This is a genomic window from bacterium, assembly GCA_021372515.1.
Taxonomy (GTDB): Bacteria; Gemmatimonadota; Glassbacteria; order GWA2-58-10; family GWA2-58-10; genus JAJFUG01.
In genome coordinates this window covers 1-45,756 of record JAJFUG010000065.1, presented here as the reverse complement: position 1 = coordinate 45,756, position 45,756 = coordinate 1, and the positions used below count along the sequence as shown (strand labels likewise).

The window sequence follows — 45,756 nt, the reverse complement described above, 5'->3', positions numbered from 1 at the left end:
CGGGACCGATTTCGCGCCGATAATAGAGAAACGGGTAATCCCGCGCCTGGAGCGGCGTTTCGGGCCGCGTTTCAGCCTGGCCCGGGCGACTAACAGCCTGCTGGGCGACCGCGTGACCGTGGCCGGGCTTCTGCCCGGACGGGACATCCTGGCTGCGGCGAAAGCGGCCGGCCTTGCCGATATCTGGCTCGTGCCGGGCGAGGCGGTGAACGATGGAGGATATTTTCTGGATGACATGACTCTGGAGGAGCTTTCCAGCCAACTCGCCCCGGCGCGGGTGGTCGCCGAGCGGGAACTGGGTCAGGCCCTTCTGGAGTTGGCTTTGTGACAGAATCAGGCGTGTCGAACCGGCACCGGCTGACAGGACGTGGTTTTCGGAAAGTGGACTGAATCGGAAATCAATGCACTTCAACCACGGAGAGTACGATGAAAAAGTACTGGATGCTGATCGGCCTTACGGCGATGCTGATGACAGCCTGTGGCCCGAAGGAGCCGCCGATGAGCGCGACTCCGCCGCAGGCCCAGCCGGCAGCCGCGGCCCCGGACACCACGCAGCAGGCGGCCCAGCCCGCCGACACGGCCCAGGCCGCCGCCCCGGCCGCTCAGCCGGTCAAGGTGAAGAAAGCCGTTTCACGCACCGGCATGCCCGCCGGGCCGTACACGATCCAGGTGGCGGCCTGGGAGACCCGCGAGTCGGCCGAGAAGCTGGCCGCTTTCTACAGCCGCAACGGGTTCGAGGCCCGGGTGGAGAACGCCGATCTGAACAACGGACGCTGGTACCGGGTCCGGGTGGGCAACTACCCCAGCTATGCCGAGGCCGAGACAGCGGCTGCGGAAATCCGCGAAAAGTACAAGAGCGATGTCTGGTTGGTGAAACTCTGATCCAGGCTTGACAGTGTTGTCCTCCGTGGAGTCGGTGTTCGGCACGGAGCAACCCATCCGGGTGCTGCGGTTGAATGCGACGCCCTCAGGAGAAGGACAGGAAAACGAATTGAAGTCATTGCCGCTGGTGGCCGTGGTGGGACGGCCGAATGTGGGTAAATCCACCCTTTTCAACCGTCTGGTCGGCCGACGGGTGGCCATTGTGGACAGCACACCCGGTGTGACCCGCGACCGTCTTTACGCCCCGGTCGAGTGGGCCGGTGAGGCCTTCGAACTGGTCGACACGGCCGGAATCCTGGCCGAGGTGCTGGGCGAGTTCGAGGTGGAGGTGCGCCACCAGGTGGACGCCGCCATCGAGCAGGCGGATGTCCTGCTGTTCGTGGTGGATGGCCGTGAGGGCCCCACCGCACAGGAGGATGACCTGGTGGAGATGTTCCGCCGCACCGGCAAGCCGGTGGTCCTGGCGGTGAACAAGATCGACGGCGGCGCGCGCGCTCTCCCGGCGGAATTCCACCGCTGGGGGTTCGAGCGCGCCGTGGCCATTTCGGCCATGGAGGGGACGCGTATCGGCGACCTTCTGGACCTGATGGTGTCGGCCCTTCCGCCCAGCGAGGCCCGTCCCGCCCCGCTGCCCGAGGACGCCGTGCTGGTGGCGGTGATCGGCCAGCCAAACGTTGGCAAGAGTTCGCTGGTCAACCGTCTGTGCGGCGAGAACCGAATGCTGGTGAGTGACATCCCCGGCACGACCCGTGACCCGGTGGACACACCGCTGATATACAACGGGCGTACGCTGGTGCTGATCGACACGGCGGGGCTGAGACGCAAGATGAAAACCAGCGTGGGCCTGGATTACTACACCCTGCTGCGCACCGTGCACTCGATCGAGCGCTGCGACGTGACGATCCTTCTGCTGGACAGCCGCGAGCCCCCCAACCGTCAGGACCTGCGCATCGCCAACATGGCCGTGGACAACGGCAAGGGGCTGATCCTGGCCCTGAACAAATGGGACTTGGTCGAGAACAAGGAAACGAACCTTCCGGCGAAGATCGAGTCCGGATTGAAAGCCGACAACCCGAACCTGGAGTTCGCGCCGATGGTGTTCATCTCGGCGCTCACGGGCCAGCGGGTGAGCCGCCTCCTCGACCTGGCGCTCGAGGTGAGCCAGGAGCGGGCGCGGAGCATCGCCACGGCGCGGCTGAACGAGGCGCTGCGCGAGGCGGTGGCCCGCAGCCATCCCCCCTCGGTGAGCGGCAAGCACATCCGGCTGCTCTACTGCACCCAGGTGCAGACCTGTCCCCCGGTGATCGCCGTATATTCCAACGAGCCGGACTTGGTGCCCGAGCATTACAAGCGCTATCTCACGCGCCGTCTGCGCGAGAGCTTCCCGTTAACCGGCTCGCCTCTGCGGCTGGATTTCCGCAAGAGCGCGCGCAAGCCCAGAGAGACTGAATCTTGAGCGTCGTCCTTGTCCTGAGTCTGCTGGCAGCGACTGTGGCCGCCTATTTTCTGGGGGCAGTGCCCACGAGCTACCTGACCGGCCGTCTGCTGCGCGGCATCGACCTGCGCGCCCACGGCAGCGGCAACCTGGGCGCGACCAACGTGTTCCGCACCCTGGGAGTGGCCCCGGCTGTGTTCGTGCTGGCCTTGGACATTTTCAAGGGTTTCAGCGCGGCGCACTGGCTGCCCCTGATCGCCCCGCTGCTGTGCGCCAGCCACCGGGTGGCCCTCGGCATGACCCTGGGGTTTGCGGCCATCGCCGGGCATGTCTACAGCCCGTTTGTCGGTTTCCGCGGCGGCAAGGGCGTGGCCGCGGCAGCCGGAGTGTTCCTGGCCCTGGCGCCCAAGGCCCTGGCGGTCTGCGTGGTGGTCTGGGCTCTGCTGATGCTGCTTACCCGGATCGTCTCGGTGGCCTCGATTGCGGCGGCCCTGGCCCTGCCCGTGGCGATCGTGCTGACCACCGAGGCCGGAACCGGCGAGAGTTGGCTTCTGCGCGGCTTCGGGATCCTGATCTGCCTGGCGGTAATAATCACACACCGCTCCAACATCGGGCGGTTGGTCCGTGGAGAGGAAAAACGCCTGAGCCGCGGCGGCCAGGGGAGGGAGAAACAGTGAGGATCGCTGTGGTGGGCGCCGGGAGCTGGGGCACGACCCTGGCCAACCATCTGGCGCTCAAGGGTGAGAGCGTGTGTCTCTGGGCCTTCGAGCCCGAGGTGGTGCGCTCGATCCGGGAAAATCACGTAAACGAGATGTATCTGGCCGGGGTCGGCCTGGAGCCGTCCCTGGAGTGCGACAACGACCTCGAGGCTGTGATCGCGCCGGCCGAGCTGGTGCTGATGGTCTGCCCAAGCCACGTGACCCGCGCCATGCTGGAGCGGATGCGCCCCGTGCTTCGGCCGGGCGTGGTGCTGGTCAACGCCAGCAAGGGCATCGAGAACGGCAGCCTGTTGCGAATGAGCCAGATCGAGGCCCAGGTGCTGGGCGAGGCCGGGCTTGAGTTCAGCCACGCCACGCTCTCGGGCCCGAGCTTTGCCGCCGAGGTGGCGCGCCGGCGCCCCACGGTGATCACCGCCGCCTCGACCGAGGAGGCCACGGCCACGCTGGTGCAGGCGCTGTTCTCCAGTGACTACCTGCGCGTGTACAAGCATGACGACGTGATCGGAGTGGAACTGGGCGGCGCGCTCAAGAACGTGATCGCCCTGGCCACGGGGATGATCGAGGGCGCGGGATTGGGGATGAACACCCGGGCGGCGCTTATCACCCGCGGCCTGGTCGAGATCACCCGTCTGGGAGTGGCGCTGGGGGCCAAGTCTTCAACTTTCGCCGGCGTCTCCGGCCTGGGCGACCTGGTGCTCACCTGCACCGGCGACCTCAGCCGTAACCGCAGCGTGGGCCTCCGGATCGGCCGGGGCGAGACCCTGGAGGCGATCACCGCGGGCAGCCGTACTGTGGCCGAGGGCATCCGCACCACCGAGAGCGCCTGGCAGCTCGCCCGCAGCCGGCAGGTGGAGATGCCGATCACGCAGCAGATTTACAGTATCCTGTTCCAGGGCCGCTCGGTGGGCGAGGCGGTCTGCGGCCTGATGGGCCGCGAGCTGAGAAAAGAATCCGAATGAAGGCTGTGTCACGGCGGGCAACCCTCAAGCCCCTCTGCATGGAGCCAGTATGAATTCCAGTGTATTTCCGGACAAGGAATATTATTCGATCAGCGAGGTCTGCGACATTACAGGCCTCAAAAGCCATGTGCTGCGGTACTGGGAGACGCAGTTCAAGTTCCTGAGCCCGTCCAAGAACCGGGCCGGCAACCGTGCCTACCGCAAGAGCGAGATCCAGGTGATCCAGCTGATCAAGCACCTGCTGTACACCGAGAAATACACGATCGACGGGGCGCGACGCAAGCTGAACCAGCTCAAGCACATGGGCAAGGCGGCCGAGGAGGCGCTGCCCCGCGAGGAGAAAAACCGGGCCACCCTGGCCTCAATCCGCAGGGAACTGCTTGAGTTGCAGGAGGTTTTGCGGAAGTAACTTTTCCCTTGCCTGAGCCGGAAATCAAAATATATTTAATAGCTCGCCTGGCACGGCCGGGAAGGTGCTGTAAAATGGAAAGAGTACAATTCGGGGCGTAGCGCAGTCCGGTAGCGCACTGGCATGGGGGGCCAGTGGTCGCTGGTTCGAATCCAGTCGCCCCGACCATTATAGAACAAGGGCTTGCGTGAATTCGCAGGCCCTTGTTTTTGCTATGTTTGTACCTGCCTTGATCGCTACGAAGCCCCTCGCGCCGGGTTGTGGAAACGGCGTCAGGCCGGAGACATGCCTCAAGGGTCAGTATCGGTTGGGGCCTCGCCGCGCAGTAGCGGTTCCACAAGCCTCCGCTGGATGAATTCCCGCTGGTCCGGGTTGAGTTCCTGGGCCTTACGGTACATCTCCAAGGCTTTATCGCGCTGCTCGGGGCTTGCGGAATAGGCCATGCCCAGGCCCAGAATGGTGCTATGATCATTCGGACGGAGGGCAGCGGCTTTGTTGAACCACGCGATGGCTTCCCTGTTGTCGTTGGCTTTCAGACACACAAGTCCGATATTGTACAGTGAGTTGAAATCCGTGCTGTCCTGACTGAGCGCGGCCAGAAGGTATCGTCTGGCCGATTCCAGGTTGCCCCGGATGCCTTCCAGGACTCCTATCCCACACAGCCCGGCGCCATTTTGCGGGCTGAGTCTGAGCAACCGCCTGTAATACTGTTCCGCCTGGTCGTGTTGATCTGTCTGCAATTTGAGATCCCCGAGCTTTTCGAGGGCGAACTGGTTGTCCGGGTCGATCTCCAGCATTCGAGTCAACAGGGAGTCGATAGTTTTCTCTCTATTCAGATGGTGCAGACAGTTCAATCCGGCCTTGATATCAAGCATGTCATTTTGCGAGAGCTGCTTTTTCAGCTTGAAATCGGAAATGAATTTTTCGAGCATCGAGTTCGGTTTCAAGCCTGTCGCCTGGATCGATTCGAGTATGCAGATGGCTGTCGAGTCGATCAGGGTGAGCTGCTGCGGGTAGTTGTAAGGTAAGAACCGGAAGAGATGGCTTTGCATGATGCTGTCCACGCTCCCGTGACGCAGGTTGGCTACAAACAGCATCTTTTCCTTCGGGTTGTTGATGTCGGAGTCGATGTTGACGTCTTTCTGGGCACGGTCCGAAAGGTAATAGGCGATGATCTCACACTCCGGTGGCATCGCGACGACGTCGGACTTGTCGTTCATCAGCGGGTCCATATAGGCGGCAACCTCCCGCGCTTCGGGATAATGCTCGTCCTGACGGCCGAGAGAAGGCTGTTTCAGCAGAAAGATGGACCCGGTGACCGCCCAGGCCACGGCGAGAATCAGGTCGAGCGGAATGCCCCGTGGCAGCTTGACCCTCTGGGTGATCCACCCGCCGATTGATTGCATCCCGGACGCGCTGAACAGAAGGAAAAACACCAGGCCGGACGAAAGGGCCCTGACCGGTGGAATCACTCTCTGGTAAATAATCAGCAACAGTGTGGTCAGGACGAGCGACAGGGCCAGCAACGGAGCGCGCCGCAGACCGAGAATGAATGCTACACCCAGCAGTATCTGCATCGGCAGTGGCAGGACTTCGACGAAATATTCTATCACCGATTTCGCAAATTCCGGGAGCTGTGAGAGCACCTGCGGCATGGGCTGCGGGGTGACATACTTGTTGGCGATCAGGGCTTTCAGACCTGAATCGAGCATCAATGGAGTGTAGCACAAAGCGGTCCCGGCCAGAATGCAGCCCCCTGCCGCAGCCAGGCGGAGCAATACGGTCTTCCTCCCGCCTTTCAGGGCCGGATTCACGTCCCACAGTAACCACGCCGACAGCGCCGCGACAGAGAACAGCATAACCGGCACCGTGAACAGACCCGCCACCGAACCGAGTACGAACAGGGTCCAGTCTTTCGTCGAACCGCCTTTGCCACGAATATTCACCGCGGCCCAGAAGACAACCGCGGTAAAGAGGCAGACCAGCATGTAGCCTCTCGCGTTGACCGAATAGGCGGCCAGCCCGGACGAGGTGGCGGACAGGGCGAGGGCCCAGTAGCCTGAGCCCGGCCCGAAAGCTTTGTTGCCGAGCACGAACATCACCGGCAGCAGAAGTATTCCCGCCAGGAATACCGGCAACCTTATCGCCCATTCCCACGGATCGAAAGCCAGAATCGAGGCTTTTACGAGGATAGTGTGCAGGATGTGGTTGTTGGGCAGCGGGTAGTAGCCGATCAGCTTGGTGAACGGAAGCCTCGCAAACCGGATGAAAGTGAAAGCCTCGTCGTATTTGATTGTCTGGTTTATGAATTCAAGCCGGATCAGTATCCCGATCAGGATCAGGACCGCTGCGACGGCAATTCCTTTCAGGCTCAGCCGGCCGAATGCGATTCGGCTGCTCCCGATAAAATCGGAAACGAATTGAAAAGGATGGGTTCTCTTTTTCACCGCCGGAATTCTGCGTTTAGCTTTTTTGCCCATTGTCGGTCGACCCGCCCTTGTCTGAAACGATATAAGACATTGACACGCAAAACTTGCCTCTACATCTTTCATCATGCGATATCGAACGCTTCGAGAATCAAGGATAACATGTCGAATAGTGTATAATTACTTGCTGTTGTGGTCAAGTGAATCATTCCATGAATACTGCCATTGGTGTAGATTGTCCATTAAGCGGCAGGTATGAATGCATATACTGCGCTGATTGGCGAACACTGGGACTGGTAAATCCGATTGTCGGCCTGATCTGACAATCCAATCGTTGATCCGGGTGCTTGGTTCCTCGCTCTTCCCGGCGATTCCGGATGTCCTTGCCGGTGCGGGGAGTCGCGGCGCTGAAAGCAGACTCTGATATTCGATGCACCGCCGGCATGCCGGCGGCAATCCGCTTTGTGCCACCGTATCCGTTGGAAATCGGGAGAGCGGCAATGAAATTATCAGTGATCATGCCAGTCTATAACGAAATCGGAACGATTGAAGAAATCATTGCCCGTGTGCTGGCGGTGGACCTGGACAAAGAACTCCTTGTCGTGGATGACGGGTCGACGGATGGAACGTCCGAGTTTTTACTTAAGCTGGACGATCCGCGGGTCAGGGTGTTTTCGTTGCCGCACAACCGTGGCAAGGGCGCCGCCGTGCGCCGCGGCATCCAGGAGGCGCGGGGGGATGTGGTGGTCATCCAGGACGCCGACCTGGAATACGATCCGGGGGAGTACCACCACCTGATCGCGCCCATCCTCGACGGGCGGGCGGATGTGGTGTTCGGCACGCGTTTCCGCGGCAGCACGGTGCGGGTGCACATGTACTGGCACGCGGTGGGGAACCGTCTGCTCACCACTGTCTCCAATATCTTCACAAACCTCAACCTTACGGACATCGAGGTCTGCTACAAGATGTTCCGGATCGAAATCCTCAAAAGCCTTACTTTGCGCTCCAACGGTTTCAGTTTCGAGCCGGAGGTCACAGCCAAGGTGGCCCGGAAACGCTGCCGGATTTACGAGGTCCCCATTTCCTATTCCGGACGCGACTACAGGGAAGGCAAGAAAATCGGCTGGAAAGACGCGATAACCGCATTGCTGGCCATAGTCTATTTCAGGTTCAGGGATTGATCTCCCGTGTACCCAGCGCCTCTGTCGGCGGCCGCGGCCGCTGCGCGGTTGCCCGGGGGTAAAGTTAATAATACGTGAGAAAGCCAAAAACAGTTGACATGACAAATGATTTTCAATATGATGGGTTGTGCAGAACAAAATAAAACAAATAGTTGTCGCCGCCGTTACGCTGGTTCTGTTTCTCCTGACGGCCTCCCGGCTGACAGCAGCCGAGGCGATTTTCTACGGCCGCATCAGCGACCCGGATGGGTACTCGAACGTCCGCGAGCGGGCGGACGGAGATTCGAAAGTTATCGGCCGGATCGCCGAGGGGGAGACGTTCCTGTTCGAGCCGAGCGCCCTCTTCGCCTGGTGGAAAGTCTATTTCCAGGACATGCTGGACCTGCGCCTGCGGGGTTTTATCCACAAGAGCCGGATTGTCCAGGCGAAGGGCACCTACAGCCGGATTGGCGACGGATACGTGGCCAACCCGCAGAGCGTGCTCAAAGAGATCGGGAGCGACCTTTATCCCTCCAGTGCCGAGCTGTACGAAATGTCCGGCGGGCGGCTGATCAGCAGCGACGGCCTTATCTACGATCCCTCGCGCGACAGGTGGGATAGAATCGTCTCTCCCCACCCGAAGAATATCCCCAACACTTTCTGCGCAAACGGGGACCGGATAGTCGCCTGGAGATGGAGGGGCGAAATCTATGTCTCGGCTGACACGGGTCAGACCTGGCGAAAGACTTCCGATGATGGCAGGGTTTCCATCTATCCGTACAAGGAGGGGTTTCTTTGCCTAAAATACGATCCGAGAATACCCTTGAAAGAAAGGGAAGTCGGATGCAGCGGTGATCTGGGCGCCACCTGGAACACAATGCCCTTGCCGGGGCAGGCGGGGCTGCTGAAAGTCTGCCCGGACGGTACGGTCTATTTTGGCCTGAGCAGTTACCTGCAAGACAACGGCTGCCACGGGGTGAGTGTGAGCCGCGACCTGGGCCAGAGCTGGATCGAGATCGCTCCGGAAGTGCTGGGCGACAGAGCGGTCCTGACGGTTGACTCGTACGGCGGGAAATACTATGCGGGCACGGGGGAGGAACTGTTCGTGGTCGACGGGCAGGGGCGCCTGTGCGGCCAGTACAGCCGCCGGACGACCTCTCCGTTCCCCATGTACATCAACGATCTCGCCCTGGCCGGCGGCCGGCTTTACCTGTTCGACTGCACCAGTATCTTTATCGCCGACCCGGCGCTGACCCACCTCGACACCTACACCATCCACCCCTCCATCCATGACTGGAACAAGCCTCTCCTCCGACGGTCCTGGCCTGACAAGTGCGCCGCGGGCTGTGTGATAGGCCCCGAGGGTGAAATCTATGTCTCCCGGAAAGAGGGGGTGTTTCTCAGCCGCGATGAGGGAATCTCATTCAAGCAGACCGGGATCAGCAACCGACGGCTGCCCGCCAATGCCCTCTGTCAGTTCCAGGTCGGGGACACGCTCCTTGTCGGCACCGGGATGGGTCTGGCGATCAGCCGTGACAGAGGGCGCGATTTCCGCACTGTCACCCCGCAGCAGGGGTTGACTGAGTTGAATGTCTGCGCTGTGTACGGTGACGGCAGGGGTTTTATCGTGGCGGCGGGGAGGGAGTATTTCGCCTATAGCGCCGACGGCGGGCAGAGTTTCATCGCGGTGGCCGCGCCCGGTCTGTCCACGGGCGGCGGCGACTGTATCAACCTGTTGGGCCGCGGCCCCCACGCGATGCTGTTCAGCCAGGGCCTGCCCCTGCACGTGCTGACACACTCCGGCGACGAGGTGCTGCTGCGCAGGACAAAGGAGACTCCGGATTTCTCGCTGGCCGGGGACATCGACAGTTCGGGGAAACTGATAGTCTATTACCGGTATGTCAACCAGAAACGGCTCTTCCAGCTCAGCCGGGAGGGGCTGGAGGGGCCCTGGGAGGACATCGCCGGCTATGAAACCCGTCCCAACCCGAAAAACCCGGTCCATATCAGCTCCGAAAGGGCGATATACATTGCCTGCCGCGATATCAACGCGCCGAAAAACCCGCCCTATCTGGACAGGCTGATCTGCAGCTACGACCAGGGCCGCTCCTGGCTGGTAAAGGATTTCTCGGAGTACGGGATCAACATGTTCGGTTTCGACCCGGACGGGACACTGACCATGCGGATGAAGAACGACGAGTACGCCAGCGGCGATTTCGGCAACAGTTGGCAGCGGGTCAGGGAATTCAACTGAAGACGGGATGGAGGCAATCGCTCACCCGGCAGAGTGAACAGCAAGGGCCTGCGTCACTACGCAGGCCCTTTGTTCTTTGGAGTCTCAGGCCTGTTTCGTGGATTTGCGGTACCGTCCCAGGTAAATCATGCCCTGCCCCAGAAGGAACATGATCGCCGCCTCACCCAGAAAGGCCAGGCCGGCCCCGAGAGTGGTCCAGTAGCCCAGCACCCGGCTGATCAGCATCAGGACCAGGGCTGCCGCTCCGATGCCCATACTGATCCGGCCGATCACGACATAGGAGCTCAGCCCTGTCTCCTCATCCCCGATCCCCTCGGCCACCGGGTCGATCGGCGTCCTGAGCTTCTCGAAGAAAGAGTCCAGGCGGTGGTTGTATTCCTCGCTCTGGTGCGCGTTCAGCCAGGGCATGGCCAGAAGGAACACCCCCAGCGGAACGAGCATCAGCGAGTATGCGGTCACACCCCAATGATAGTCCAGGAACAGGTCCACTCCGGCCAGGACAGCGGCCACCGAGACCCAGGCCGCCACGGCCCGCCACAGCGTGGTGAGCAGTCCCGGCACCAGGAACAGGAACAGGCAGAGCGGGAACAGGATAGTGACCAGCTCTTTCAGGCTCCAGTCCATATGGAACACGTAGACCCCGACCAGCCCCACGCTCACGCCCACGCTCATCACCAGCATCGCGATCCAGCTCGGAGTGCGCCTGTAGAGCAGGCCGATCATCAGCGGGACATTGGCCGGCACCACGATCAGCCCGCTGACCAGGATCATGATCTCGAACACTCCCATATCCTTGATCGATGCGTAGAACGAGGCGACCAGGATCACAACCAGGCCGACGAACAGGGTGCTGAGCCGTCCGATAAGCATCTGGGCCCGGGGGCTGGCGTTGCGCTGGAACACCCGCTGGTAGACATCCCGGCTGAGGATCGCGGCCAGGTAATTGTAGCTGGAGTCGATCGAGGTGACCGAGGCGGCGAAGATCGCGGCGATCAGCAGACCCACCAGGCCGGTGGGCAGCACGGCCATGGCGATGGCGACATAGCTGGCCTCCTCGGGACGCGAGAAATTGAGCGCCGCGGCGGCGGACTCCACATCCAGCCCGGTCGCCCGGGCGATCATCGGCGGCAGGCACCAGAGGATCGCCCCGGCGATGAACAGGATGCCCGACAGGAGGGCCACTTTTTTGGCCGCTTTTTCATCCCGCACAGCAAAATAGCGCTGGGCGTTGCTGCCGGTGTTGTTGCCGAAAATCGAATTCAGAAAGTATGCCACCAGGTAGAACCAGGAATTGTTTCCCTGCCAGCCGTTGATCTGGAAATAATGCAGCTCGTTTGCCCGGACCATAAAGGTGTGGAAATCGCCCATATGGATCAGACTGAGCACGAACACCACGCTGATTGTCCCCAGCAGCAGCAGGGACTGGATCGTATCGTTGACACAGACCGCCCAGAACCCGCCGATGACCGTGTAGACCAGCACCGCCACCCCGGTGATGATGATCATCAGCTGAAGGTTGGTTTTCATGGCATAGGCGAGGATCATGCTGATCGAGTAGAGGAAGATGCCGCAGTAGATGATCGAGATGGGGATCGTGGTCCAGCTCAGGAACTGATGGGTGGACAGGCCGTAGCGGGTCTCCAGGAATTCCATGGCGCTGGTGATCCGGGTGCGCCGCCAGACCCCGGCCAGCCAGAACGCGCCGACAAAGAAAGACAGGCCGCCCAGGGCGTACATCAGCACCCCGGTGAAACCGTAATCGTACGAGAACCCGGCCCCTCCGGTGAATGTCCAGGCGCTGAAACTGGCCATGAAACAGCTCGCCCCGGAGATCCACCAGGGCATCTTGTTCCCGCCCTTGAAATACTCATCCTCGTCCTTGTTCAGCTTGTTGAACAGGAAGCTCATGCTGATCATCAGCACCAGATACCCGATTATCACCGCGATATCGAGATAGGAAATGGCTTTCATCTGCGAGCCCGCCTTCGGGAGATGTGGATGGGAGAAGCCGCCCGGTTGGTCAGGGAAAAGGAGAGAATGCGCCAGGGCGATGGCAGAGAAAATAAGGGGTGGTCAGTCGGAGGGCAAGACAGTGTCTTGATCTTGTCGGAGCGGATCAAAGATTTGATTGCATACCTTTTCGGGCGCGGAGAAAGTCACCTTCGCCCGGTTTCATCGAATCACAGCCGGTCCGGGTAGTCGCCGATGATGCCATCCACGCCCAAGGCCTTGAGGCGCGCGATTTCCTCCGGCTCGTCCACTGTCCAGACCAGGACCCGGAAACCCTGCTTATGGCATCGTTTCACCAGCCCGGCCGTTATCACGCCTTTGTTCAGGTTCACCGACCAGGCCCCGAGCGCGTGCGCTACCGCCAGATAATCCTCCGGCAGCTTGTCCCCATAGAGCGGCGCCCGGCGTATCTCCGGCGCGATCACTTTGATCTGCTCAAGTTGATCCAGGTCGAAGGAGCTGACCACGAACCTGTCAACCGGCACGGCGTGTCCCAGCACCTCCAGACGGATGAGCGCCGCCGCCGGCCCGGCCGTGCCGGGGCCTTTGAGTTCCACGTTCACGTTGCACCTGCCCCGGACCAGGGCAAACACCTCGGCCAGGGTCGGGATTTTTTGCCCTCCGCCGGCATCCAGGGCCGCCATCTGGGCTACAGTCAGCGCGCCCACGGCTCCCGAGCCGCCGGTGGTGCGGTCCACGGTCTCATCGTGGATCACAACGAGCTGGCTGTCGGCGCTCAGGTGGACATCCAGCTCCACCATGTCGGCGCCCTGCTCCACGGCCGCGGCAAAGGCTGCCAGGGTGTTCTCGGGATAGGCCCCCGAGGCCCCGCGGTGCGCTATTTTCAAACAGCCGCTTTCCAATGCCGACTCCCGGCTGCAGTTGAGAAAAAGCCCCAGCGCGATCACAAGCGCCAGGGCAACGCTACGCCGCGGCGAAATGCGGCCCGTTGCGGTCAAGAAGTACTCAGGCTGCATGGTCATCCCCTCTGTTCACTCTGTTCCGATCTGCGGTTCGAATATAAGCCAGGACAGGGATGCCATATCTTAGGGCCGCTCCGCCCGATTGTCAAACCAGTTCTGCGTGTGGCGGGCCGTTCCCGCCTCAGAAATGGGTCAGGGACGGTTTGCCGGTGGGGTAGACGTTGAACCCCAGCTCGAACAGCGCCTCGTGGTCCAGCAGATTGCGGCCATCGAACAGGAACGCCGGTTTCTGCATGGACTTGAAAATGCGCCCGTAATCCAGAGAGCGGTAGAGGTCCCACTCGGTGAGCACGGCCACGGCGTGCGCCCCGGCTGCGGCCTTGTAGGGGTCCGCACAGTATTCCACCGTGCCGGGGGCGCCGGCCAGGTCGGCGCGGGCGTTGTCCAGGGCCTGCGGGTCGGTGACCGCCAGGGCGGCATGCTCGGCCAGAAGCTTGGAGGCGATATGGATCGAGGGCGACTCGCGCGTGTCCCCGGTGTCTTTCTTGAATGCGAACCCGAACAGGGCGATCCGCTTGCCGGCCACGGTGTTGAACATCGCCTCCAGCATCTTGCGCACGAAACGCTCCTGCTGATACTCGTTCAGCCGCACCACCTGCTCCCAGTACTCCGCCACCTCGCCCAGGCCGTAATAGCGGCAGATATAGACCAGGTTCAGGATGTCCTTGCGGAAACAGGAGCCGCCGAAACCGGCGCTGGAGCGCAGGAACCTCGGCCCTATCCGGCTGTCCGCCCCCACGGCGCGGGCCACCTCCTCGACATCCGCCTGGGTTTTCTCGCACAGGGCCGAGATGCTGTTGATCGAGCTGATACGCTGAGCCAGGAACGCGTTGGCCGTGAGCTTGGACAGCTCGGCGCTCCAGACGTTGCTGGTGAGTATGCGCTCGCGCGGCACCCACTGGGCGTAGACCTCGACCAGGGCGGCCTGGGCCGCCAGCCCGCTTTCGGTGCGCCGCGCACCGATCAGCACGCGGTCGGGGCTGAGCAGGTCGGCCACGGCGGTGCCCTCGGCCAGGAACTCCGGGTTGGAGAGGACCTCGAAATGCAGGCCCCGGTCGTTGGCGTTGAGGATACGTTCCATGGCGTGGGCCGTGCGCACTGGCACGGTGCTTTTCTCCACGATGATCTTGTCGCTGGCGGCCGCTTCCAGGATACAGCGGGCCGTGGCCTCCCAGTGCTGAAGGTCGGCGGCCATGCCCGCGCCCTCGCCGAAAGTCTTGGTCGGGGTGTTGACCGAGACGAAGATCAGGTCGGCTTTCTTGATCGCCGCGTGGATATCGGTGGAAAAGAACAGGTTGCGGCCGCGCGACTGACGGACCAGTTCGATAAGCCCCGGCTCGTAGATCGGCAGGCTGTCGCTTTGCCAGGCATCGATCCGCGCCGCGTTGATATCCACCACCGTGACCCGGCAGCCGGGGCATTTGTCGGCGATCATGGCCATGGTCGGGCCGCCCACGTAGCCGGCGCCGATACAGAGGATGTCTTTGACTTGCATGGTCGGGAATCTCCCTCGGCCCTGGAGTGACCCGCGGACTGCGCGCGCGGGGGGATGCGGATTCAGCGGTTAAAGGTTATTCGAGCTGAACACTTTGTCAAGGTATTGACGAGTATTTCAAGAAATGGTGAAATCCGGGGTGACTGCGGAAAGAAAAACCGGCCCGCCCGCCTGTACAGGCTGCGCATAGCCCCGAAAGCCGTGGCCTGAGGCAATTCACTCCGTGGCGCCGGAGGCCGTGCCGGAGTAATGGACAGACGGTCATAAAAACGTACGACACTCTCCGTTGTCCTGAAATCAACTCGTTTCCACATTCCGCGCAAGAGCCTCGAAAGGCTGGAACCGTGTTCTGTCCGGCCGCCTCCGAAACATTGCTTATCCCGATCTCAACATGGAATTAACCGTCATGAAACCGGGACTTAATCATTCCGGGTTAACTTAGACCTGCATCGATTGTCCTTAAAAACCACTCTTTCCCGGAGGTGCGTATCTAACACAATCCACCGTTATTCCGGCTGCTCCCAGCCATGTCCATGCGCACCAAATCCGTGAGGCCCTAACCATGAATTTCAGACCCTTTCTCCCCCTGCTCCTCCTGAGCGTCCTATCCCAGCCCTGCGCGGCGCAGCCTGCCGAGGACATCACTCTGTCCGCGCGCAGCTCCATACTCAACCGCTATGTCTGGCGCGGGATCGCCGGTAGCGGCAAGCCGGTGCTTCAGCCCTCGGCCAACCTGGCCTGGCGGGGTGTGAGCCTCGACCTGTGGGGCAATGTCGACCTGAACGGCGAGGCCGGTCTGAACGAGGTGGACCTGACCTTGGGCTGGTGCGGCTCCAAAGGCGCGTTCAACCTGGAGGCCGGGGCGATATACTACTCTTTCCCCAACACCGGCATCGCAGCCACCACCGAGGTCTACCTCGGCCTGTCCCACAGCTCGGCGCTCAGCCCCAGCCTGCGGTTCTACCGCGACATCGCCGAGGTCGAGGGCGAATACCTGTCGCTGGGGCTCAGCCCGCGCCTGCCCTGGGGTGGCGAGGATTCCGGGCCGGTGTTCGGCGCGACTCTGGGTTACGGCTCCGGGAGCCACAACCGCTACTACTACGGCGCCGGCCGGGCCGCGTTCACCGACCTCCAGCTCAGCCTGAGCCTGCCGTTGGCCCTGGGGGAGAATTACACGCTCACGCCCCTGCTCGGCTACGCCGGCCTGCTGGACCGGCGCATCCGGCGGGCCATGCCGCACGACGACAGTTTCATCGCCGGGATCACTTTTGCCGCATCTTTCTGAAGTTTCAGTCCTTGGGCTGGCACCTCACCCGGCGCGGGAATTCCGATGGATGGACCGGCCGCGGGCCAGGCACAGTGGGACAGGGGGAGTTTCCCGAGCTTCAGGGATCGGATTCCCCGGCGCCCTCCTGTGCCGGAAGGAAATATTTACAATTCAGGCTTGCTTCCTGGCCCGTGACAGGTTAACATTTATTCGCCCGTGAACCCGACCGTCAGAGCGCCGCGGAATAAAGCCCGGCGCCCTGACGTTCCGGATGTGAAATCCATGCCGAGGAGTCCTCAACATGTCCAGTCACTTTCTCCGTCGTGCAGGTATCGTCCTCTTTGCCGCAGTCGTGCTGGCCGGGTGCTCCGGCGGTGAATCGCCCACGGTGAGAATCAGCGCCAAGGTGATGCGCGACAAGATCAAGGGCGGCTGGGCCGGGCAGACCATCGGGGTCTGTTACGGCGGGCCGACCGAGTTCCGCTGGGAGGGGGCCTGGATCCAGGATTACATCAAGCTGGACTACAGCGCCAAGCAGTTGGAGGAGTATTTCAACAACGACGACCTGTACATGGATTTCTCGTTCCTGGCCGTGTTCGACAGCCTGGGACTGGATGCCTCCTCGGACGCCCTGGCGCTCAAGTTCGCCAACGCCGGTTTCGGCCTCTGGCACGCCAACATGGGCGGACGTTGGAACATCCTGCACGGGATCATGCCACCGGCCAGCGGCTACTGGAAGAACAACCCCCACGCCGATGACATCGATTTCCAGATCGAAGCCGATTTCATCGGCCTGCTCACTCCGGCCATGCCGGCCACCGCGGTGAAGCTCTGTGACCGGGTGGGGCATATCATGAACTACGGCGACGGGGTCTACGGCGGGATGTTCGTGGCGGCCATGTACTCGCACGCCTACATCGAGTCGGACATCGTCAAGGTGGTGGAAAAGGCCCTGCTCAGCATTCCCCCGGCCAGCGGCTATGCGCGTTGTATCAGCGACGTGATCGGCTGGTGGCGCGAGAACCCGGATGACTGGAAAGCCTGCTGGTACGAGGTGCAGAAAAAATGGTCCGAGGAGATCGGCTGCCCGGAGGGTGTGATGCAGCCCAACAACATCGACGCCAAGCTCAACGGGGCTTATATCGTGATCGGCCTGCTCTACGGCGGCGGTGATTTCGGCAAGACCCTCGAGATCGCCACCCGCTGCGGCCAGGACTCCGACTGCAACCCCTCCAACGCCGGTGGTGTGCTGGGCACTCTGTTGGGCTACAGCAAAATCCCCGAGCAGTGGAAAGTCGGTTACGAGGGCATCGAGGACCGCCGGTTCGACTACACCGACTACAGCCTGAACCAGGTCTACGAGGTCAACTACCGCCTGGCCTCCGAGCTGGTCACCCGCGGTGGTGGCTCGGTGCAGGAAAATTCCTGGGTCATCAACCGCGAGCAGCCGGTACCGCCGGACAGCCTGGAGGTTTCGTTCGAGGGCCTGACTCCTTTCGAGCTGCGGCGGTTAAACGACATCGTGCTGGACAAGAGCTGGCGCGCCGAGTTCACCGGCCGGGCGTTCGTGGTGGATGGCGTGATGCAGGGGACCAGTGGCCTGGCCGAATGCCACGTGTTCCTGGACGGCAAGGAGATCGAGCAGGTCACTCTCTCGGCCGATCCGCATGACCATCGCACCCCGCTGTTCTGGAACTACGACCTGGAGGACGGGCCGCACACGCTGGAGATCAGGAAAATCGGCGGCGAGGGCGTGCCGGTGCTCAACCGCCTGCTCCTCTACCATTGAGCTTTTGGCTTTAACAAATCGGCATATGCTCCCCGTTTCTTGCCGCGGAGTGGAAAACAGTGAATCCATCTGTAGGGGAGGGTCTCAAACCCTCCCCTACAAGTTTTTGCTCCACACTCCGCCCGGATAGTATTTGGAGAATGATGAACACGGAGAAGAGCAAAATACGGGCAGGCACCGACCTGTCCCGCCAGGTGGAGTACTGGAACGGTGCGGCGCGGGGCAAGGCGTTCAGCCATCCGCTGGATGAGACTTTCCTGGAGCGGCAGCTCCCAGTTGAGGCTTCGATCCTGGATTACGGCTGCGGCTGGGGCCGCATTCTGAACCGTCTTGCCGCTCTGGGCTACACCCGCCTGAGCGGGGCCGATCCCTCCCCGTCCATGCTCGAGCGCGCCCGGGCCGAACACCCCGGCCCGGATTACAGGCTGCTGGAGGGCGCGCGCCTTCCGTTCGCGGACCGCGGTTTCGACTGTGTCCTGCTCTTCGCGGTCCTGACCTGCGTGCCCACCGACAGCGGCCAGCGCGGCCTCGTGGCCGAGGCGGCCCGCGTGCTGCGCCCCGGCGGGATTTTCTACGTGAGCGACTACCTTCTGCAGAACGACAGCCGCAACCTGGAGCGCTACGAGCGCGGCCAGGCCCGCTTCGGCGTGCGCGGGGTGTTCGAGCTGCCCGAGGGTGCCGTGCTGCGACACCACGAGCGTCCCTGGCTGGATGGCCTTTTCGCGGGGTTCGAGCCGCTGCTCTGGAAAGAGTTCCCGGTGGTCACCATGAACGGCAACCCGGCCCGGGCTTTCCAGTGGGCCGGCCGCACTCCGGCCTGATCTCCGCCGAAATCTTGCGCCTCCGGCCTGTCCGCTTATATTCCTCCCAGAGTCTTCCGCGCGTGTGTGTGTGCGTGTGTGCGATAAATCCTCATCCGACAAGACCGGAAGCCGACAGGAGAAAGAGGCAATGATTCCGAAGTCCATCTTTCAGTTTTCCATGGCCGCGCTGCTGTTGACCTGCGGCCCGATCCTGGCCCAGAGCCTCCAGCGCTCCGTGCCGTTGGAGTTCACCAGCCAGGGGACGATCCTGGTGCAGGGCATTCTGGGCGATACGCTCAAGGCCCGCTTCGTACTGGACACCGGGGCCGGCTGCCACGTGATTTCCTACCGCGCCCTGCGCAAGCTCCAGGCCAGCGAACTGGGCCGCTATGTCAATTTCCAGGCGGATGGCACGCGCCAGGACCGTCCGATGTACGAGATACCCGCACTCGGTGTGGGGCCGGCCGTGCAGGTGGCCCCGGCGGTGGCGGTCTGGGACATGCTCGACAGCAGCGGGGTGGACGGTATCCTTTCGGCGGCCTTTTTCCGCAACCGGGTGGTGACCCTGGATTTCACCGCCCGCGAGATGGTTTTCGAGGACAGTCTTTCGCTCCTGAAACGTCTGGAGGAGGGCGAGATCGTCCCGGTCAAGACCCAGGACGACCGCGGCCGGGGCCTGCTGGTGTTCTTCGATGTCTCCGCACCGGTGGACCACATCCTGGAATGCCTGTTCGACACCGGGGCCGGCACCACGCTCGATGAGCGCTATCTGAAGCTGCTCAAGGTCATCAAGCCGCAGCAGTGGGTGGGAATCGGCGAGAAGGGTGAGCGCCAGTTCGCCTGGAGCGGCAGCCTGGAGTACATCGCCCTGACCTTTGCCAACGGAGTGGGCCTGGACGACGCCCCGGTGGGTTTCGTGCCGAACATGCTCTACGATGGCCGGATCGGCTGGAATTTCTTCACCGGCCGGGTGCTTACCTTCAACCTTCCCGAGCAGTACGTGATAATCAAGAAACAGTGATCCCCGGAGCTTCCGCCATGCTTAGAGCCTGCCTGTCTGCGGTCCTGTTCCTGTCGCTCGTGTTCTGTGCGTGTTCTGCAGGTGGAGGCCGGGTCAGCCCGGCCCCCTGGAGCGTGGCGGAGGGTGTGCTCAGCCTGGAGGGTCGTCCGGTGCTGAGCGGCCTGCCCGCCGGGGTCGCCGTGGCGGACAGCGGAAACACCGCGAGCGGGGCGTTCCTGCACCTAACCACCGGCCGGAGCGACAACGGTTATTACTGCTGGACCGGAATGCACATCGAGGGCCTGGAGCGGTTCACCGCCCTGTACCGAAAAAAAGCCTGGTGGATGAATCCGGCCTTCGGCTCCAGCGAATCCGAGCTGCCCACCGAGGTGCAGTTCCTGCTCTGGCGCTGCGCGGATGGCCGGATCGGGCTGCTGCTGCCGCTGATCGACAAGGGCTACCGGATGAACGCCGGCGGGGCCGGGGGCGCCCTGATGCTCACCGCGGACGACAATATGCCTGAGGGCCCGGCGGGTGTGGAGCTGCGCGGGGCCTATGTCGCCCTGGGGGATGACCCCTACACCCTGCTCGACAGCGCGTTCGCCGCGGCGGTGCACGCCGTGGGCAAGGGACGGCTGCGCACGGAGAAAACCCCGCCACTCTGGCTCGAAAGCCTGGGCTGGTGCACCTGGAACTCGTTCTATCACGAGGTCACGCACCAGGGTGTGCTGGATGGCCTGAAATCGTTCAAGGTCGGTGGGGTGCACCTGGGCTGGCTGGTGCTGGATGACGGCTGGCAGCAGGTCCGTGTGCGCGGGGGAGACATCAAGGGGACTTTCCTCTGCGGCCTGGGCGTGGACAGTGTGAAATTCCCCCAGGGGCTGGCCGCCACTGTCTCCGCGGCGCGCGACACCTACGGGGTGCCCGACTTTTTTGTCTGGCAGACCCTGCAGGGCTACTGGAACGGGATCGACACCGCGGCCGCGGAGCTGAAGCCGTTCCGCACCTGGAATTCTGTCGGCAAGTCCAACCGTCCGCTGAACGAGACCATGCTCGAATCGCTGCCCAGGCCGTTCAGCGTGGTCACGCCCCAGGACATCCGGGCTTTCTACGCCGCCTACCACGGCTGGATGGCCAGCCAGGGCGTGACCGGCCTCAAGGTGGACAACCAGTCGCACCTGGAATTCATGACCTACGGCCTGGGCCCCATGACCGAGGTGATGGAGGCCTACAAGCGCGCCCTGGAGGCCTCGGTGGACAGCCTGTTCGGCGTGGGCAACCTGATCAACTGCATGGGCCAGGGCACGGATGAGTTGTTCATGAACGCCACCTCCAGCGTGGTCCGCAACTCGGATGACTTTTTCCCGGACCAGCCGGAAACCCACGGCCAGCACCTGACCACCAACGCTTTCAACGACCTGATGACCGGCCAGTTAGGGGTCCCGGACTGGGACATGTTCCAGTCCGGCCACGCGTGGGGCGCGTTCCACGCCTCGGCGCGCGCCGTGTCGGGGGGGCCGGTCTATCTGTCCGACCGCCCCGGCGCGCAGGATTTCGGCATCCTGGCCCGGATCAGCCTGCCGGATGGCCGGGTGCTGCGCTGCCCGGGGCCGGCCCGCCCCACGGCGGATGTCCTGTTCCGTGACCCGCAACGTGAGGATGTGGCCCTCAAAATGTTCAACCACAACCGCTGCGGCGCCTGGGTCCTGGGGGCCTGGAACTGCCGCTACGACAGCCTGAGCGCGGTCACGGTCCACGACAGCCTGGGGGTGTCGCTCATCCCCGGCCTGAGCGCGGAGGACGAGTACGCGGTCTGGTCGTTCGGTTCGGGCAAACTCTCCCTGCGCAAAGTGGGCGAGTTCTGGCCGCTGGAGCTGGGGCCGAGGCAGTTCGAGCTTTGCACTGTGGCCCGGGTGGACAACGGGGTCGCCCCGCTGGGACGGACCGATATGTACAACGCTGCCGGGATTTTCGCCAGTTGCGGCTGGAAGGACCAGAACACCTACGCCGCCGGGCTGCTCTCGGGCGGGAAGATCGCTTTCTACAGCCAGAAGAAACCCGTCTCGGCGTCCACCGAAGCCGGGGCGGCTGTGGCGTTCGAGTACGACCCGGACAGCGGTCTCCTCAGCCTGGAGGCGCCGGGCGCGGAGCCGGTGAACCTGACAATCGCTTTCTGACAGGGGGCACAATGAGCTACGATCCGGTAGCCCCGTTCGAGGACCGTCCCACGCCCAGTTGGGGGCTGGTTGTCACGATCGCGGCAGGCACGGCTGCGGCCGAGGGAACTATTCTATACAAGGGGCGGACTTTCGAGGGCGACCCGGCCTGGTTCCAGACCATTCTGCTGTCTGTCCTGGTGGCCGCGGCGGCCTTTCTCTACTGCATGTTTCACACGCGCTACCGTGTGAGCGGCGGCGTGCTGGAGCTGAGCTGCGGCCCGTTCCGCCGCCGGGAGCGGCTGGATGAGATCGAGAAAGTGGAACTTCTGCCGGTGGCGACGAGCCGCATCCGCCGGATAGAGGCAGTCTTTCCGCAGGCTTTCTGCAACCGCTACGATGACTGCCTGCGGCTGAGCATGGACGACGGGCGGGAGGTCCACCTGACACCGAGCGACCCGGTGGCTTTCGCCCGGCGGCTGGGCTGGAACGAGGATATCTGAAAGCCTCAATGCTTGTCGTGGCGGCCGCGGGAGATGAAACCCACGATCAGGCTGAACAGCGCCGAGCCCAGGATCGCCCAGACCACCGGGAATCGGTCCTCGCCCATGGGCAGGCTGAAAAGAAGCGGCAGGTGGCTCGCCCGGGCCAGCCAGGTGCCCAGCAGTGCGCCGATCAGGCCCACGGCCGCCGAGACCAGGCAACCGCCCAGCGAGTAGCCGGCTATCGCCTGGCCGATCGCCCCGCAGACCGCGGCGATGAGCAGGATGAAAATGAAGCCGAAAAAGGACATGACCTGTTCTCCTGATTTCGGTATGGATGGTTGTTCCGCTGCATTTCCGGTCCGATGTTGAATATAATCTCCGATGCGGATTTGCAAAACACCTGTCCGCCGGGCGCCATTGACTCTTCTAAGAGGCCTGCCAGGGGCTGGAAAGGGACTCTCTCATGCAAAGACGGGATTTTCTGAAGGCGGGCGGCGCCCTGGGCCTGGGCGGCGCCCTGGCCTCACCGGTCCCCGCGCGAGCGCAGGCGGACTCAGCCGGCGCGGCGAAATCCGGAAGCACTCTCCAGGCGGATGTCGTGGTGGCCGGCGGCGGGATGAGCGGGGTCTGCGCGGCCCTGGCCGCCGCGCGCGCCGGGGCCAGCGTGGTGCTGATCCAGGACCGTCCGGTGCTGGGGGGCAACTCCTCCAGCGAGGTGCGGATGCATATCTGCGGGGCCAACACCCACGGCATCCCGGACAGCCGCGAGACCGGCAGCCTGGAGGAGATGCGCCTGGACAACCAGGTGCGTAACCCCCAGCGCTCGGCTGCGATGTGGGACCTTATCCTCTGGGAGAAAACATTCTACCAGCCGGGCCTGACCCTTCTGCTCAACACCACGCTCGACGGCTGCCGCCTGGACAACGGCCGGATCGTTTCGGTGCAGTGCTACGACATGCGGCGCGAGGAGCACCTCACCATAGAGGGGTTGCAGTTTGTCGACTGCACCGGGGACGGGACCCTGGGCGTGCTGGCCGGCAACCCGTTCCGCGTGGGCTGCGAGGCGAGAGGCGAGTTCGATGAATCCCTGGCCCCGGAGCAGCCCGAGCCCTACACCCTGGGTTCCACGCTTCTGTTCCAGGCCCGCGATTTCGGCCGCCCGATGAAATTCATCCCGCCGGCCTGGGCCTATCGCTACGCGACTGACGAGGAACTGGGCCGCGGGCACGAAAGCTACGAATACGGCTACTGGTGGCTGGAGTGGGGCGGCATGCTGGATACGATCAAAGACGACAACCGTATCCGCGAGGAACTGCTGAAAATACTGCTGGGGGTCTGGGACCATATCAAGAACCGCGGCGACCACGGGGCCGACTCCTGGGCCCTGGACTGGTTCGGTTTCATCCCGGCGCGCCGCGAGAGCCGCCGCCTGGAGGGCGCCTACTGGCTGCGACAGAACGACCTCACGAGCGGACGGGTGTTCGAGGACGAGGTGGCCTACGGCGGCTGGCCGATCGACCACCACCAGCGCGAGGGTTTCTACCGCAAGAACGACGATTTCTTCTACCAGCAGCGGCTGGACAAGCTCTATTCCATCCCGCTGCGCTCGTTGTATTCCGCCAAAGTGCCCAACCTGTTCTTCGCCGGCCGGCAGGTCAGCGCCAGCCACGTGGCGTTCTGCTCCACGCGGGTCATGGCCACCTGCGCGGTGATGGGCCAGGGCGCGGGCGTGGCCGCGGCGCTGGCGGCGGGTAAGGACAGCCTGCCGTGCGAGTTCGGCCCGCAGGACATCGAGGCGGTCAAGCAGACCCTGCTGCGGCAGGATGCCTACCTTCTGGGCACCCCCAACCGCGACCCGGAGGATTTCGCCCGCACGGCTAAAATCTCCGCAACCACGGAGCAGAGCGGTTTCGAGGCGCGTAAGGTGACCGACGGCGTGGCGCGCACCGTGGGGAACGATTCGCACCAGTGGCGCTCGCAGTCTCTGGAGCCGGGCAAAGCCGCGCTGACCTTGGAATTCGGCAAGGCGCAGGTCCTGGGCGAGCTTCACCTGACTTTCGACACCGATCTGACTCGCGCACTCACCCTGACCCACGAGGACAGCTACGACAAATCGATGCTCGCGGGCGCCCAGCCCGAGACCGTGCGCGACTACCGCATCCAGTGCCGGGTGGACCGCAAGTGGAGCACCGTGGCCGAGGTGAGCGGCAACTGGCAGCGCAAGTGTGTGCACCGCTTCAAGGACCTGCGCTGCGATGCCGTGCGCCTGGAGGTGACCGCGACAAACGGCGCACCCGAGGCCCGCGTGTTCGAGGTGCGCTGCTACAGTTGAGCCGGGTGGTCGTTATATTCCTTCTTCATCTGGAAACCGGTGCAGATGTTTTTGTCAAAAAAATGAGACCCTTTTTTTGAAAATGAGAATCCCTTCAACCTCCAAAATCTTTGACGGTTGAAAAATAGTAAGATAGGTCAGTCCTGCCAGAGGCATGTTTCTTGATTAACAATCACTGTTGATCACTACTTATGCCTTCTTAGACTACTGGCGCTGACTCGCTTACCGGAGGGGATTTTCATGAAGGCGCATTTTCTTTCACTCTTTCTTATCGCTCTATCCGGACTGCTATCGCCGGCGCTGCCGGAAAAAGCCCCGGAATTCGACCGTCCGGCCCTGCACGCCCAGGCGCTGGAGGAATCCCTCACGCCGGTCAGGCCGGGAGCGCCGGGCAAGTTTGCGTTCTGGAATGTGAATGCCAGCCAGTTCATCTATGCGCCGGCTTTCGATTTCAGCCCGGTTGCTGGGGCGGTGGCTTACCGTTTTAGTGCGGTCCCGGACTCCAGCGGAAAAGGATACGTTTTCCAGGCACAGGAGCCGTGGGCCGCGCTGGCCCCGATCTGGAACGATCTGCCCGTGGGTTATGTCGACCTGGAGGTCAGCGGGCTGGACAAGGCCGGGAAAACGCTGGGCACGGCAGGGAAACGCCGCTTCTACCGCTCGGCCGCGTTCGACGGCCCCTATCGTGAAGACCCGCAGTACAATTACTGCAAGAGCGCCCAGCGGGCCCTGGGCTATCTGTTCCACCACCGGTACCTTCAGAGCTGGATCACCACAGGCGCGCCGGACAGCGCGTATTTCCTCTACTGCTACCCCTCCAAGATGGAGGCCGCCATTATCGAGGGCATGCTGCTGTACTCCAGACTGGCCCCCCAGGACAGCGCTGGAGCCATGACAGTGGCGATAAACGCGGGCAAATACCTGATCGCCCACAGCCTGCCCGCCGGCTCGCCCCTGGAGTTCTTCCCGCCGACCTACGATCCGTCCTTCCTGGACCAGCAGGCGAGAAAGACCAACGATGCCTCGCTGCTGTACCGGGACCAGCTCATGTTGTCCTATCCGTCCCAGGCGGCCTTGGCTTACCTGGATCTGTACGGGGTCACGGCGGATACGTCTCTCCTGAACGCGGCGGTCAGGATCGCCGGCACCTATGCCAGGATTCAGCTCGCGGATGGCAACTGGCCGCTGAAAATGGATATTCACACCGGGAAGGCGGTCGCGAGCAACTATGTCAGGGTCGGGCCGATTCTTGAGCTGTTCACCCGCCTGAAAACTGATTTCGGGATCGAAAGGTACAGCGGCAATTATCAGGCAGCCTGGCCCAACTATCTGCGGCCGTTCGAGAGTTTCAATTTCGAGGGGCAGTTCGAAGACGTGGAACCGAGCAAGCCGTACTATAACCTTACGCACTACGGGGCCGTGGATGGGGCGAACTATTATCTGGACCATGCCACGGAGAACCCGGAAAACCTTGGCATGGCCCGGGAGTACCTGCGTTTCGCCGAGGACCAGTTCGTGGTCTGGGAGCGGCCCAGCCCGTCGCCCGGACCGGAGTGGAGAAAGAAGGATTCCTCCGACTGGGTCACTCCCTGCGCCCTGGAGCAGTACGACTACTATGTGCCCATCGATGGCAGCGCCGCCAATTTCATCGACGTCTTCCTGAAAGCCTATCGGGTTACCGGTGACCGGTTGTTCCTGGCCAAGGCGGTCTCCCTGGCCAATTCGATGGTGACGGTGCAGAATGAGACCGGCGGCCACTACCCGACCTACTGGTGGCGGTCGCGGTACAAGCTGTCGGACCGTTTCGGCTGGATCAACTGTTCGATTGCCTCCGCGAAGACTATGTACCGGCTGGGGGCTTTTCTGGAGCAGCAGGGAGACGACGGGTCCGGCCGGTGACTGGATCTGAACCGTGGACAGGCGGCCCGCTTGCGCCTGTCCGCGACTGTGGCTGGTCTGCAATTTTCGTGTGCTTTCGTCTGCTTTCGAGCCGCTTTGAATGATAAAAGCCTTGACCCTGGCCGGGGCCCGTGCAATAATTCGTCCATGGTTACGAACTGCCGCATCCGTCCAGACCAGCGAAAACAATCTGTCTTTCAACTGCAGATTCAAGCTCCGCACACTTCAACGAGGGAGTGATTGATGAAACCGATCGACCGTCGCGGTTTTCTTCGCAGCGCGGGCATCGGAGCGGCCGCAGTGGCCGCCGCCGGGCCCTACATCGCCTCCGGCTGGGCCGCCAACCCGCCCTCGGACCGGGTGAATATCGCCGTGATGGGTATCCACAGCCGCGGCCGCGCCCACATGGAAAGCTTCGCCGCCCTGCCGGGTGTCGAAGTCTCGCTGCTCTGCGATGTGGATGAGCGCCTGTTCCCGGAGGCGGTGGACGCACTGGAAAAGATCAGCGGCAAGAAACCACGCACCGCGGTAGACATTCGCAAGGTGCTGGAGGACAAGACCATCGACGCGGTCTCGATCGCCAGCCCCAACTACTGGCACGCCCTGGCCGCGATCTGGGCCTGCCAGGCGGGCAAGGATGTCTACGTGGAGAAACCCACCTCCCATAACATCTGGGAAGGCCGCAAGATCGTGGAAGCGGCCCGCAAGTATGACCGTATCGTGCAGACCGGCACCCAGAGCCGCAGTAACAAGATGATGCAGTCGGCGATGGAGTTCCTGCACTCGGGCAAGCTGGGCGATGTCTACATGTGCCGCAGCTGCCTGATCAAGGCCCGCGACAGCTTCGGCCGCGCCCCCAACAGCCCGGTGCCACAGGGCGTGCACTACGACCTCTGGGTCGGCCCGGCCGCCTGGTATCCGTTCAACGAGTGCAAGTTCCACTACAACTGGCACTGGTTCTGGAACACCGGAAACGGCGACACCGGCAACACCGGCCCGCACAACTGCGACCGCGCCCGCTGGGGCCTTCAGCTCTACGAGCACCCGCGCAAGATCCAGAGCCTGGGTGGCTACTACAAGTTCGGCAATGTCTGCGACCAGGAGACCCCGAACCAGCAGATTTCGGTGATGGAGTATTCCAACGGCAAGATAGTCCAGCTCGAGGTGCGCGGCCTCTACTCCAACAAGGAGGAGGACATCGAGCAGGGCGAGTTCTTCTACGGCACCGAGGGCTGGCTCAAGCTGGGCGGTTCGAGTTGGCAGAGCTATTTCGGCCGCAAGAACGAGCCAGGGCCGGGCATGGGCGGCAACGAGGCTGATGCCCAGAAAGCCGCGACCAACACCCGCGGCGAGGCCGGCGACCCGCATTTCGGCAATTTCATCGACGCCGTGCGGGCGCACGACCGCTCGATGCTCCACGCCGACATCCTGGAGGGCCACCTGTCCACCTCGATGTGCCACCTCTGCAACATCGCCTACCGCACCGGCCGCACCGTGATCTTCGATTCGGCCACCGAGACATTCCCGGGCGATGAGGAGGCCAACTCCCAGCTCAGCCGCGAGTACCGCTATCCCTACGTGGTGCCGGAAGTGGTCTGATCCATCCGGCCCGCCTGTTTTGATAAGCCGCCGCCCTCCGGACTGGAGGGCGGCGTTTTTATTTTTTGAGGCCGGCCTGTGTCCGCAAACCGCGGGGATGGAAAACAAGCGCGAAAAAAAGATTGCCATTTAAGTGTCAAAGGGCTCGAAAGCCTTCTTTGGACACAGATTATTTGTTAGATTGATATACCAGCCTTTTAATTCCGGTTTTCATAATCATCTGGAGACTCCTCGTGCAACCGCTACGCCTGGCGGCAATCGGCCTTGTTGTCTTTATCTCCAGTGCTTTATCCTCGCCGGCGACGTCACAGGAGGCGGTCCCGGGGCTGACCGACCTCGACTCGTTGCTGGAGGTGCGTATCAGCACGGCCTCCAAGTACGAGCAGACCGCGGGCGAGGCCCCGGCCGCGGTGACCATTGTCACCGCGGAGGAGATTGCCCGTTTCGGCTACCGCACCCTGACCGAGGTGCTGGAAAATGTCCGCGGCTTCTATTCCACCAACGACCGCCTGCTCGATTACATCGGCACGCGCGGTTTCAACCGCACGGCCGACAACAACAACCGCCTGCTGCTGATGATCAACGGCCACACCATGAACGAGAGCTATTTCGGCTCCTCGTACTACGGGGACGATCTGGGGCTGAACCTGGATGCGGTCGAGCGGATCGAGATCGTACGCGGGCCGGGCTCGGTGCTCTACGGCACCAGCGCCATGTTCGCGGTGATCAACGTGATAACGCGCGACGGGGCCGCGGTCAACGGGATGAAGGCCTATGGCGAGCTGGGCAGCTACGGCCGCCGGACAGCCGGGCTCACCGCGGGCCGTCTTTTCTCGAACGGCCTGGATGTGAGCCTGTCCGGCCGGGTGACCCGCGCCGACGGCGCCGACCTCTATTTCCCGGAGTACGACAGCCCGCAGACCAACAACGGCGTGGCACGGGACTGCGACTGGGAGCGTCAGCGCAGCCTGCTGGCCACCGCCGCCTGGGGTGATTTCAGTTTCCTGGGTTTCCTCGGCACCCGTAAGAAAGGGGTGCCCACCTCGCCCTGGGGCATCGATTTCAACATCCCAGCCACCTCTTTCCTGGAAGAATACAAGCTGACCGAGCTCAAGTACGAGCACCGGCTGAGTTCCGGGCACGAGCTGATGCTGCGGACCTATGTCGACCATTACGGCCAGCGTGGGCATTACTTTTTCGACGGAGTGATCGGGCAGGAGAAATTCGCCGAGAACCATTACGGCTCCGAGGTCCGCTATCTGTGGGACCCGAAGCCCTACCTGCGCCTGATCGCCGGGGCCGAGTTCCAGAAACACCCGCGGGCTTTCTTCCGTTCCTGGGGTCCGGATAAGGTCTATTTCGACCAGGACCATCCTTTCCACACCTGGTCGGCCTACCTGGAGGAAGAGCTCCAGTTGCGGACGAATCTGCTGCTGACCCTGGGCCTGCGCCACGACAAGTACGCCTCGCGCAGCAACTCCACCGTGCCGCGGGCGGCCCTGGTGTGGGCGGCCGCGCGGGGAAGCTCGGTGAAGCTGCTCTATGGCGAGGCTTTCCGGGCGCCCAATGTGAACGAGGTGTTCTACGACGCACCGTCCATCGCCCAGGGGAACCCGAACCTCAAGCCCGAGAAAATCCAGACCTTCGAGCTGGTGCTGGAAAGCCGTCTGGCCGCGAGCTTGCACGGCACGCTCTCGTTCTACGACAACTCCATGCGCGATTTTATCGAGCAGGTGGAGGCTTCGGAGGATCAACTGAGCCATTTCGTCAACGCCGGCCGTCTGCGCGCGCGTGGGATCGAGACCGGCCTGAAAGCCGATTTCGCCTCCAGGTACGGGGTGTATCTCAACTATGCCTACCAGTTGCCGCGCAACCGCACCAACGGGTACAGGCTGCCCAACTCGCCGCGCAACCTCGTGCAGGCCGGGGCCAGCGCCTCTCTGCCCCATGGCCTCAGCGCGGCGCTTCAATGCCGCTATTCCTCCTCGCGCCGCTCCGACAAGGGTGTGACTGCGGACGCGTTCACCCTGTTCGACCTGAACCTGGCCGGCGAGATCGTACCGGACCGCCTGCGACTGGCTTTCAAGGTGCGGAACCTGTTCGACAGCCGCTACGACTATCCGGCCGGGCTTCCGCTTCTTCAGGCCGTGGTGCCGCAGAACGGACGGACGGTGCAACTGAGGCTGGAATGCTGGTTCTGAGCGAAGTGGTTTAATCCGCCGCCCGTAGAGTGGAGACCGGACTGCCATGAAAAGGATGCCCATCATCCTTCTGAGTCTGCTGCTGTCGACAGCCTGGCTGTCCGCCGATCTCTGTCCGGCCCAGGATATGCCTGTCCCGGTGGACCTGCAGCTCAACCTCCTGCTCAAAGTCATCACATTCAACCGCAACCTCGCCTCCCGCGGCGGTGACAGCCTGCGCCTGGGGATTGTCTACCAGGAGCCGTTCCGCAATTCCCTGCTGGTCTGCGAGCAGATCGAACGGGTGTACCGGAGTCTGGGAACGCCCTTGGTCAAAGGTCTCCCCCTGGCCCTGGCGCCGATCGATATATATCGTGAAAAACTGGATGAGGCCGTCTCGCAGCGCGGGGTGGATATCCTCTATGTTGCACCGCTGCGCGCCTTTGACATCCGGACGATCGGCGAGTTGTGCCGCAGCCGGGGTATTGTCAGCGTGACCGGGGTGCCCGAGTACTGCGGCCAGGGGCTGGCCGTGGGGATCGGCCAGAATCGGGACCGGCCCGAAATCCTGATCAACATACGGGCCGCCCGGGAGGATGGGGCGGATTTCAGCTCGCAGTTGCTCAAGCTGGCCCGGGTGGTGCAGTGAGACCCGCACCCGGGCTCCTGTAGTTCAGCAGTGGGGGACGGAGAAAGAACATGTTGCGCAATTCCCTCAGGATGAAATTCGCCGCGGTCATCACGGTGCTGATCGCCGCCATCTCGGTGTTCTACTACCTTTACGTGCCGGGGCGGATCGAGGCGCAGGCGATGGAGTCGGTGGGGCGCAAGGCGGTGGGGCTGGCCCGCATGGCGGCTTTCAGCGTGGGGCCCGCCCTGCTTTTCAACGACCGTGAGGCGGTGCGGGAGGGGCTGGAGGGGGCGCGGCGGGTGGATGACCTGGCCTACGTGATGGTGCTGGACGAGCACGGCGAGATGTTCGCCGCCGTGGACAGCACCCGGGCGTTCGCGGCCGCCTACCTGATACCCACCCGGCCGGACGAGGTGGTGATCCGCGGCGACTACTGCCGCACGGTCAGCGAGATCGAGTCGGGCGGGCGGGTGATCGGACGGCTGTACCTCGGGTTGAGCCTGGACAAGCTGCACCTGGAAATCGCGCGCAGCCGGACCACGGTGGCCCTGGTCAGCCTGGCCATTTTCCTGCTCGGTATGGGGGCTGTGCTCGTTATCAGCTGGGCCGTGACCAAGCCCCTGTCCGAGCTGGTGGAGACAGTCCGCCAGATCGCCAGCGGCGACCTGTCTCAGCGCGCCCCCTCGGTCAGCGCGGATGAGATCGGCCATCTGTCCCTGGCCCTGAACTCCATGGCCGCCAACCTGGAGATCGCCTACGCCAAGCTGGGCAACATGAATCGCATGCTCGAGCAGGAGGTGGAGGAGCGCACCGTCGAGCTGCGCCTGGAGATAATCGAGCGCAAGCGGGCCGAGGAGAAAGCCGAGGCGGCCAACCGGGCCAAGAGCGAGTTCCTGGCCAATATCAGCCACGAGATACGCACCCCGCTCAACGGGGTGGTGGGCTCATCGATCCTGCTTCTCGACACGTCGCTCAACCCCGAGCAGCGTGAGTATGTGGAGACGGCCCGGGTGTCGGTGGAGTCGCTGCTCTACATTATCAACGACCTGCTCGACTATTCCAAGATCGAGGCCGGCAAGCTGAAGATCGAGTATGTCCCCTTCGCCCTCAGCTCGGTGATCGAGGAGGTTATGGACCTGTTCGGCCGCCCGGCCCGGGAAAAGGGAGTGGAACTGGTCAGCTCGGTGGCGCCCGAGGTGCCCAACCACCTGCTGGGCGATCCCTGGCGTATCCGTCAGATACTGATGAACCTGCTGGGCAACGCGGTGAAATTCACCCTGCGCGGATCGGTCACCCTGGCGGTGAGCGCGGTGGAAGGCGAGCGGGGCAATGTCCGGCTGTTCTTCTCGGTCGCCGACACAGGGATCGGCATCCCTGAGGACAAGCTTTCGACGATTTTCGACAAGTTCACCCAAGTCGATTCCTCCAACCGCCGTCGTTTCGGCGGGACCGGCCTGGGCCTGGCCATCAGCCGCCAGCTTGTCGAGCTGATGCACGGCCGCATCGGGGTGGACAGCGAGCTCGGACGGGGCACGCGGTTCTGGTTCGAGCTGGAGCTGCCGGTGCTCAGCCGGGAGAACATGGACCCCCAGACCTTGTCGCGCCTGGCCGGGCTGCACCTGCTGGTCGTGCTGCCGGATGGGACCGAGCGGCTGGTGCTGATGCCCCTGATCGAGCAGATGGGACTGGAGGTGAGTGTCGCCGATTCGGTCGAGTCGGCGCTCGATCAACTGGAACGGTGCGCCGCCTCGGGCGGCCAGCCCAGCTCGCTGGTGATCGCGGACAGTGAGCTCCCGGCCGAGGGCGCGGTGGAGCTGGCGCACCGCATCGAGCAGTTGCGCGAAAGCATCGGGGCGCGGCGGCCGGCTCTGATCGCGGTGGTCCGCAGCCCGGAGCAGGTGGGCAAGATGGCCCGGGCCGGGTACTCGGCTTTCATCACCCGTCCGGTCGGGGCGAGCAAGCTGCTCGACGCCCTGGTGATCGCCTGGGAACTCGGCTCGGGTGGACGGATCGACCCGGAACGCCATGAGAAGCCGCTCTCCGGACTGGTCCAGCTCGCCGGCGATTTCGGCCGGGTGGGCTATGCCGCCCGGGTGCTGCTGGCTGAGGACAACCGGGTGAACCAGAAAGTGGCCCTCTGGATGTTAGGCAAGCTGGGTTGCCGGGTGGACCTGGCCGAAAACGGACGCCAGGCGGTGGATATGTCCCAGCGGAACAACTACGACCTGGTGCTGATGGACTGCCAGATGCCGGAGCTGGACGGGCTGGAGGCGGCGGCCGAGATACGCCGTCTGGAGGGCGCACAGAGCGCGCACCTGCCGATCATCGCGGTCACCGCCAGCGCGCTGCAGGCAGACCGGGAGCGTTGCCTGTCCAGCGGGATGGACGACCACGTGGGCAAGCCGCTGCGCCCGGCCGAACTGCGCCGAGTGCTCGAACGCTGGGCCCCGGGTTCCCGTCAGACTGCCCGCGCGCAGGCGACTGCGGCCGGGGGGGAGAAAAGAGCGGAGGAGGACCTGTCGCCCGGCCCGGCAGCCGCACCGCCGCTGGCGGTCAATGGAGCCGCACTGTTCTCGGGCCTGGAGCCGGAGAAACTTAGGCCCCTACTCGAAAGCTTCATCGAGGATGCCTCCGCCGAGCTGGCGGCGCTGGTCGCGCTGCTGCGGGAGGGCCGGCTGACTGACGCCTCGGAGCACACGCACAGCCTGATGGGGTCCAGCGCCACAGTGGGGGCGTTGCCGCTCAACCGGGCCTGCCGCGCTCTGCATGCGGCGGTCAAGGCCTCAGACCTTGAGTGCGCGCGCGAGCTGCTGCCCACGCTGGAACGTGAATTCGAGCATCTCCGTTCGTGGCTGGAGCAGTGCGACTACAATCCGGCCTCAAAGGCATGATAGCAGTGTACCGGCAAGGGAGAGAGAAGAAAGGGGGTCAGAATGAAGATCCTGATAATCGACGACAGCAAGTTCATGCGCACGAGCATGGAGACCCGGCTCAAGACTTACGGGTTCGAACTTTTTCAGGCCGAGAACGGTGAGGCCGGGATCAAGCTCGCTCTGGCTGTGCGTCCGGACGTAATACTGCTGGATGTACGCATGCCGGGAATCGACGGGTTCGAGACCTGCCGCCAACTGCGCCAGTACGACAAGATGAAGAAAGTACCGGTGATCATGGTGACAGTGGAGAGCGACGAGTCGGCGGTCAAGAAAGCCATTCAGTCCGGAGTGACCGATTACGTGCTCAAGCCGGTGAATTACGACGATCTGGTGAAAAAGCTGGACAAGATCATGCTGCTCGACTGAAGCCTCACCTGAGTGTTTATCTCCGCAAGTGAAGCCTTCGCCGGATCGTTCAGGCTACGCTCCCTTTGCACCGTCCCAAGCGCCAGCCCCGGTCTCGTTTTTTTGCGACGGTTTTCGACGCTATCTGCATATCATCCTGGCAGCGGGAAATGGTATGCCAAGCCGGTTGAATTATTGCTCCCGGCGACTTATTTTGTCATTCAATGCCGTTCAGTTGAGCCCACTCAGTCCGAGAGCCGCCCGAGCCGATGATGCGATTGACCCGTTCCGCCTACCTGTCCGCCCTGCGCTGCCCGAAAAAAATGTACTACCAGTTGCACGGCCAGCCGCGCGAAAGCGGCCCCGACCTGGCCGCGCGCATGTTCAGCGCGCAGACCCGTCGCGTGGGCGAGCTGGCCCGCCGCTCGGTGGGCACAAACCCTGGTGAGTCCTGGAGCGCGCCCTGGGGCGGCCCGGGCGGTGAGGCTGTCGCGGTCGAGGAGACCGCCCGCGCCCTGGCCGACCCGTCGCTGCGGGTCATATTCGACGGGGCGTTCGAAAGCGGCGGCATCTTCGTGCGGGCCGATATCCTGGAGCGGCTGGAGGACGGCGTCTGGCGGGTGCGGCTGGTCAAGTCCTCGGCCTCGCTCAAGGAGAACAACCTCAACGAGCTGGCCCTGATCAAGCACGTGCTCGGCGCCTGCGGCCTTCGCCTGGACGGTTTCATGGTGATGCACCTCAACCGGGGCTATGTCTTCTCCGGCGGCGACTACGACCTGTGTGGCCTTTTTTCCATTCGCGAGGTGAGCGAGGCCCTGCCGCCCAGCGAGGAGCGCCTTCTGCGCGAGCTGCCCCGCATCCGCGAAATCCTTGAGGCCCCCGAGCCACCCGTGGTGTCAGTCGGCCCGCAGTGCCAGCGCTCCTCCCGCTGCGACTTTTTCGATTGCTGCCAAGCCGGGCCCTCCGGCTCTGACAGCCTCGGCTGCCTGCCCGAAACCCCGCCCGAGCTGCTGGAGCAGTTGGCCGGGATGGGGATAGCCGGTATCCGCGACATCCCGGCCGACTTCCCCCTCAACCCGCGCCAGCGGCGTGCCCGGTTGAGTTGCCAGAACGGCGGGACGGTGTTCGAGCCGGGGCTGGCCTCCGAACTGAAAGTCCTGCGCTACCCGCTGCTGTTCGTGGATTTCGAGGCCTCGAGCCCGGCCCTGCCGCGCTTTGCCGGGATGCACCCGTTCGACCCGCTGCCGTTCCAGTGGTCGCTGCATATCCAGGCGGCCCCCGGGCAACAGCCGCGGCATGTCGAGTTCCTGGACTGTGGTCCGGGAGACCCGCGCGAGGGTTTTATCCGCTCGCTGGTGCAGGCGACAGCCGGGTTGGAGGGCAGTGTGGTGGTCTACAACAAGGATTTCGAATCGGACCGTCTGAAAGAGGCGGCCGTGATGTTCCCGGAGCTGGCCGGTCCGGTCGAGAGCCTGCGCCGCAGGCTTTGGGACCTCTGCGCCGTGGTGCAGAACAATGTCTACCATCCCGGCATGTGCGGCTCGTTCTCGATCAAGAACGTCCTGCCCGCGCTCCTGCCGGGCATGAGCTACGAGGCTCTGCCCGTGAACAACGGCGTCACCGCCGGGGCGGTCCACTATCTCCTGGTGGAGAACCCGCCCGAGGACGCCGAGCGAGAGCGGCTGGAGAGCGAGCTGCGCCAGTACTGCCTTCTCGACACCTTGGCCATGCTGCGCCTGGTGGAATACCTGCAGGAACTGGTGGCGAAAGGAAAGGCTCAGTCGGGGTAAAGAAGGTATCTCAACCGGGTGGCTTTGAAACGCTCCAGCTCGGGCTGCCAGCTCTGCATGATCGACTCCACCGCTTCGCCCCGCCGCAAGCGCTCTTTCACGTCCTGCCGCCCAATCCACAGGTCTATTTTATTCAGTTCGAATTTTTCCGGGTACAGCCGTTCGATCACGGCCAGCAGGAGCAGCCCGGCTTTCAGGCTTTCGAGCCGCTGCGGGCCGGTCACCGTGGCACGCACTCCGCGGCAGGCCTGGCCCTTGAACACGTAGTCGGCTGGGGTGAATGTCGTATCGCGGAAACTCACCCCGTCCACTCCCGCGGCGTTAAGGCTGTCGGCCAGGCCGGGCCGGGTGATCCAGGGGGCGCCGTACAGCTCGAACGGCGCCTCGGTGCCGCGGCCGACCGAGAGGTTGGTCGCCTCGGCGATCCCCAGCCCGGGGTACAGGAGCGCGGCCATCGGGCTGCGCATGTTGGGCGAGGGGTTGATCCAGTTGCACCCCGTGTCGTCCCAGAGCATCCCGCGCCTCCAACCCTGCATTTTCACCACGCTCAATTTCGCCCCGATCCCGAATTCGGCGTTGTACAGCCCAGCCAGCTCGCCCAGGGTCAGGCCGTGGCGCACCGGAATGGGGTAGTAGGCGATGAAATTTCCGCAGAGGGCTTTTTCCAGCACCGGTCCCTCCACGGCCAGGCCGCCGATCGGGTTGGGACGGTCGAGCACGGTCACCGCCAGGCCTGCCTCGGCCGCGGCCTGCATGCAGAGCGCCAGGGTGGTGCTGTAGGTGTAGAAGCGTGTCCCGATGTCCTGGATGTCGAACACCAAAATGTCCAGGCCCTCCAGCCAGCGCGGCTCGGGTTTACGGGTTTTGCCGTACAGGCTGTAGACCGGCAGGCCGCCCTGAGCAGTCGAGGAATCGCCGTACTCGCGGTCCAGCTTGCCCCACAGTCCGTGCTCGGGTGCGAACAGGGCCGCAAGCTTCACCCCGGGGGCGGCGCTCAGCAGGTCCACAATCGAGCGGCCCCGGCGGTCGCGGCCGGTGTGGTTGGTCACCAGGCCCACCCGCTTGCCGGAAAGAGCCTGGAAAGAGCCGGCCTCCAGCACATCCAGCCCGGTCAGCACCGGGACGGCCTGCGGCTCCCGCGGGCGGGCCTGGCAGGCGGGGGCGCAAAGAAGGAGGCTGAGGCAGAAAAACAGCGGCAGCCTGAATAGGCTCATGACTGGCTCCGTCTGAGGGACAGTTGTGTGCTGAGTGTATCTGCACAAAGATAGCCCCGCCGCGCGGCGCGGGCAAGACGACTGTGGCGCTTGACACCCGGAGCGGGCGGGTTATCTTAGGGGCTTGTACATAGCGGTCGGCGCGGTAAGGCAAACGAACAGGCTGAGAGAGTGAAGGAGACAGGCATGCCGCTGGGCGATACGGTCGACAGAGCGCTGGAACTGGCCCGCAATCTGGCCCTGGAGGCGGGGCAGTTGTTGATGCAGCGCCTGGGCACGGATGTGGGCATGCAGCTCAAGGGCGAGATTGACCCGGTGACCGAGATGGACCGACGGGTGGAGGCGCTGCTGGTCGGACGTCTGTCGCAGGAGTTCCCGGACCATGATTTCCTGGCCGAGGAGGACACCCGCGCGCGCGGCAATTCTCCCTGGCTCTGGGTGATCGACCCGCTGGACGGCACCACGAACTACGCCCACGGCTACCCCTGTTTCGCCGTGTCCATCGGCCTTCTGTACGAGGGTGTCACCCGCCTGGGCGTCGTGTACCAGCCCGCCACGAACGAGATGTTCACCGCGGTGCAGGGCGCAGGGGGTTGGCTGGGCGGAAAGCGCCTCGCAGTGTCCCCGCAGACCGAGCTGGGCAGTTCTTTCCTGGTCACCGGTTTCCCCTACAATATCCGTCAGAGCGAGGTGCTCGATCGCTGCCTGTCACGGTTCAAGCGTCTGATGGCGGCCAGTTTCGCGGTGCGGCGCGACGGCAGCGCGGCTTATGACCTGGCCTGCCTGGCCGCGGGCCGGTTCGACGGGTATTGGGAGGAGGACCTCAAGGCCTGGGACACCGCGGCAGGAGTGCTGCTGGTGCGCGAGGCCGGAGGCGTAGTGAAATCTTTCAGCGGCGGGGAGCATGCCGACGGCCGCCCGGGTGGGGTGATCGCCGCCGGGAGCGTGGCCCTCGAGGCGGCGCTGCGCCGGGAGATTGAAGCCTGATTGCATCTTTCGTTCGCGTTATTACTCAACTTCGTGGTCCGATATTGAACAATGTGATAAAGATTATTCTTACCGGCCTGGCGCTCATGTCGCTGAACAGCCTGTCCCTGTCCGCGGCGGACAGCCTGGTCGAGCGGCTCCAGGACAGTTTCGACCAGACCGGCGCCAACCGCCGCCAGACCTACGCCGCGGTGATCGCGGACGTGGATGCCGAGGGCGGCGTGGCCAGCCGGGACCATCTCCTGGCGCGGGCCGTGGCGCTCAACCAGCGGGCGATGGACCTGGAGGATGATTTCATCGACCAGCTCATCGCCTCGGCCCCGTCGTTTGGCCGCCTGCCCATCTCCAACCCGCCGTTCCTGCCCGATTACCGCCGCGCGGCCGAGGAATTCGCCGGCCTGCGCTCCGAGTTGCCCTTTCTGAACGCCTACGCCGACAACGCGCGCCTGATCTCCGAGCGCTGGAGCGATGGCCGCTCGCTGCTGGAGGCGGCCCTGGAGTTCAAGACCCGCTATCCCTCCAGCCGATTCTGGCGCCGTCTGCTGCTGCTGTCCGGTTGCCGCATGGCGGCGCGCGGCGACTGGGACCTGGCGCGCCGGGCGTTCGACCCGCTCTGGAACGAGGCCTCCTCTTCGAGCCAGGCCATCGATTCCTACCGTCTGGCCTGGGCGCTCAAGGGCACGGGCAAGCCGGACATTCCGCCCGCGCGCATGCTGGACTGGGCCCGTAGGCTGGGCGGGGCCGGACGGGCCGCCTACACCCGTCTGCTCGACACCTGGCCCGACTCGCCCGAGGCCGAGGCCGCGGCCCTGGAAAGCGCCAGGCTTCTGCACGACAGTTTCCCGGTGCGGGCGCTCTCGGCCAATTTCCTGCAGGCCGACAAGCTGGACCAGGCCTGTGACCAGTTCGCCGCGCGCTATCCCGGCAGCCCCCGTCTGCCGGAGTTCCTGCGCCTGCGCGCCGATTTCCTCTACCAGTGCGGCAAGAAAAGCATGGCCATCTCGCGCAAGAACGATTACGCCTGGCGCAAGCACGGGGGCAAGAGCCGCCGCAGCACGGCCCAGAAATACAAAACCCTGGCCGAGGAGCATTTCGGCAAGGTGCAGCACCTGGCACGGCAGATCGAGCAGAGCTATCACGGCAGCGCGGCCTATTTTCAGGTCGGCATCCTGGAGGCCCTCGGCCTGATCGAGCAGGACCGTTTCGATCCGGCCCTGCAGTGCCTGAACCATCTGGCCGCCGAAAAGCCCGACTCCGAATCGGTCAACCAGATCTACTGGTACATCGCCCTGGCCGATTACCTCAAGTTCGACTATGTCGCCGTGACGCAGAACCTGGGCCCACTGGAAAACATCTCACGGCGCGACCCGCTCTACTGGTCACGGGCCATGCTGTTCCTGGGCAAGGCCCGTCTGACCCTGGGAGACAAGCCGGGCGCGCTGCGGGCGTTCAACGCCCTGGCGGGGGCCTATCCCTACACCTACTACGGTCTCCGGGCGCGGGCGATCCGGGCCGGGATGAAGCCGCCCGCCCCGCTCGACCCCGCAGCTGGGCCACCCACGGCCGATTCACCGAAATTCCCGCAGGAGTACACGCCCCTGGGGGCGGAAATCCAGAAAACAGCCGCCGCCTGGCGCGCCCTGGGGTTCTACGCCGAGGCGGCCTATGTCTACAACAACGGCCTGAATTTGGTCCCTCAGGATGACCTGCTGCGGTTCCGCATGCACGAGAACCTGTTCCAGGCCGGCTGGTACAACAGGGTCCTGCGCGGTTTCCGCGGACCGTTCCGCGATTACCTCCAGCGCGGTGGCGAGGGCCTGCCCTCGGGTTTCTGGCAGATCGCTTTCCTCGACCCGGAGCCGTACCGACGCTTCATCGAGACCCAAGGCCGCAAGAACGGCATCCCGCCGGCTCTGGTCACCGCGGTGATGCGCCAGGAGTCGAATTTCCATCCCCGGGCCAAGAGCCACGCCGGGGCGGTGGGGCTGATGCAGCTGCTGCCCTCGGTGGGACGGCGTCTGGGGCGCAAGGCCGGCTACGGGACAGTCAGCGCCGCGCGGCTGCTCGACCCCGAGATCAACATCGCCCTGGGCACGCGTTTCCTGGCCTCGAACCTGAACGACTGCGACGGGAACATCGCGCTGGCGATCAGCTCCTACAACGCCGACCCGCGCAACCTTCCGGCCTGGCTGGAACGCTCCCACGGCGACCGGGAGTCGGATTTCGACCTCGACCTGTTTATCGAGCTGATCCCGCTGGATGAGACCTACGACTACAACCTCCAGGTGCTGACCAATTTCTGGCGCTACCAGGAGGTATACGGCGGGAACGGGGACCTGTTTAAGTGGAAACTGTAGTCGGCTTTGTCGCGTTAACACGATGGCAGGTCGGGTGCAACGCTAAAATCTTGACATAATTCCTGTACTGGACTATACTAACGGCTAAGTAAAACATACTCGCCGGCCTTGGGGCCGCATGTTGGCCACGAAGCGATCTGAGCCTTTCAGTGTCGTAGAGGGGGGTTTTTTTATTTCCGGAGACCTGGACAGACAAGCCGTTGTCGTTGAAAATATTGTCAAAGATTACACGATCGGCAGTGAAACCAGCCGGGTGTTGAAAGGCATATCTTTCGGCGTGGCGTATGGAGAGTTTTTCAGCCTGATGGGGCCCTCCGGCTCGGGCAAGAGCACACTGCTCTACCTGATCGGCGGGTTGGCCCCGGTCACGGGGGGACGTATCTGGCTGGATGGGCAGGAGCTGACCGGACGCGGTGACAGCGCGGTCACCCGTATGCGCCACGACAAGATCGGTTTCGTGTTCCAGCGTTTCAACCTTCTGCCCACGCTCACCGCCCTGGAGAACGTGGCCATTGCGCTCAAGCTGACCCTGTTTGCCAACGGGCGGGATGGTTTCGCCGACCCGAGCGAGTTGCTGAACCGGGTCGGGCTGGGTAACAAGATGCACCACCACCCGCGCGAGCTTTCGATCGGAGAGCAGCAGCGGGTGGCAATTGCGCGCTCCCTGGTGCGCCGTCCCGCGATCCTTCTGGCCGATGAGCCCACAGGCTCTCTGGACCGCGAGAACACCCGGCGCGTGCTCGACATTTTCGAGCGCCTGCACCAGGAGGAAAATCAAACCATCATCATGGTCACCCACGATCCTCTGGTGGCGAAGCAGGGTGACCGGATACTGCACCTGGTGGACGGGTGTATCAGCGATAGAGAAGAACTGACATGAGAAAACTGACCAAAAGACAGACCGCCGCGCTGCTGACCCGCGGCATTCCAGGGTACATGTTGAGCTACCCCACGGTGGTCTCGCTGGAAATGACCCACTGCTGCAACGCCAACTGCAACCATTGCAACATGGGCGGACTGATCCCGGGCGAGCAGCGTATCGGGCCGGAGGACTACGGCCGCCTGATGAAGACGTTGAAGCCGATGATCGTCCAAGTGTCGGGCGGCGAGCCCCTGCTGCGCGATGACCTGGAGGGTGTGCTGCGGGCGGTCAAGCCGGTGGGCCACGAGTCGCCATACCTGATCGTGGTCTCCAACGGCTGGCTGCTCAACCGTGAGCGCTACCTCAAGCTGCGCGCGGCCGGGATCAACCAGCTCTCGATCTCGCTCTGCTTCCCGGATGAGCGTCACGACAGCTGGCGTCACATCAACGGCCTGTTTGCGCATCTGGACCGCACCATCCCGGAGCTGGCTGGCATGGGCTTCGATGATATCGTGCTCAACAGCGCGATCACCCACGAGAACATGCCGCACATCATGGACCTGGTCAAAGTGGCCGAACGCTGGGGGGTGTCGATCTCGTTCAGCGCCTATTCGGTGCTGCGCACCGGCGAGCGCGCCTACACCATCGACAGGCCCGAGGACCTGGCCCAGTTGCGCGGGCAGCTCGACCAGTTGAAGGAGTACAAGAAAACCCATTGCGGCCTGATCCAGAACGCCGATTTCAATATCGAGGGCACGTACCAGTTCTTCGAGAAGGGCGAGATACTGCCCTGCCGTGCGGGGCTGCGGTTCCTGGTGATCACGCCGGACGGGTTCCTGAAGCCCTGCTCGATGCACGAGCGCAAGTACACCTCTTTGCGTCAGATACACAAGGAATTCGTGCCCAACAACCATTGCGGCGGCTGCTATGTTTCGATCCGCTCCTATCTGGACAAGCCGATGGGAGACCTGCTGAAAGAGTATTTCTCGTCGCATTCGGTGCGGCGTAGTCCGGCGCTGGTGGCAGCGACAGTCTGAGGATTAAGACAAGGACAGGGTGGAAGATGAAGAAGACTATCACAATGCTAATCCTGACAGCCCTGCTGGGCCTGGTCCAGTCGGCACGGGCCGCGGGCGCGGAAGTGGACCAGATCCTGGACCGCATGGCCGAAAGCTCGGCCCGCCTGGAGGACATACAGGCCGATTTCGTCCAGACCAAGATTATGACCGTGTTCGATGAGACCATCGTCTCGAGCGGCAAGTTCTATTTCCGCAACCCGGACAAGCTGATCCTGGACACCCAGAACCCGGAGCACCAGCAGCTCATCATCAATCACAACCGCGGCTGGCTGCATTATCCCGACCTGAAGCAGGTGCACGAGTTCTCGGTCAAGCAGGCCCAGGACATGAGCGCACTGTTCGTGGGCTTCGGCGGCTCGGCGGCCCGTATCCGCGAGCAGTTCCAGGTGAGCCTGGAGTCCCGCGCCGCGGACAGCACCGGCGCGATGCTGGTCACCCTGGGGCTCACCCCGATCCAGGGCACCTCGGCCGCCAGCCCGGTGCTGGGGATACAGAAAGTGCTGCTCACCGTGCCCGAGGGACGCTGGTACCCGGTGCGCACCGAGATCGTACAGAAAAACGGCGACCGCTCGGTGTATGAGTACACGCACCACCGTCTGAACCTCAGGCTGGCCGAGTCGCGGTTCACGTTCAAGGCGCCCGAGGGCACCACCGTGATCCAGCACAGCCCGGACAGCGGAGTGACCCAGTAGGACGGCGGCGAAACCGGATAGAGAATTGCGAAGCCCGCGACGAGTGCCGTCGCGGGCTTTTTGTTGCTCTGCCTGTAAGGCCGACCGGTTGAGCGGTGCGGCGCGAGGGGGGGGCAAAAAATTGTGCGAAACTCGACGGTATATTATCTTAGCTCCTTTGGCGGGGCTTCGGCAATATCGCGCCGGCAGTAAGGACTGGCTTGGCCGCCGGGCAGAGGGGACTATCGGCGATGGATAGGGAGCGGGACAGGCTGGAGCTGCCGCGGCTGTACGAGCGCCTGATGGCCAATTTCGGGCCGCGGCGCTGGTGGCCGGTCACACCGGAAGCTGGCGGCGAGCCGCTCTACAGCGGCGGCCCGGTGAGCGACACCCAGCGCCTCGAGGTGATCCTGGGTGCGGTCCTGGCCCAGAACACGGCCTGGCGCGGGGCCGCCCGCGCGGTGGGCAACCTGTACGCCGCCGGTCTGATGGATTTCTCCCGGCTGCTGGAGACGCCAGTGGAGCGGCTCGCTCCACTCCTGCGGCCCTCGGGCTATTTCAATCAGAAAGCGAAAAAGATCAAGGCCCTGGTTGGGGCGGTACACGCGCGCCACGGCCTGCGCTGGCAGGCGCTGTTTCAGGAGCCGGTCGCGGTGCTGCGGCCTTTCCTGCTGGCAGTGAACGGGATCGGCCCCGAGACCGCCGACTGCATCGTGCTCGACGCCGCGGGCCAGCCCACGTTCGTGATCGACGCCTACACCCGCCGTCTGTTGTACCGTCTTGGACTGGCTTCAGAAAAAGCGACCTACGATCAGCTCAAGGCGCGTTTCGAGGCCGCCTGCGCGCCGGATGTCAACCTGTACCAGGAGTATCATGCCCTGCTCGACCGCCAGTGCGTGGTCTACTGCCGCAAACGGGACCCCCTGTGCGGCGAGTGCCCCCTGGCCGACCTCTGCGCCAGGAAGGGCGTGAATCCTCCCGTTCAGCCCGGCCGGAAAATGGCCCAGGCTACACTCACCACCGGAGAAAGGAAGCGATGAACAGCCGCGAAACAGTCCTCGCCGCCCTGGAGCACCGCGCCACGGCGCGAGTGCCGCTGGGCTCGTTCGCCTTTGACCACGACACTGTCTCGCGGGTGATCGGGCACGAGACTTTCCTGCGCAACAAGGCGCGCAGCCAGATAGCGCTGTGGGAGGGCCGCCGGGATGAGGTGGCGGCAAGCTGGCGCGAGGATGCGATCGAGTTCCACCGCAAGCTCGACCTGATCGACATCGTGGGCGTGCACGCCGGGGCCAGCTCGGTCCTGCCGCCGGCGGGCTACGAGCCGCGGCCTCCCGAGCGCGTGGACGACAGCACCTGGCGCGACCGCGAGGGGAGAGTGTTCCGCTACAGCCCGGTCACGGATGACATCACATGTATCAGCGACCCGGTGCTGGATGCGTGCGTGTTCAAAGCCCAGGATTTCCCGGCGCCCGGGAGCCTGCCCGCGCCCGACCCCTCCTGTTTCGAGGTGGTGGATGCAGTGATCGCCGCGTTCAAGGGTGACAAGTTCGTGATCGGCCCCTCGGGCGAGGAGGCCTCGATGGTGCTCCTGGGCGACAACTACGAGCGCGGGCTGCTGGAGTTCATGCTCAACCCGGAGGCGGTGCGTGCGGCCCATGTCCGGGCGCTGGCCGTGGGCCTGCTGCAGGACCAGTGGTACATCCGTCCCGGCCAGGATGCCGTGCTCTGGGGCACGGACTTTTCGTACAACACAGGCCCCATGATCTCGCCTGCCATGTTCCGCGAGTTCTGCCTGCCCAACATCATCCAGCGCGCGGCCTCGGTTCACGCGCGCGGGCTCAAGGTGCTCAAGCACGCCTGCGGCAACAACGCCCTTCTGCTGGACATGTTCCTGGAGGCGGGCTACGACTGCTATCAGTCGATCCAGGCCAGCGCCGGGATGGACTTAATGGAGCTGCGCAAGCGTTTCGCCGGGCGCATGGCGCTCTGGGGCGGGGTGGAGGTGGAGCACCTGGTGAGCGGCACGCCCGAGGATGTGCGCGCGGATGTGCGCCGGGCGTTCGAGGCGGCGCGCATGGCCGAGGGCGGGTTCATCCTGGGGCCGAGCCATTCGGTGGCCGTGGGCACGAAATACTACAATTTCATGGCCATGCTGGACGAGTACGAAACACAGAACGCCAAATGGCGCGGGTGATTTTCATAAAACGGACTTTTGGAAAGGTCGGAAAAATGAGCGGCAAAATCAGATCCTGTTTTTTTCTTATGCTTCTTCTGTCTTCGGCCGCATTTGCCGCGGACCAGGCGCAGCCGAAAAAAACAGCGGTATTGGTGGTTTACAGCTCCGGGACCCCGGTTGCCGGATTGTACGACAGCACCATGTCCAGCGAAACCCTGGAGGCGGTGAGCGCCGCGACGCCGGTGGCGCACAACACCGCCCAGGCGGCGCGGATTATCGGCGCGGCCCTGGAAGCGGAGGGACTCCAGGTGCGGCTGGCGCGCGTGGAGGAGTTCGAGAAGAAAGACTGGCGCGAGGTGGAGGCTTATGATTATTTCGTGCTGGGCAGCCCGGCGCATTTTGGGCAGATGAGCTGGGAAATGAAGAAGTTCTTCGATGAAGCCTTCCACATGATCTATATGTCTCC

36 protein-coding genes and 1 tRNA gene are annotated in these 45,756 nt (G+C 63.4%); 31 read left to right on the top strand and 6 right to left on the bottom strand.

The window, feature by feature from the left end:
- From LLH00_06700 to LLH00_06670, 7 genes are all read left to right on the top strand, one after another.
- On the top strand, positions 1–328 hold a 328-nt coding region (locus LLH00_06700; protein MCE5270958.1), incomplete at its 5' end, for a DUF512 domain-containing protein.
- Between the two features lie 98 nt (positions 329–426).
- On the top strand, positions 427–882 hold the full coding sequence (locus LLH00_06695) for an SPOR domain-containing protein (protein MCE5270957.1): 456 nt from the start codon (positions 427–429) through the stop codon (positions 880–882).
- A 109-nt stretch (positions 883–991) separates the two neighbouring features.
- The gene (gene der, locus LLH00_06690; protein ID MCE5270956.1) at positions 992–2,338 is read left to right on the top strand and encodes a ribosome biogenesis GTPase Der; all 1,347 of its coding nucleotides are present in this window, start codon (positions 992–994) and stop codon (positions 2,336–2,338) included.
- Complete coding sequence (plsY, locus tag LLH00_06685) at positions 2,335–2,994, top strand: glycerol-3-phosphate 1-O-acyltransferase PlsY (protein MCE5270955.1); 660 nt, start codon at positions 2,335–2,337, stop codon at positions 2,992–2,994. Before der ends, plsY begins: the two co-directional genes overlap by 4 nt.
- Complete coding sequence (locus tag LLH00_06680; protein ID MCE5270954.1) at positions 2,991–3,995, top strand: NAD(P)-dependent glycerol-3-phosphate dehydrogenase; 1,005 nt, start codon at positions 2,991–2,993, stop codon at positions 3,993–3,995. Before plsY ends, LLH00_06680 begins: the two co-directional genes overlap by 4 nt.
- Before the next feature lie 49 nt (positions 3,996–4,044).
- Entirely contained in the window at positions 4,045–4,404 is a 360-nt protein-coding gene (locus LLH00_06675) for a MerR family transcriptional regulator (protein MCE5270953.1), read from the top strand.
- Between the two features lie 91 nt (positions 4,405–4,495).
- Positions 4,496–4,572: transfer RNA gene (locus LLH00_06670), tRNA-Pro, on the top strand.
- A gap of 122 nt (positions 4,573–4,694) precedes the next feature.
- Here the strand turns inward: LLH00_06670 and LLH00_06665 are convergent.
- On the bottom strand, positions 4,695–6,884 hold the full coding sequence (locus LLH00_06665; protein MCE5270952.1) for a tetratricopeptide repeat protein: 2,190 nt from the start codon (positions 6,882–6,884) through the stop codon (positions 4,695–4,697).
- Between the two features lie 446 nt (positions 6,885–7,330).
- Here LLH00_06665 and LLH00_06660 point away from each other — a divergent pair, with 446 nt between their 5' ends.
- Both LLH00_06660 and LLH00_06655 read left to right on the top strand, forming a co-directional pair.
- On the top strand, positions 7,331–8,011 hold the full coding sequence (locus LLH00_06660) for a glycosyltransferase family 2 protein (GenBank protein ID MCE5270951.1): 681 nt from the start codon (positions 7,331–7,333) through the stop codon (positions 8,009–8,011).
- A gap of 127 nt (positions 8,012–8,138) precedes the next feature.
- Positions 8,139–10,244, top strand: coding sequence for a hypothetical protein (locus LLH00_06655; protein ID MCE5270950.1), 2,106 nt, complete (start codon positions 8,139–8,141; stop codon positions 10,242–10,244).
- A gap of 84 nt (positions 10,245–10,328) precedes the next feature.
- On the opposite strand, the gene LLH00_06650 is transcribed toward LLH00_06655, so the two are convergent.
- From LLH00_06650 to LLH00_06640, 3 genes are all read right to left on the bottom strand, one after another.
- On the bottom strand, positions 10,329–12,215 hold the full coding sequence (locus LLH00_06650; GenBank protein ID MCE5270949.1) for a hypothetical protein: 1,887 nt from the start codon (positions 12,213–12,215) through the stop codon (positions 10,329–10,331).
- Between the two features lie 209 nt (positions 12,216–12,424).
- A complete protein-coding gene (locus tag LLH00_06645; protein ID MCE5270948.1) occupies positions 12,425–13,102 on the bottom strand; it encodes a glycerophosphodiester phosphodiesterase in 678 nt (225 codons plus the stop codon).
- A gap of 256 nt (positions 13,103–13,358) precedes the next feature.
- Positions 13,359–14,732: a nucleotide sugar dehydrogenase gene (locus LLH00_06640; protein ID MCE5270947.1), complete on the bottom strand. Its 1,374-nt coding sequence runs from the start codon at positions 14,730–14,732 to the stop codon at positions 13,359–13,361.
- 562 nt (positions 14,733–15,294) lie between these two features.
- Between LLH00_06640 and LLH00_06635 the strand changes: the two genes are divergently transcribed.
- The 6 genes from LLH00_06635 to LLH00_06610 all read left to right on the top strand — a co-directional run bounded on the left by LLH00_06635 (position 15,295) and on the right by LLH00_06610 (position 22,250).
- Positions 15,295–16,017, top strand: coding sequence for a hypothetical protein (locus LLH00_06635; protein MCE5270946.1), 723 nt, complete (start codon positions 15,295–15,297; stop codon positions 16,015–16,017).
- Positions 16,018–16,300: 283 nt separating this feature from the next.
- Positions 16,301–17,788: an ADP-ribosylglycohydrolase family protein gene (locus LLH00_06630; GenBank protein MCE5270945.1), complete on the top strand. Its 1,488-nt coding sequence runs from the start codon at positions 16,301–16,303 to the stop codon at positions 17,786–17,788.
- 140 nt (positions 17,789–17,928) lie between these two features.
- Positions 17,929–18,609: a class I SAM-dependent methyltransferase gene (locus LLH00_06625; GenBank protein MCE5270944.1), complete on the top strand. Its 681-nt coding sequence runs from the start codon at positions 17,929–17,931 to the stop codon at positions 18,607–18,609.
- Positions 18,610–18,739: 130 nt separating this feature from the next.
- A complete protein-coding gene (locus LLH00_06620; GenBank protein MCE5270943.1) occupies positions 18,740–19,612 on the top strand; it encodes an aspartyl protease family protein in 873 nt (290 codons plus the stop codon).
- Positions 19,613–19,629: 17 nt separating this feature from the next.
- Positions 19,630–21,768: a hypothetical protein gene (locus LLH00_06615; protein MCE5270942.1), complete on the top strand. Its 2,139-nt coding sequence runs from the start codon at positions 19,630–19,632 to the stop codon at positions 21,766–21,768.
- An 11-nt stretch (positions 21,769–21,779) separates the two neighbouring features.
- Positions 21,780–22,250, top strand: coding sequence for a PH domain-containing protein (locus tag LLH00_06610; protein ID MCE5270941.1), 471 nt, complete (start codon positions 21,780–21,782; stop codon positions 22,248–22,250).
- A gap of 5 nt (positions 22,251–22,255) precedes the next feature.
- Here LLH00_06610 and LLH00_06605 read toward each other — a convergent pair whose 3' ends face one another.
- Positions 22,256–22,540: a hypothetical protein gene (locus tag LLH00_06605; GenBank protein ID MCE5270940.1), complete on the bottom strand. Its 285-nt coding sequence runs from the start codon at positions 22,538–22,540 to the stop codon at positions 22,256–22,258.
- Between the two features lie 155 nt (positions 22,541–22,695).
- On the opposite strand from LLH00_06605, the gene LLH00_06600 reads away from it, so the two are divergent.
- From LLH00_06600 to LLH00_06565, 8 genes are all read left to right on the top strand, one after another.
- A complete protein-coding gene (locus LLH00_06600) occupies positions 22,696–24,564 on the top strand; it encodes an FAD-dependent oxidoreductase (GenBank protein MCE5270939.1) in 1,869 nt (622 codons plus the stop codon).
- A gap of 240 nt (positions 24,565–24,804) precedes the next feature.
- Positions 24,805–26,463 (top strand): hypothetical protein, encoded by a 1,659-nt coding sequence (locus tag LLH00_06595; protein ID MCE5270938.1) that lies wholly within the window; start codon positions 24,805–24,807, stop codon positions 26,461–26,463.
- A 243-nt stretch (positions 26,464–26,706) separates the two neighbouring features.
- The gene (locus LLH00_06590) at positions 26,707–28,062 is read left to right on the top strand and encodes a Gfo/Idh/MocA family oxidoreductase (GenBank protein ID MCE5270937.1); all 1,356 of its coding nucleotides are present in this window, start codon (positions 26,707–26,709) and stop codon (positions 28,060–28,062) included.
- Between the two features lie 233 nt (positions 28,063–28,295).
- Positions 28,296–30,263 (top strand): TonB-dependent receptor, encoded by a 1,968-nt coding sequence (locus tag LLH00_06585; protein ID MCE5270936.1) that lies wholly within the window; start codon positions 28,296–28,298, stop codon positions 30,261–30,263.
- A gap of 46 nt (positions 30,264–30,309) precedes the next feature.
- A complete protein-coding gene (locus tag LLH00_06580) occupies positions 30,310–30,891 on the top strand; it encodes a YfiR family protein (GenBank protein MCE5270935.1) in 582 nt (193 codons plus the stop codon).
- Between the two features lie 50 nt (positions 30,892–30,941).
- The gene (locus LLH00_06575) at positions 30,942–33,764 is read left to right on the top strand and encodes a response regulator (GenBank protein ID MCE5270934.1); all 2,823 of its coding nucleotides are present in this window, start codon (positions 30,942–30,944) and stop codon (positions 33,762–33,764) included.
- 42 nt (positions 33,765–33,806) lie between these two features.
- Positions 33,807–34,172 (top strand): response regulator, encoded by a 366-nt coding sequence (locus LLH00_06570; GenBank protein MCE5270933.1) that lies wholly within the window; start codon positions 33,807–33,809, stop codon positions 34,170–34,172.
- Positions 34,173–34,423: 251 nt separating this feature from the next.
- Positions 34,424–35,941 (top strand): DUF2779 domain-containing protein, encoded by a 1,518-nt coding sequence (locus LLH00_06565; GenBank protein ID MCE5270932.1) that lies wholly within the window; start codon positions 34,424–34,426, stop codon positions 35,939–35,941.
- Here LLH00_06565 and LLH00_06560 read toward each other — a convergent pair.
- Positions 35,929–37,155: a DUF1343 domain-containing protein gene (locus LLH00_06560; protein MCE5270931.1), complete on the bottom strand. Its 1,227-nt coding sequence runs from the start codon at positions 37,153–37,155 to the stop codon at positions 35,929–35,931. The two genes, LLH00_06565 and LLH00_06560, sit on opposite strands and share 13 nt — an antisense overlap.
- 186 nt (positions 37,156–37,341) lie before the next feature.
- On the opposite strand from LLH00_06560, the gene LLH00_06555 reads away from it, so the two are divergent.
- The 8 genes from LLH00_06555 to LLH00_06520 form a co-directional block, all read left to right on the top strand.
- Positions 37,342–38,142: an inositol monophosphatase gene (locus LLH00_06555; GenBank protein MCE5270930.1), complete on the top strand. Its 801-nt coding sequence runs from the start codon at positions 37,342–37,344 to the stop codon at positions 38,140–38,142.
- Between the two features lie 53 nt (positions 38,143–38,195).
- Positions 38,196–40,499: a lytic transglycosylase domain-containing protein gene (locus tag LLH00_06550; protein MCE5270929.1), complete on the top strand. Its 2,304-nt coding sequence runs from the start codon at positions 38,196–38,198 to the stop codon at positions 40,497–40,499.
- 253 nt (positions 40,500–40,752) lie between these two features.
- Positions 40,753–41,379 (top strand): ABC transporter ATP-binding protein, encoded by a 627-nt coding sequence (locus LLH00_06545; protein ID MCE5270928.1) that lies wholly within the window; start codon positions 40,753–40,755, stop codon positions 41,377–41,379.
- Positions 41,376–42,398 (top strand): radical SAM protein, encoded by a 1,023-nt coding sequence (locus tag LLH00_06540; protein ID MCE5270927.1) that lies wholly within the window; start codon positions 41,376–41,378, stop codon positions 42,396–42,398. Before LLH00_06545 ends, LLH00_06540 begins: the two co-directional genes overlap by 4 nt.
- A 44-nt stretch (positions 42,399–42,442) precedes the next feature.
- Positions 42,443–43,132 carry an outer membrane lipoprotein carrier protein LolA gene (locus LLH00_06535; protein ID MCE5270926.1) on the top strand — a complete coding sequence of 230 codons (690 nt, stop codon included), beginning with the start codon at positions 42,443–42,445 and terminating at the stop codon, positions 43,130–43,132.
- 230 nt (positions 43,133–43,362) lie between these two features.
- Complete coding sequence (locus tag LLH00_06530) at positions 43,363–44,151, top strand: hypothetical protein (protein ID MCE5270925.1); 789 nt, start codon at positions 43,363–43,365, stop codon at positions 44,149–44,151.
- Positions 44,148–45,308 carry a uroporphyrinogen decarboxylase family protein gene (locus LLH00_06525; protein ID MCE5270924.1) on the top strand — a complete coding sequence of 387 codons (1,161 nt, stop codon included), beginning with the start codon at positions 44,148–44,150 and terminating at the stop codon, positions 45,306–45,308. Before LLH00_06530 ends, LLH00_06525 begins: the two co-directional genes overlap by 4 nt.
- 182 nt (positions 45,309–45,490) lie before the next feature.
- Positions 45,491–45,756, top strand: a 266-nt coding sequence (locus tag LLH00_06520; protein MCE5270923.1) for a flavodoxin domain-containing protein, incomplete at its 3' end; no start/stop codon positions are given.

Excerpts from the sequence above, each read along its gene's own strand:
- LLH00_06530 (MCE5270925.1), top strand. The coding sequence starts at position 43,363 with ATGGATAGGGAGCGGGACAGGCTGGAGCTGCCGCGGCTGTACGAGCGC.
- LLH00_06555 (MCE5270930.1), top strand. The coding sequence starts at position 37,342 with ATGCCGCTGGGCGATACGGTCGACAGAGCGCTGGAACTGGCCCGCAAT.
- LLH00_06605 (MCE5270940.1), bottom strand. The coding sequence starts at position 22,540 with ATGTCCTTTTTCGGCTTCATTTTCATCCTGCTCATCGCCGCGGTCTGC.
- LLH00_06625 (MCE5270944.1), top strand. The coding sequence starts at position 17,929 with ATGATGAACACGGAGAAGAGCAAAATACGGGCAGGCACCGACCTGTCC.
- LLH00_06640 (MCE5270947.1), bottom strand. The coding sequence starts at position 14,732 with ATGCAAGTCAAAGACATCCTCTGTATCGGCGCCGGCTACGTGGGCGGC.
- LLH00_06630 (MCE5270945.1), top strand. The coding sequence starts at position 16,301 with ATGTCCAGTCACTTTCTCCGTCGTGCAGGTATCGTCCTCTTTGCCGCA.
- LLH00_06615 (MCE5270942.1), top strand. The coding sequence starts at position 19,630 with ATGCTTAGAGCCTGCCTGTCTGCGGTCCTGTTCCTGTCGCTCGTGTTC.
- LLH00_06560 (MCE5270931.1), bottom strand. The coding sequence starts at position 37,155 with ATGAGCCTATTCAGGCTGCCGCTGTTTTTCTGCCTCAGCCTCCTTCTT.
- LLH00_06535 (MCE5270926.1), top strand. The coding sequence starts at position 42,443 with ATGCTAATCCTGACAGCCCTGCTGGGCCTGGTCCAGTCGGCACGGGCC.
- LLH00_06610 (MCE5270941.1), top strand. The coding sequence starts at position 21,780 with ATGAGCTACGATCCGGTAGCCCCGTTCGAGGACCGTCCCACGCCCAGT.
- LLH00_06675 (MCE5270953.1), top strand. The coding sequence starts at position 4,045 with ATGAATTCCAGTGTATTTCCGGACAAGGAATATTATTCGATCAGCGAG.
- LLH00_06660 (MCE5270951.1), top strand. The coding sequence starts at position 7,331 with ATGAAATTATCAGTGATCATGCCAGTCTATAACGAAATCGGAACGATT.
- LLH00_06570 (MCE5270933.1), top strand. The coding sequence starts at position 33,807 with ATGAAGATCCTGATAATCGACGACAGCAAGTTCATGCGCACGAGCATG.
- LLH00_06635 (MCE5270946.1), top strand. The coding sequence starts at position 15,295 with ATGAATTTCAGACCCTTTCTCCCCCTGCTCCTCCTGAGCGTCCTATCC.
- LLH00_06525 (MCE5270924.1), top strand. The coding sequence starts at position 44,148 with ATGAACAGCCGCGAAACAGTCCTCGCCGCCCTGGAGCACCGCGCCACG.
- LLH00_06580 (MCE5270935.1), top strand. The coding sequence starts at position 30,310 with ATGAAAAGGATGCCCATCATCCTTCTGAGTCTGCTGCTGTCGACAGCC.
- LLH00_06575 (MCE5270934.1), top strand. The coding sequence starts at position 30,942 with ATGTTGCGCAATTCCCTCAGGATGAAATTCGCCGCGGTCATCACGGTG.
- LLH00_06565 (MCE5270932.1), top strand. The coding sequence starts at position 34,424 with ATGCGATTGACCCGTTCCGCCTACCTGTCCGCCCTGCGCTGCCCGAAA.
- LLH00_06665 (MCE5270952.1), bottom strand. The coding sequence starts at position 6,884 with ATGGGCAAAAAAGCTAAACGCAGAATTCCGGCGGTGAAAAAGAGAACC.
- LLH00_06590 (MCE5270937.1), top strand. The coding sequence starts at position 26,707 with ATGAAACCGATCGACCGTCGCGGTTTTCTTCGCAGCGCGGGCATCGGA.
- LLH00_06650 (MCE5270949.1), bottom strand. The coding sequence starts at position 12,215 with ATGAAAGCCATTTCCTATCTCGATATCGCGGTGATAATCGGGTATCTG.
- LLH00_06540 (MCE5270927.1), top strand. The coding sequence starts at position 41,376 with ATGAGAAAACTGACCAAAAGACAGACCGCCGCGCTGCTGACCCGCGGC.
- LLH00_06600 (MCE5270939.1), top strand. The coding sequence starts at position 22,696 with ATGCAAAGACGGGATTTTCTGAAGGCGGGCGGCGCCCTGGGCCTGGGC.
- LLH00_06595 (MCE5270938.1), top strand. The coding sequence starts at position 24,805 with ATGAAGGCGCATTTTCTTTCACTCTTTCTTATCGCTCTATCCGGACTG.
- LLH00_06620 (MCE5270943.1), top strand. The coding sequence starts at position 18,740 with ATGATTCCGAAGTCCATCTTTCAGTTTTCCATGGCCGCGCTGCTGTTG.
- LLH00_06695 (MCE5270957.1), top strand. The coding sequence starts at position 427 with ATGAAAAAGTACTGGATGCTGATCGGCCTTACGGCGATGCTGATGACA.